Raw genomic sequence first — 56,361 nt, 5'->3', positions numbered from 1 at the left:
AAAAGATTGCAATTGCAGTCAGTCGAGGGTTAAATATCATCCAACAAGACTTGAACCTCGGTTTGGGACGCTTTGCAGACCAGTCATTTGACTATGTTGTCATGGCACAAGCTTTGCAAGCTGTAGATGCACCTGATGTGCTTTTGCGCGATATGGTGCGTGTTGGGAAACAAGCAATTATTACTTTTCCTAACTTTGCACACTGGAAAACACGCTCTTTCCTTGCTTTAAAAGGGAAAATGCCTGTTTCGGATGCCTTACCCTATATGTGGTATAACACTCCAAATATCCATCTGTGCACGTTTAAGGATTTCGAAGCACTTTGTGCTGAGAATCAAATTAAAATTATTGACCGTTTAGCCGTGAATGGGAATCAACAAGGGAGTTTGCTCAGCAAGCATATCCCGAACTTGTTTGGCGAGGTCGCGATTTATCGAGTGAGCGCTCTATGAAAAAGTTATTCTTAGGTACTTCATTATTTCTAGGGTTGTTGAGTTTCCAAGTTCATGCAGATTATGTACCTCAACAACCATCAACTTCTGCACTGGCTGCACAGTATTCACGTATGCCTGTATCGGAGCTGCAAAAAGCTGCTCGAGCAGGCCAACCGGCTGCCCAGTTTTATTTGGCAACACATTATCAACATGGTAAAGATGTTGCTAAAGACCTAAAGCAAGCTTTCGTTTGGTATAAGGCAGCAGCCGATCAAGGTATTTCATCTGCTCAGCTGAATGTGGGTCGTATGTATGCTGACGGTATTGGTGTTGCTAAAAATGAAACCTTAGCTCGCCAATACTTCGAAAAAGCAGCAAGCCATGGTGACAATCGTGCAAGCTTCAATTTAGCCGTTATGGAAGAGCAAAAGAAAAACTATATGGGTGCTTACCAATGGTATGAGCTTTCTACACGTGATGGCATGTTAGATAATAAAGTGATCAATATGTCTGAGACAAAAAAGACGGCTTTGGCTGCCAACCTGACACCAGAACAAATTCGTACTGCACGTGATCGTGCTGATCAATGGATTCAAAGCCGTTAGTAACGCTTATAAGTTTGAAGAAAGCACCTATCGGTGCTTTTTTTATTCGATCATCTTCTTCATTCTTATGAATTTCAGATCTTCGAATATGTCCACTTCACTCTGTGAAGTAAAACCTAATTTTTTATAAAAATGAACAGCCCCTATATGCGCATTGACTGTTATCTGCTGGATCTCCGTTTGATTTAATTGATCTAACACATAATTAAATAAAAGAGTTCCAACGCCTTGAAATTGCAGATTTGGATGAACAAAAAAATGAAAAATATGAGTGGGTTGTTTGTAAGCAATCATCCCAACAAGCGACTGCTTTAATTCTGCAACAAAGTATTTTATCTCTTGATGATTGATGTGCGATCCAAGAGCTTATTTTGAAAATAGGGACTTACTTTTTGGTATTTCATCAAAGTGGTTCAAAGCTAAAGCAATACAGGACGCAATATTTTCAACATCTGCGATCTCTGCTTGACGAATATGAATGCTATTTAAATTTCTCATGTTTAATGATTGGTTATTTTAAAGATGAGTTCATCTGTATCATCGCAAATATCCGTTAGAATAGCTTCAAATTTGAAACAGAAAGTGATTCAACATGGCGTCTAAAGATTGGTTAGATCAAGGTACTTTGGTTTTAGCGAGCAACAATAAAGGGAAAATAGCTGAGTTCGAAAAGTTATTTGAAGAATTAAAACTCCCTGTTAACGTTGTTCCCCAAGGACAACTGAACATTGAGGATGCGGTGGAAGATGGATTAAGTTTTGTAGAAAATGCCATTATCAAAGCACGACATGCTTCTAAGATTTCGGGTAAACCAGCTATAGCAGATGACTCAGGTATTTGCGTCCCTGCACTTGGTGGTGCTCCTGGTATTTACTCTGCACGTTATGCTGGTGAGCATGGCGATGATGCTGCCAATAATGCTAAATTACTGGCAGATTTAGCACCATTACGTAACAATGGTGACGTGATTGAAGGGATGTTTGTGTGTGTACTCGCCTTAGTTCAACACGCTGAAGATCCTTTACCTCAGATTTTCCAAGGAATCTGGAAAGGTGAAATTTTGGAAGTAGCACGTGGCAAAAATGGTTTTGGCTACGACCCACTGTTTTGGCTACCTGAACTCAATATTAGTAGCGCTGAAATGACCAAAGAAGAAAAAAATAAGATCAGTCATCGTGGTCAAGCCATGCAGTTATTCAAAGCAAGCCTCGAAACGAACTAAACGATCAGTCCATGATAAACCATGGCAAATAAACCAATTGTCATGCAACTTACGATGGTACCCGCTGCGATATATTGGGCTGAAACACCTGTTCCTGAATAATGTGTTTCTAAAGCAACAATATTCGCTGCGGGTGGTAATAAAAAAAACATAGACATCAGTGCAATAACAACCAGTTCGTGAGGAATCGGTAGAAGAAAATAGGCTACCGCACAGCACACTAAACCAAATAGAAATTTAATCAAAGCAAGTTTTAAACTTTCAATTAAATCGGACAAGTGAATTTTTACTTGAGATAACCACATCCCAAGGATACACATCCCTGTAAAGGTCATTAACCACTTATCCAATATATACAATGATTGAATCATTGCATTCTGCTGAAAATGACTAACATTCCATAACGAAAGAAAACCAGCAACTAATAAAGCTAAAATCGGTGGAGAGAAAGTCAATTTTCTCAAAATCTCCATCGCAGACTGCTTTTCAGCACTTAATACGGTCACTGCACAAATATTACCAAAAATAGAGCCCCCGACATAAAGTGCAACCATAGGACTAGATGCTTGCGCACCAAAAATAGCGAATGCAAATGGAAAGCCAAGCCAAGCCATGTTTAGGTAACTGGAACATAAGGAGACTAATTTGTCTTTTGTACGGTAATAAACAAATAAATACAGTAAAAATGAAGCGATAAAACTAAATAACATCAACCATATACTGCCCTCTTGGTAAAACACCATATTGTAAATAATGATGAGAGGAATCAGCACTTTCGCCAACAACATCGCCATAAAGGGACGAATTTTTTGTAAATATTCTACGCCAAAATAGCCGATAAGAAAGGAGACTAGTGGGAGTAGAAGAACCATATTAAATATGAAATAGATTTTTTCTCATCTTAGCACAACATCTATTTCACTTCAGAATAAGTCTCTTGCACACATAAAAAATCCATGACTTCAAACTGAAATAATTCCGTCAACTTGCTGTCATAAAGAACTGTTGAAATCATTCAAGATCATTTTCAATAAGGAATATATCATGGCTGGATTATCAATTTGGCACGTACTTATTTTCGCAATTGTCGTTTTACTTTTGTTCGGTACGTCTAAGCTAAAAAATTTGGGTAAAGATGTTGGTGGTGCGGTTAAAGATTTTAAAAAATCAATTAAGGATGACGAAGACCAGAGCACATCTGCTCAATTAAAAGAACCACGCACGATTGAACATCAAACATCTCATGATTTGAACTCAACTGCGAAACATTAAAGGTAGGTAACAGTAATGCTGAATATTGGTATGGCTGAACTATTAATGTTTGGCATCATTGCATTGCTTGTTCTTGGACCTGAAAAGCTTCCTGAGGGTGCGCGATTTGCTGGTAAATGGTATGGCAAAATTAAACGTATGGTCAGCAATGTACAAAATGATATTGATCGTGAACTAAGAATGTCTGAACTTAAAGAACAAATGCAGACTGAAATGAAGCGCATTCAAGAATTAGAAGAAAAAATGAAAGCGCAAATGCAGGAAATTGAAAAACACACAGTATTAAGCGATGAATATTTAAATCCACCTATCCATCAACAGGTTCGCTCTGAAACAAGCCCTGTTTATGTGTATTTAAACGTTCAGCAAAGTACAGCAGTTCCTTTTAGAGGACACGCTACACCTAAGCAAAGTTTTATTCATATTCAAAATTCAGCGCAATACAATAAACCGTATGTCGTCTTAGCGGAGGCAGTATGAGTCACAATACTCTCCCAAATATCATCTCTTCAAATGAGGAAAATCCTCAGCTTGAAGAAATGCCAATAACCAAGCATCTTATTATTTTAAGAAAATATTTATTTAGAATAGTTGGGGTCATTCTAGTTTTATTCTTTTGTTTATTACCATTTGCAAATCAAAGCTATCAAATGATGTCTGAGCCTCTTAGAGCTCAACTCCCAATAAATTCATCAATGATTGCAACGGATGTCACCGCGACATTTATGGCACCATTTAAGTTAAACTTCTTCGTTGCTCTAATGATCGCCATACCATTTATCATTTATCAAATATGGGCTTTTGTCAGACCGGCGCTATATAAAAATGAGAAAGCTTTAGCTCTACCATTACTCATCGGAAGTATTACATTATTTTATGCGGGTGTTGCTTTTGCTTACTTTATAGCCCTCCCTTCGATTTTACATTTTTTTATTAGCGTTGCACCTGAAACGGTTGCACCCATGACTGACATTAATAGCTATCTGAGTTTCTGTTTAAAATTATTCTTGGTTTTTGGTTTAACTTTTGAAATTCCAATTGTGACTTTATTACTCATTATGATTGGGGTCGTTACCACAGAACAATTGGTTGAAAAAAGACGTTTTATTATTGTAGGTTGTTTCTTCGTTTCTATGTTTGTGACGCCACCTGATGCACTATCGATGATTATGTTGGCGATACCAATGTGGATGTTATTTGAATTGGGGCTTTTCTTTGGAAAATTACTCGAAAATAGAAGAGCAAAGTCAGTACTTTGATATTTTGACCCTTTTAAACATAGGCGAGTCTTAAGACTCGCCTTTTTCATACTCTTTAAATAAAAGCTTAATTCAACTGACATAAATCTATCATTTGATTGTCATGATTGCGCATTAAGTTGTTGGTGACGCTAAAAACTACCAAGCAAGATGCTAGGAACGAACATGACTGATTTAATACCTTTTAACGATGATTACGATAGCAATGATTCGGGGAATCCAGAATTTCACCATTTACTTGAAAAGCAAATTACGCGTAGAGATCTCATCAAGAAGACTGCTGGTGGTGCAGTAGCATTGACAGTAGCGGCTTCAGTCGCAGGCTGTAACAGTGACGACAATGACAATAACAACTCAAATCCTTCACTACCTGAATTCGACAAATCAAAAACGCCAACTGAACTAACATTTAAAGCGGTTGATAAAAATATTAAAAATGAATTCACAGTGCCTGAAGGATATGAAGCACGTGTTATTTATGCACTAGGAGACCCGCTTTTTGAAGGTATGCCTGAATGGGATGCAGATAATATTCCGAGTGGTGCTTCATTTACCATGCGCTCAGGCGAATGTCATGACGGTATGACATATTTCGGCATGAAAAATAGTCGTTATGATCAAAATGAGTCAAATGTAGGTTTACTGGTACTCAACCACGAATATGTAGATAACAAAGCGATTTTGCATCCAGCGAATAATACCATTTCAGCGGATATTCGTTCTGAAGATGAAGCATTACGTGAAATCAACTGTCACGGCGTTTCAGTGATTGAAGTACAAAAAAATCCTACAACTCAACAAGTCACTCTAAACAAACGCTCTGTATTCAACCGTCGAATTACAGCTGCAACACCGATCGATTTCGCTGGTCCTGTAAAAGGGCATGAATTGGTACAAACCAAGATCAGTCCAGAAGGCACATTTACATTAGGTACGATCAATAACTGTGGTAACGGTTATACGCCTTGGGGCACATACTTAACCACTGAAGAAAACTTTAACCAATACTTTACTCGCGATGATAAAGATCGTTCTGAAAAGGATTTGGAGTCGTTAAAACGCTATAAAATTGCTTCAAATAGTTCTTATAAGTGGCACACAGTTCAAGCACAACTGTTCCCTCAAGATGTCTATGAGCGCTGGTTAACTAAAGTCTCTGCATCTTCTGCAACTCAAGATTTTAGAAACTCACCAAATACATTTGGTTGGATTGTTGAAATTGACCCGTTTGATGGTCGTCAACGCCCAGTAAAACGTACAGCTCTTGGACGTTTTGCACATGAAGATTGTCGTGTCAGTCGTGCCATTCCTGGGCAACCACTAGCCTTCTATATGGGGGATGACTCTCAAGGCGAATATATCTATAAATTTGTTTCAGATGCGGTTTGGGACCCTAAAGATATCAACGGCGGTTATGCTGCTGGTGATAAATATATGAATAACGGTAAATTCTATGTTGCTAAATTTAACTTTAATGAAGCAACTCAAAAGACGTCTGGTGAGTGGATTGAACTCAATATCTCCAATCCATTAATTGCTAGTTATTCAAAATACAAATTTACAGATCAAGCTGATGTATTGGTAAATGCCCGTTTAGCAGGTGATGCAGTTGGTGCAACCAAAATGGATCGTCCAGAATGGGTTGCAGTAAACCCAGAGAATGGTGAGGTTTATGTCACCTTAACAAATAACTCATTACGTGGAAGTGAGCATACGATTGATGCTGCCAACCCTCGTAATTATGCTGATAATGATAAAAGTGGTAGTCCTCGCGGGAATATCAACGGACATATTATTCGTTTCCGTGAAACTGGTGATACTGTTACAGCAAAAACATTTGTATGGGATATCTTCTTATTTGGCGCAGAAGAAGATTCACTTCCGGGTGTAAACCTATCTGGACTCACATCAGCAAATGATTTCTCAAGTCCAGATGGCCTATGGTTTGATCCACGTGGTGTCTTGTGGGTACAGACTGATGATGGCGCTTATACAGATGAAACGAATTGCATGATGCTCGCTGCACTTCCAGGTAAAGTAAGTGATGGTAAAGTGACTTCTGCAAATGCTGGTTCAAATAATGCCACTCAACTTACTCCTGCTGGCGCACAGCTTGATGATTCAAAGTTACGTCGTTTTTTAACAGGCCCTTCAGGCTGTGAAATTACAGGTGTAACGATGACACCAGACTATAAAGCTATTTTTGTGAATGTTCAGCATCCAGGTGGCACTTGGCCTGCAAATCACAGCAACACTATCAGCGGTGGTAAAGGTACACGTCCTCGCTCTGCGACGGTCGTGATTACACGTAAAGATGGTGGCGAGATTGTTGGTGAAAGTCTAGAAAAGAAAGAAAACACTCCTGCTGCTTAATTCAAACATTGAAATAGAAAATGCCGACTACGATGTCGGCATTTTTTTTGAGAGATTCAGATCAATTTTGACTATGTGATTCTGATGTTCACCTTGCTGCGTTTTTTCAAGCCAAGTCCATTGGTTTCTTTTCAACAACAGGTAGTTTGAGCATCGTGTTCCATATATCGGGCTTTGTATAAAAGTAGAAGATAACAGCTGCTCCATTTCCACTGATATGCCCGTTTGAGGTAATAAGTCTAAATCAATTTTTCTTTCATCTTGTAAGATATCCCAAACGGCGTACTCTAAATCATACGCTTTTTGAGCATTGGGATTTAATTGCAATAATGGTAAGAACTCTTGTGTGAAGCGTTTACGCAAATGTTTGGTTTTTTCCCATGGATCACTTAATACACCATTGGAAACCACATATACACCTTTGGCAAGCACTTGTGGAGATTCACCACGATTACTCATATAAACCGCTTGATCAGAGGTTCCGATAAAAAGGTTAAATCCAGCGTAATCACATTGCTTTTTTTCTAATTCTTGGGCGAATCGGATCGGTGCTAAATCGGATTCCAGATATTGCTGAATGATATGTCCTCTTGAAGTTGGATATTCCTTCTTATCATTTGCATCACGGTAATTTGTCACAAGTGCCCAACGCCCTGCAGCAGTAATCCCCATCCATGTCCCACCAGATTGTAAATCTTGACCTGCAATAATTGGGCTATTTTCCCACTTATGAATTTGTGAAGCAGGTCGGTGATAAAACTCATCCCGATTTGAAATTAAGCATAATGGTGTTTCATCCAACACTTGCCATGCGATTGCTACAATACACATCGTTGCATCCTTAGAACTTTACACATTGAATGTACAACATTTTTTCAGTCTTTCCGTTAGAATCGACACAAAACATAATATAAAGGAAAAGCAATGCTGACCTATCCTTCTATTGACCCAGTGGCAATATCTGTGGGTCCATTACAAGTTCACTGGTATGGACTCATGTATCTACTCGCATTTTTATTTGCTTGGGGCTTGGCAACATTCCGTGCTAAGCAACGAGGATGGACACCAGACATGGTCTCTGATCTCATCTTTTACGGTGCATTAGGTGTCGTGATTGGTGGTCGAGTAGGCTATGTGTTCTTTTATGGTTTTGATCAATTCCTTGCAAATCCGATATGGTTATTCCAAGTTTGGACAGGTGGCATGAGCTTCCATGGCGGCTTCTTAGGTGTCATGTTGGCCATGTTATTGTGGTGTAAAAAATACAAAATGACTTGGTTCCAAACACTGGATTTTATTGCCCCATGTGTTCCAACAGGTCTGATGTTTGGTCGTATTGGCAACTTTATTGGCGGCGAACTTTATGGCCGACAAGTCACAGATCCAAATTTCGCATTGGGTATGATTTTCCCTACAGATCCTTTACAACTCGTACGACATCCATCCCAACTTTACCAAGCACTCTGTGAGGGTTTGATTCTTTTTATTGTTCTGTGGTGGTTTAGTTCTAAACCTCGTCCACGCATGGCTGTTTCTGCTCTATTCTTAATTGGATATGGTATCGCTCGCTTCACAGTTGAATTCTTCCGTGAGCCAGATAATGGACAATTATTTATCGGATGGATGAGCAAAGGACAGTTCCTTACAGTTCCAATGATTCTTATCGGGCTATGGATGCTTTGGTATGCCTACCAAAAGAAAGTATATGACTGGGGTCCTCTACAAAATAATGGCAAATAAGTAAATTATGTCCTCAAAGGTGAACATCTTGTTCACCTTTTTTTGTGCTAGAGTTTTGAATTATTTACTGTGATTCAGATTACTATGCTCGAGTTTTGGTTTGATCCTAAAGTTTCAATACAATACAAAGCTTTATTTTTTATTTTGATTGCGAGTGCTACCGCTACGTTATATTGGATGCAACCGCTTAACTTCGATGCCATCTTAATGTTTGTGGGCACAGGTATCGTTTTTCTTATTTGCCGTTACTGTAAAATTCATTTCGCTTCACACCATCCAACAGGGTTGATGTACCGATTATTTACTTGGATTCCTATCGCTCTGCTACTTGCCTTAATTTTCATGCATGCAAAAGATGGAGAAATTCTTTTACCTGGCGCTCAAGGATTAGGATTTATGGCTTTATCTATTTGCTTATTTTCCCCACTGTCTCTACTTCATCAACATCAGCATTAAGACTTCATTATGTTAAATTTCTGGTATTCGGAACGATGCACACGCAGGCTTAAATTGATCATTTGTATATCAACGTGTGTAGTGATTCTGTTGACAGCTGAAATTAAAAAACTTGATTTTCTATCGACACTAATAAGCTTATGTTTAGGCTTAAGTCTACACATTATTCATCATGTTTTGATCCAATCTAAGCGTCTAAAGCATCAGCTGAAAGCATATTATGCTTTTAGTCCTTTCATCTTGATTGTATTTTTTATCTTCATGCTTTCAGCGCTGAACTTTCAAAATAGCAGAGAGTTTTTTGCACTTTTTGTACAACTCATGGGTTATAGCGCAGTGGGATTATTCGTAGTGAGTTTATATGCATCTCGTACACCCCGCTGAATTTCAAAACTACTAAGCAAATGAAAATAAATATAAATTAATCACACTCACTTAACGCTTTGCTACAGAACAGTATTATTTCTACTCCAAAACTGTGCCTATACTCAAAGGATGTATCTAATTTAGATTAAATGGAGTACATCCTAATGAGTCAAAATTTAACGACCGTATCTAACTTCCAACTTGAACGCTATTTAGGTACTTGGTATGAGATTGCACGCTTACCAATGAAGCATCAACCTGAAGACAGTACGGATATTTCGGCAGTCTATACCTTAAACAACGATGGAACTGTACGTGTTCAAAATCGTTGTCTTGATGGCAACAAAGAACTGGATGAGTCTATTGGCGAAGCCACAGTTGTAGATGCTGCACATGGCAAATTAGAAGTCAGCTTTTTGCCTGAAGGATTTCGTTGGATTCCATTCACTAAAGGTGACTATTGGGTACTTAAGATCGATGAAAATTATCAAACTGCTTTAGTCGGTGAACCTAATCAAAAATATCTTTGGATTCTGCACCGTGAACCTGTGTTAAATGAATCTATCAAACAAGCGTATCTTGCATATGCTCAATCCATTGGTTATGACCTAAGCGATTTAATTCATACTGTACATACAGGACACAAAACTGCTTAAGCCCTAAAATTTTGTGGTAAATGAGAGCACCCTAAAGGGTGCTTTCTTATTTCTTTAATTACTCGCTTTCAAAGATTCTATTCCGTAAGGAAGATATTAAAAAGCATGCTGCTTTAGTATAAACTGATGCCAATGAAATTTTTGGCATTGGTTTATTCTTCAAATGCCACATTCAAATCGATCAGGACATTTATGAAAGCGTATTTAGACCTACTACAACATATCCTCGACAATGGCGGTGATAAAGGTGACCGTACTGGTACAGGTACTCGTTCTGTATTTGGTCATCAAATGCGCTTTGATCTTTCTAAAGGTTTTCCTCTACTGACCACAAAGAAAGTTCACTTCCGTTCAATCGTGATTGAATTACTTTGGTTCCTTAAAGGTGATACCAATGTTAAATATCTTCAAGATCATAAAGTTACAATTTGGGATGAATGGTCGACAGCTGAGCAGACTGCTCGTTTTGGACGTCCTGAAGGAGAGCTAGGTCCAGTATATGGACACCAATGGCGTAACTTTGGTGCAACTAAGAAAGACGATGGTTTATACGAGCAAGATGGATTTGATCAAATCAAATGGTTAATTAATGAAATTAAAACCAATCCAAACTCCCGTCGTTTGATCGTATCAGGTTGGAACCCAAAAGAAGCTGGACAAGTGGCACTCCCTCCTTGTCACACGCTTTTCCAGTTTTTTGTTCAGGATGGAAAATTATCATGTCAGCTTTATCAACGTAGTGCTGATGTTTTTCTTGGCGTTCCATTTAATATTGCAAGTTATGCACTTCTCACCCATATGATTGCGCAAGTCTGTGATCTAGAAGTCGGTGATTTTGTGTGGACAGGTGGTGATACTCATCTTTACGCCAATCATTTCGAGCAAGCACAACTTCAATTAACACGTGAACCACTTCCATTGTGCCAACTCAAACTTAATCCTAAAATTAAAGATATTTTTGATTTCAAATTTGAAGATATTGAAATCGTAAATTACGAATCGCATCCTGCAATTAAAGCACCAGTTGCGGTTTAAATATTTGAAAAGTGCTATAAAATAAATCAAATTCAAGTAACTTTAAAATCTAATACCTTTAAAAGCAGTGAAGCTGTTTAAATTATTATTTTGAAGTTACAATACAAACCCTACTTTTATTAAAGTAGGGTTTTTTTATTTGTTAATTTACATGACTTGGATTAAACGTTATGGCTTTCCAACAACAATTTGAGGTTGTACACGTGGTTGCGATGGACAATCAAAGATGTATCGGTAAGGATAACGATTTACCTTGGCATATTTCTGCAGATCTGAAGCATTTCAAAGAAATTACACAAGGTGGCGTAATTATTCTTGGAAGAAAAAATTTCGACTCAATTGGTCGACCACTACCCAAAAGAGTTAATTGGGTTATCACACGAAATAAAGAGTGGTGTCATGACGGTGTTAAAGTTGCTTATTCAATTGAAGAAGCTTTAGAAAAATCTATAGATGATGTGAAGTTATCAGATAAACCGAACACGATTTTTATAATCGGAGGCGGTGAAATTTTTGAACAGACTATTAATATTGCAGACCGATTAGAACTCACTCACATAGACCTAGATGTTGATGGTGATGTTTTTTATCCCGAGATTCCACCTGAATTTAAAAAAGTGGCATCAGAGCAACACATTGATGACAAAACAAATATTGCATTTGAGTTCGCAACCTACCAAAAATAAAGCTTTCTTACATATAGCCAATAACAATGCATAACATCGGTAAAAGAGAGTTTATTCTTGCGCTTGCAAAGGGAGCTTTTCACTCCCTATTTAGTTTATTTGTCATCTTCTCTTCAATTTGGTTATGTATGGCCTTATGGGTTCAAGAGCCATTTGGCTGGTTAGTCAGTCGTATTATCATTGGCTTTTGGGTCGCTTTTGCCTTAAGTGTTTTAGGCATATATGCAACACAACATTTTTTCAGCCGTAGTAAAGATGTTGTCTTATACATTGTCTTTTTTGCGTTCAGTTTAGTTTGGTATTTTAGTATCCCTGCCAAACAAGACCGTGAGTGGAATCCTGAAGTCGCAAGAATTCTCAATTATGAACGTCAAGGTGATTGGGTCACTTTACACAATGTGCGTAATTTTGCATGGAATGAAGACGGAACCTATCAAGAACGCTGGGATACACGTCAGATTGATTTGAATCAAATCAGTGGCATTAACATCATTACTTCATATTGGATGGGACCACAAATCGCCCATACTTTAGTCAGCTTTGATTTCAAAAACTCTAAACCACTGACCTTTTCGATTGAAATTCGCAAAGAAAAAGATGAAGAGTTTTCTGCTATTGGTGGTTTTTTTAGAAAGTACGAAGTCAGTTTAGTTGCTGCTGACGAGAAAGACATTATTTATACACGTAGCAATGTACGTAATGAGCAGGTCTATTTTTTCCCAATCAACATGAAAGCTGCTGAAATGAAAGCTTTATTTGAGGAATATTTAGAGCAAGCAGATCAACTTAGTCAAGAACCAAAATGGTATAACACCTTGACCAGTAACTGCACCACTTTGGTTTTTGATATGGTTCAAGCGATTTCCAAACATGAACTGCCAGTGGACTACAGATTATTAGCCTCAGGTTATTTACCTAATTATCTTTATGACTTGGGGGCATTACAACATCATTGGGATATCAAAACTTGGTACAACAAGGCACATATCAATCCAAGAACAGACAAATTTAATCAATTTAAATACCAAAGTAGTGAAAATTATTCAAAATTGATTCGTCTGGGTCTCCCTCAGAGTCAGCCAGAGCTTGCACCTTAGCGTATCAGTTGATATACATAAAATTGACTTGAATTTAATTTACATTAGAAAGAAATAACACAGGGGCATTTCATATGTTAAAACAACTTTTAGCCGTATCCGTTATAGGCTCAGCATTACTTTTTACAGCATGTACCACAACACCATCTGCTGAAAAGCAACAACAAGCACTTAATCAATTGCAAAATAAAACTTGGATTTTGACACATATTGGCGCAACAGAATTTAAGACCGACCCTACTGCACACAATGTTCCAAGTATTCGATTTGATGCAGCATCTAGTCGTTTGAGTGGTGCAGATGGTTGTAACCGTTTTATGGGTGCATATAGCATTAAAGCTGACAAAATTAGCTTGAGTGAAGTTGCAACTACACAAATGATGTGTGTGAATACTCAAGAACTTGCAAATCGCTATAATGCTGCCTTGGCAAAAGTCGCGGCATTCCAAGTCTATGACAAAACGCTTCGCCTACTCGATGAGAATGGTAATCCAGTATTGCAGTATGAGTCTGCAATACAACCGCGTTAACAGTTAAGCAACCATTTCACTGGTTGCTTTTTTCATTCTACACCCCATTATTTCAGTCATTGCAACTCAATAAGGTGAATCCCATGCAACAAGCTTTGCTCGGTGGCGGATGCTTCTGGTGTGTTGAAGCAGTTTTCCTTCAACTCAAAGGTGTCACTAAAGTCGTGAGTGGTTATGCGGGTGGGTATACGGCCAATCCAAGCTATGAGGACATTTGCAAAGGAGACACCCATCACGCAGAAGTGGTTTTAGTGGATTTTGATGAAAGTCAAATTAGCTTTGCTCAATTGCTTGATGTATTTTTTGCAACACATGATCCAACCACACTCAATCGCCAAGGTAATGATATAGGTACGCAATATCGCTCTGTCATTTATTATTTTAATGAAGAACAGCGCCAGATTGCAGAGAAAGCGATTCAACAGTTAAAAGCAGAAGGTTTAGATATTGTTACAGAACTAAGCTCAGTACCGACCTTCTACCCTGCTGAAGAATATCATCAAAATTTCTTTGCTCGTAACCCGACTCAGGGCTACTGCAATTTTAGTATCCCACCAAAACTTTTAAAGCTTCGCTCTAAATTTGAAGGTTTACTCAAAGACTAATACAGGTATAAAAAAAGCGACCTTATGGTCGCTTTTCTCATGTTAATCAGTTAATTATCTGTGGCAAAGGCAATGTCAGCAAGCCCGGCTTCGCTTGCACGTGACATCACTTGAGCAACAGTATCGTAACGTGATTCTTTATCTGCTTTAAGAATAATTGTCGGTTGTTGTGCTGAACCACCGGCATCGTTAAATCTTTTTTGCAATTCATCTAAGCTGATAATTTCTGAATCCCATGCAATCTCACCCTGTGAGTTAATGCTTACTTGAATCGATTCAGGTGGCGGATCAATGATATCCGCTGTCGTTTTTGGTAAAGTTAATGGAATTGATGGGTTAGCAACGGTCGCTGTCACCAAGAAGATGATCATCAAAACCAACATAATGTCAATTAACGGGATGAGGTTCATCTCCGTCATGCCTGTATCGTTGTCTTCACCCAATTGAAAAGCCATTAAGCTTGACCTCCAACGTAACTTTCTTGAGTCGCTTTCACTTCAACTTTTTGCGCAGAAGAATCTTGTTGCAGCATCGTGTCGATTAAAAGACTGTGAGCATGATCTTGTAGTTCATTACTTAATGTACGATTAAAGCGAATACAAATGTTGTATGCGATCACTGCTGGAATAGCTACTGCTAGACCAATACCAGTCATAATCAGGGCTTCACCCACAGGGGTTGCAACTTGTGCAAGTCCTGCTTGACCGCTTTTACCTACTGCAACCAATGCATGGAAGATTCCCCATACTGTACCAAATAGCCCTACAAATGGTGCAAGTGAGGCAATTGTTCCGAGTACAGCAACACCTTTTTCAGCAGATGCTTTTTCCAAAGCAATCTGACGCAATAAAGCTTGCTCCGCAACAGCTTTACGTTGTTCAAATCCCAAAGGAGCGAGTTTTGCTTTCAATCCTGCTAGTGCTTTAGAGAGTTGAGCATAAGCAACTTCTTTCAGTTGACGTGTTCCCATCACACGTAAAACGACAATCGTCCATGTCGCAATAGACATTGCGAGTAAAACGAAATAAAGCGTCTTACTGACTGCATCAGCATGTTGCCAATAAACTGAAAAGTTCATACTCGAACTCCTAATAAAAGTTAGCCGTTAGAATTCAACTTAAGTTCAAATGGTTGTTCCGCTCTAAACGGATAAGCCACACCATTTTCCTTATAAGGTCTGAATTTTGCATTACGCACTGAGCGTAAAATCTTTTGATCAAGCGAATCAATTCCACTTGATTTTGTGATTCTGGCATTCACTACATTACCGTTAGTGTCCGCTTCAATCGATACTACAACAGTACGATCAGAACCTTGTAAATCTCGGTTGGTATATGATGGCTTCGGTGTACGAGACCATGATATTTGCCCAATACTTAAATTCTTTGGTGTATTACGAGCTTGCTGCTCACGACGTTCTTGTTCGCGTCTTTCATTTTCCAAGCGCTCACGTTCTTGTTGCTCACGTAGCTGTTGGTCACGCAATGCTTGCTCACGTCGCTGCTGTTCAAGTAACTCACGATTTTTACGTTCTTGCTCTAAACGCTGTTGTTCCTGCTTTTGCTTTTCTAATTTATCTTCTTGAACAATTGCTTTTTGTTCGACAGGTTTAGGCTTTTCAGCAATGACTTTGGGTTTAACCACAGGAGGTGGTTCAACGACTTTAGGTTCTGGTTTTGGTTGAACTTGAGGTTTCACAGGTTCAACAGGAGGTGGCGGCGGTGGCGCATCCTCTTTAATCTGAACAAAACGAACCTTAATTGGGTCTTTATCAATAGGTTTTAATTCAGGTGTTTTCATCTGACTCACGGCAAATAAAACACCAATATGCCCGATCACCACTGCAATGAGCGAAGTAAGCACTTTCTTTTTCATTGAGATTGGATTTTGCATCATAGGAATGGAAGATGGGCTCATTAAAGTTTATGACCTGATATACATTGACGCTGTCTTCAGAAGGAAGATTTCAATCAAACTTATCGGTTAGTACAATTAAAGTACGCCAATAATAAATGAGAAGTGTTTTCATTTGCAACTATTAATTCTGCAGTTTTGATGAGTTTTTTTGATCATCAATAAAAAAGGCATGCTCACGCATGCCTTAATAAATCAGTGATATTTAATTAAAAATCACTGGAATACCACAGTTTTATTACCATCAACAATGATACGGTCTTCTAAATGCCACTTAACAGCACGCGCCAAGACATTACGCTCAACGTCTTGACCTAATTCACGTAATTGATCAACTGTAAAATCATGGCTGACACGCTCAACATCTTGTTCAATAATCGGGCCTTGATCCAAATCAGCTGTCACATAATGCGCTGTTGCACCAATCAGTTTTACGCCTTTTTCATACGCTTGCTTATAAGGGTTAGCACCCACAAAAGCTGGAAGGAAAGAATGATGAATGTTGATCACTTTCATTTCCCACTTAGAGACGAACTCTTCATCAAGAATCTGCATATAACGTGCGAGTACAAGCAAATCATTACCTTGCATTAACTCATCAATTTTTGCATATGCTTCGCGCTTGTTCTCTTTATTGACAGGCACAACTTCAAAAGGAATACCGAAATTTTCCACAGACTCACGTAGATCTTCATGATTCGACACAACCTTAGTGATTTCACAAGGTAATCCACCACGTGCATGACGCCATAAAAGTTCAAGCAAGGCATGATCGACTTTCGATACCAAAATACCTACTTTCTTTACATCTGACACTAAAGCTAGACGCCAATGCATGTTGTAACGTTCAGCTACGTTTGTGGCGAAAGTTTGTAGAATATTTTCCTTACGGCTTTGCAAATTGTCGAGTTCAAACTCAACACGCATGAAATAACGCCCGCCCTGAGCTTCTGTTGCATATTGATCAAGCGCAGTGATGTTTGCCCCTTGATGATACAAAAAGCTCGATACAGCCTGCACGATTCCTGGTTTATCTTCGCAAGTAATCAGTAAACGTGCTGTGTTAGCAGTTGTCATATTCATGATGATTTATATCACTTAACAGTTAAATTGAAAAACAGCCGCGTATTCTAACTCTTTTTTTAATGCTTTCAAATTATCTTTGCTGAAATCAATCTTCTCGATCAGCAGAAAGACTAGCAAATAATTCAGATGTTCCCAACGTTTCAAGCAAGCGCTCATAAGTCTGACGACTTTCACCACGTAAATAAGGACCTTCAAGAAACACCATTTGACGCAGTGCCTGCCAAACCCACTTTTCATCTAGATGGTTGGAATCTTTTAAATGACCAGACATATATAGAAAGTTCGTCCAATTGGTTAGGACAATCCATAGGTTAATGATCAACGCTTCAATTTCAGACTCTGTCATTTGCATGAGACCTGCATTGACGAAGGCTCGGTAAATCTTTTGACCTTGTTGCATCACTTTACCTGCGAAACGCGGGTAAATTTTTCTAAAGTCATCATTATTTTCGGTTAAATGATATACATCACGATGCAGAAAACGATAGGCCCATAACTGACTACTGAGTACTTGAAAGTATCGGATTTTATCATTGGCATTTACATCACGGTCTTCTGGCAATGCTAGCAGCTCTAAAGTTGCATGCTGATATTGCTCCATCAACTCTTTAATGATCTCTTGCTTGTTACGAAAGTGATAATAGAGATTACCAGGGCTAATACCTAACTCTGCTGCGATATGGTTAGTTGTGACAGATCGCTCTCCACGTTCGTTAAAGAGTTGCAAACTAATTTGCAAGATTCGGTCTTTGGTTTTTAACGTTTTGGAATGCGACATCCTAATACCATCTATAACAAGAATAATGACGTTTAGCCCAAGCTAACATAAAAGTGACTTGACTTTTAGAGTATTTACTCTAAAAATAAAAATCACATCAACCCTTACATTAGTGGTACTGGTCATGAACAGTCAAACAAAAACAAATTTAATGACGACTGAAGCATCGGAAGTTCAGCATTTACATGATCTTCTAGCGCTTCAGAAAGCAGCCTATCGACGTTATCCGAACCCGACAGCAAAACAGCGTATTGAACGTTTGGCTCGTCTTAAAGCAGTTTTGATTAAATATCAGGACCAAATTGCAGAAGCAATTAGCCAAGATTATGGTAATCGTTCGGTTTCTGAAACTAAAATTGGTGAACTACTCACTTCACTCGAACAAATCAAATATTACAGCAAACATTTAACAGAGTGGATGAAGCCTTCTAAACGCCATATCGGTATTTTACATCAACCTGCAAAAGGTTGGGTTCAGTATCAACCTTTAGGTGTTGTCGGTATTATTTCCCCTTGGAACTACCCTTTATTATTGGCGATTAGCCCATTAGTATGTGCATTGGCAGCGGGCAACCATGCCATGATTAAAGTTTCAAGCACCTCTCGTAACTTTGGCTATGTATTACAAAATGCTTTATCTGAAGCGTTCCCACAAGAGTTAGTTGCCGTTGTTACAGGTGGTGGCGTAATCTCTGACACATTCAGTCATCTTGCATTTGATAAATTAGTCTTCACAGGCTCTACCAATGTTGGTAAGACTGTGATGAAAGCAGCATCTGAAAACTTAGTTCCAGTTATTCTAGAACTTGGTGGTAAGTCACCAGTTATTGTGCATCCTTCAATTGACTTAAAGGATGTCGCGGAGCGTGTTGCATTCGGTAAATTGTGGAATGCGGGTCAAACTTGTGTCGCACCAGATTATATTTTCCTACCACGTGGTAAAACTTCAGAGTTTATTCACCAGTTTGAAACCGTTGCGAAAACGATGTATCCAACATTACGTGACAACCAAGATTACACCTCTATAGTGACCGATAAGCAAAATAAACGCTTACAAGGTTACTTAGAAGATGCGATTCAAAATGGTGCTCAAGTCACTGAAATTAACCCATTAAAAGAAGAGCTTGCTTCTGTACGTAAAATAGCGCCAACCCTTCTGACCAATATCAGCCCTGATATGGAAATTATGAAGAACGAAATCTTTGGTCCAATTTTACCAATCTTAGAATATGATCAAATAGACGAAGTTATCGAGTTTATTAATGACCGACCACGTCCACTTGCATTATACTATTTCGACTTTAACGATGCTCGAGCAGAATACGTTTCGCAACGTACTCACTCTGGACACTTTGGTCAAAACGCTGTTGTTACTCATGTTGCACAAGATGATCTACCTTTCGGTGGCGTTGGTGCATCTGGTATGGGCAGATACCATGGTCCCGAAGGCTTCTTCAGTTTATCAAATGAACGCTCAGTCATGTCTATTCCAAAGCTATTCAGCTTGAAATACGTACTGCCTCCGTTTAATAGACCGATCCCTAGTCTTATCCGTAAAGCCTTTCTTCGTTAAATGATCAAGGCATGATCTATCACAACAGGTCATGCCCTGTTTTTATCAATTTCGCTTGTCTTTTAAGCGTATTTTTGATATAAAACGCCCCTTGAATGAATTCAATCCGTTTTATTTTGACTGGCCATACAGGTTTGCTGTTGGCTAAATCAATGGAGTTACACCATGTCTAAGGTTTGCCAAGTTACCGGCAAGCGTCCAGTCGTTGGTAACAACGTCTCACACGCCAACAACAAAACTAAGCGCCGGTTCGAGCCGAACCTGCACCACCACCGTTTTTGGTTAGAAAGCGAAAAACGTTTCGTACGTCTTCGTCTAACTACTAAAGGTATGCGTATTATCGACAAATTGGGCATCGAAAAGGTTGTTGCTGACCTACGTGCTCAAGGTCAAAAGATCTAAGGAGCAACGAAAATGCGTGATAAGATTCGCCTAGTTTCTTCTGCTGGTACAGGTTATTTCTATACCACTACTAAGAACAAACGTACTATGCCGGAAAAAATGGAAATCAAAAAATTTGATCCAAAAATCCGTCAACACGTAATCTTCAAAGAAGCTAAAATCAAATAATTTTAGTTCTTTAAAAAAATACGACCCATTGGGTCGTTTTTTTTGCCTTTTTTTTCTTCAGGTTGTTAAAATTTAATCTCAGTTTGGCATTTTTTATGCTTATACAGCTCAAAAGCCAATTCATAATTTATAAATATTTAAGGGGTGATTAGTGCCACATGATGTAGATTTAATTATATTGCTTGCGGTTGGTTTTGGCTTAGCCCTTATTTTTGGCTTTATCGCCGCACGTTTACGTCTACCCCCTCTTGTTGGCTATCTCATTGCCGGCATTATTATTAGCCCCAAAACCCCCGGTATCGTCGCCGATATCACACTAGCCAATCAACTCGCAGAACTGGGTGTCATGTTTTTGATGTTCGGTGTCGGGATGCACTTTTCACTGAAAGATTTAATGCAAGTTCGGCGTATTGCTGTCCCTGGTGCAATTTTACAAATCACAGTGGCTACCATCCTCGGGATTGGCGTCTCCATGCTATGGGGATGGAGTTTTGGGTCAGCATTGGTGTTTGGCTTAAGCTTATCTTGTGCGAGTACTGTGGTACTCCTAAAAGCTTTAGGTGACCGAGGCTTACTGGATTCAGTCAATGGAAAAATTGCTGTGGGATGGCTACTCGTCGAAGACCTAGTCATGGTGCTCGCTTTAGTTTTATTACCCGCTACAGCTGTACTCCTTGGCGGAACAGCACTGGAAGGCGCTGATCCAGATCAAAATGTCTTTGTGACTTTAGGAATAACCTTACTTAAAGTTGCGGGCTTTATTGCCTTTATGCTGATTATTGGTAAGCGCCTCATCCCTAAAATTATTCAGTTTGTCGTACGCTTGGGTTCTCGCGAGCTATTTACACTGACTGTGGTTGCAGCAGCCGTATCCATTGCCTATGGTTCATATGCGATTTTTGGCGTTTCAATGGCATTAGGTGCATTCTTTGCTGGGATGGTGGTTAAAGAGTCTGACTTCAGTCATCGTGCTGAAGAAGAAACGTTACCACTGCGTGAGATATTCTCCATCCTATTCTTCGTCTCTGTCGGAATGTTGTTTGACCCAACAATTATCGTTGAAGAACCACTTCATATTCTGGCTGTGATTAGCATTATCATGATCGGAAAAACATTAGCAGCAATGGCGCTGGTTTTGTTCTTCCGCTATCCATTAAATACCGCACTTACAGTAGGTGCCTCACTCGCTCAAATCGGTGAGTTCTCATTTATATTGGCAACACTCGGTCTATCTATAGGATTATTAACCCCTGAAGCTCAAAACTTGATTTTAGCCGGGGCATTATTTTCTATTTCGCTCAATTCTGTTTTATTTTCAGCCATTGAACCCGTACAGAAATGGATTCGTGAGCGCTCGCATTTGGCTCGTTTGCTTGAGCGTAGTGGTGATCCATTGGCGATGCTACCTGACGAGGTCTCACAGGACTACCTGCGCGATCAAGTGGTCATGGTCGGTCATGGAGAAGTTGGACGTCGCTTAACAAAAACACTGATGGAAAATAACATCAAAGTGGTGATTGCTGAAGAAAATCGAGAAATTGTTGAAAAACTACGTGCAAAAGATATTGCTGCAGTATCAGGTTCAGCAACAGAACCGGGCGTATTAATTCAAGCGCATATACAACATGCGAGGCTTTTAATTATCTCGCCGATGGATATTTTAGATATTCATAAGATTGTAGATACTGCCAAACTTCTGAATCCACAGATTCAAGTTTTGATCTGTGCAGAAAGTAAAGAAGAAGCTGAAGCAATACGTGCAGATGAAATTGGTGAAGTGTATTACGCGAAGGAAGAAATGGCGAAGAACATGAGCAATCATATTCTAAATCAAATTGAAATCGCACATCATCATGCACCATCTCACTAAGTAAAATAAAAACCGCGCTATTTGCGCGGTTTTTTCTTAGCTATAAAACTGTGGTTTTTCATCTACGACTTCCGCATGCCATTCATTCGATTGTTTTTCGAGAAGTGCAAATAACGCAGCCTGAATCATGTGTTGGGCAATCAAAGGCATATGATCACCTAATAAAGCTTTCACTTCATCATTAAATTGAATTTTCACAAGTGGCTCATCCTCGGATGCAGCGTGACGAAGCGCTAACTCGCCATTCTCAAGTTGCACCAATTCTAAAATTGCTTCTTGTGTTCCGAATAATTCTTTCAATTGCTCTATAGACATATACCCTCCATGATTCACATGGTGGCAAAATGCTGAATGCACTTTGCATAGCTTAGACTATTTTATATAAGTTCTAAAATTTATATTTCAAGTCTAATCGTTTAAAACTGTCATGATTACAATTAAAACTCAACCATTTCGTTACGAAAACCGTCAATAAGATGGGTTAAGTCACGATGCCACTCTCGAAGAATTTGAGTGTCTGGCAACCACGCTTGAGGTGTCTGCGTGACTTTAATAATAAGATTTGAAGAAGTCTCATCCTCAGGTTCTGGTGCACTTGGTTCAGGTGCATACTGGCACATACGATAAGCGCGCTTTAGTTCTGCAATAAAACCATCCTTTGCAAGATGCTGTAAAACGGTGATTTCTGGAGAAACTTGCCCTTTAGCGGCCATATGCTCTTCAATAGATTTTAATGTAGGTGAAAAATCATTTAAACGGTAATAACGAACCAACTCTTGCAAAAATGCCAAAACCGCTCCATGCAAATGAAAGACTGCCGCTTCACGATGGGCTTGAGCTTGTTGAATATGATCTGTCTGTTCTGCTTGCTGACATGATAGACGGGCAAAATAGAGTTTTTGATTAGTGCGATCTGCATGAAAACGAGCAACACGAGACATGAAAACTTCCTAGCAACATTTATGTCATACAACTTAAATGTTGGCGCCATATCACGCAATGCTTTTAAGAAAAAAATAAAGATTAATTTTAGATCAACAAGATTGATTGAAAGCTTGATGATTAATGCATACTGCTTAAAAAAAAAGCCAGCCAAATACATGGCTGACCCTTTCGAATGAATCTAAGGTTATATTAGCGAACAATACCCTTAAAAATTCCTAATGGATTATAAGTCCCATCGCCTTTTTCATTGTCATAATGAAATTTGACCTGATCTTGATCACCACCTAACAGTGTTCCAGCCTTGTAAAGACCTTCTGAAATCGCAAGGAAGCCAACATCAATTGCTTGATGAACTGCACCAACACCAGGAATTAGGCTCAGTGGCTTCCAAATTGGAGCTTGAACATTCAATGTGCTCGAAAATAAGTTTGATGCGTTTTGAAGCGTGTCACCGATTAACGTACCTGCACCTGATACGATTTCTGTTTCTAGATGATTTAATTCTTGAATAGACATTTTTATAACCTTTTGGGGTTTTATAATGGAGCTTTTATACTACACACTTCACTCAAACTTATTCAATCTATTATTAAGATATACTTCACAATAATTTGTATATAAATGTGATTTTAAGTGTATATTTTTAATAAAAATATTAATATATAACAGAAATACATTTCAAAAATATGTCAATTCTTCAAAGTACAAAAGTCGGTCAAAAAAGCTAAAAAAGATTCATATTTATTAGTGAAATTAAATAAAATATCAAATAAAAAGGAGCAATAACTGCTCCTACTTTATTTAGACATCAAGTTATGCTTCTGGCTTTTCGTCTGCAGCTTTTACTCGAATACCTGCACCTTTAACTTTACGGGTGTTCAGCCCCTTAATTGCTTTCACAGCTTCACGACCATGTGGCATTTCAACAAAGGCAAATCCTTTCGATTTGCCTGTTGCAGCATCTAATACCAATGTACATGAGTCTACTGTTCCAAACTGCTGAAATAACTCCAGAATCTCAGCTTCAGTAATGCTGCGCTCTAAGTTACGAACTAAAATTTTCATGAAAAAACCTTAAGAAGATAGGCAAAAAAACCAAAAAGTACGCGCCTACTCTACTTTTTGTATGAAACAATCTAGATAGTTTAATCGAGATCAATCCCAAAATCTAAATTAATCGACTGTCGCTCAATCAAAGCACTCTTAACCGTTTGCTGCCTGGTTTTATAATGTGTTTCACTTGTACACAAATGTCTTGAAAGATCATTAAGAAAATAGCTTTCAACTTTTCGTCCTTGCTCATCGACTTGTTCCCTTGCCCACGTCACCAAATTTTGCTTGGTTAAAATCAATTCATTTTGTGCACGGGTAAGTGCTACATAAAGCACACGGCGTTCTTCTTCAACTTCATCAAAATCCCCTTGAGCTCTTGCATGTGGATACTGACCAGGTGTCACATTCGCCACGTAACAAACTTTTTGTTCAGTTCCTTTAGCAGAATGTATCGTGATCAAGGTAACAACATCAGTATCTGACTGGCGTTCGATTTCACTGATTGAAACTGGATCAAGCACGTAGGCTTCTAAAAACTCACTTAACTGAGTATGTTTTGAAGCTAACTGTTTCACCAACTCAAAGTCTCCTTGACGACGCCCCCAATCCTTTTTGTAATTTTCACTCAACTGAATTTCTATTGCCTGAATTGCCAAGCTTACGCAAGCTTGAACTTCAGTCTTTAACACATTCAACTGCTTCATAATGAGTAGAGCCTCAGCAGGAATACGTCCAAATTTTTCTAGTTTTTCCGCAATGACGTCATCTTGAGGGTCCTGTAACAACTGTTGCGCTAAACGGCTTGCGCCAACATCACCGACCCCATCCCAAAGCGTCAAAAACCGCATCCATGCAATATCGTCTGAAGGATTGGCAATGACCCGTAGTAAACTCAGTAAATCCTTAACATGCGCAGTTTCAAGAAGTTTCATACCACCAATAAACCGATATGGGACATTGGCTGCAATGAAAGCTGCTTCAATATGACGAGCTGCAAAGCTTGAACGTACCAGAACCATATGATCGCGCCAAGGACTTCCCTCAAGCAAATGTCGCTCTTTAATATCTATGGCAATCCATTTTGCTTCATCAAACTCATTCGGGAAAATATGAATTTTAGGCTTTATGCCTGTACCTCGATACGCATTTAAGCGCTTGTCATATTTAATCTCACTTTGATCAAGCAACCAATTTGATAAATCTAAAATTTCTTGAGTAGATCGGTAGTTTTTTTCTAATTTAAAGATCTGTGCTGCTGGCACACGCTCTTTAAAATGATGAATGTTTTCGAAATCTGCTCCACGAAAACCATAAATCGATTGAGCATCATCCCCGACACAAAACAAACTTACTCGATCCTTTAAAGGCTCTAATAGCGCCCATTGCAATGGATTGGTGTCTTGCATTTCATCCACAAGCATATGTCTGCAAATCGAGGCCACATAATCGACTAGACCCTCAGACTGTGCTAAAGCTGATGCCACGATCGCAAGAATATCGTCATAATCAAGAAAGCTGCGTGCCTGCTTTCGACTTTCATATTCTTTCATGATTTCTGCAATCAGGTCTTTCATTGCTAAGAATTCAGGCATTTGCTTTTCTATGGCAACACTTAGCTTTTGACGCGTATTTCTAGCATATGAATACAGATCACATAATTCAGCAGGCTTCGGGAGCTGATTGGGATTCTTCTTATCATCTTTACCACGTATCAAACGAAACATCATGAGTTGATCATCACGATCAATAATTGAGAATTGCGCTAAGCCGAAAGCTTTTGGTATACGACGCAGCAAGTACATACAAAAAGTATGGAATGTTGATGCTCGTAATCCTTTTGCTTGTTCACCGAGTGCCAATTCGACACGCGCCACGATTTCACTGGCAGCACGACGCGTAAACGTCAAAATTTGAATTTGATTGGCGGGTACACCTTGATCAATGAGATAAGCAGCACGTGCCACAATCGTTTTGGTTTTACCACAGCCCGCACCCGCCAACACCAAACTATGTAAGGCTTCTGTGGTTGCAGCTTGTTTTTGTTGAGGATTTAATTCATCAATCAGGCTGTCTAAACTCATCGCTACTCATCAATTTTACAATAACAATAGTTTAACAGAGCTAGATTTAGAAAATACAAACACGCTTCAGTTTTAAACCTCAAAGCCCACTTACATAGAGAATTAGATATACTGCCTTACGATATTTTGTACCGTTAAATCTAAATTCTGAACTGCATTTTTCAAGGATTCTGACAAACTTTGATCCAGAGGATTAATACTACAGATGTGATGAAACCCTTGTTCGTACAATGGTTCTACCCCTTCACCAACTCTACCAGCGAATGCAAATACAGGCTTGTTGTGCCGATATGCGACTTGAGCAACGGCAAATGGGGTTTTACCAAATTGAGTCTGAGTATCAATTTTCCCTTCACCCGTAAATACATAATCAGCTTGCGCAATTTTTTCAGCCAATTGAGTTTCCTCAATGATTAATTCAGCACCCGATCGAATATCTGCGCCTGTAAATGCCATCAAACCAAATCCCAAACCACCTGCTGCACCAGCACCAGATCGATGACGTAAATCGACTAAAAGCTGCTGCTCTACCACCCCTGCAAAGTGCAATAAATTATGATCCAATACTTGCACCATTTCAGGTGTTGCCCCTTTTTGCGGACCAAAAATATAAGATGCGCCAAGTGGACCACATAATGGATTGTTTACATCTGAAGCAATAACAATATCTGTTTTAGTCAATCTTGGGTCGAGTTGTGACACATCAATGGAATCGATTTGGTTTAAGTTTCCACCTGTTGGCTCAAATGCTTCATGATATTGATTAATAAATTTCACGCCCAAAGCATGCGCCATACCAGCACCACCATCATTGGTCACACTCCCACCCAATCCGATGATGATCTTTTTCACACCGAATTCGAGAGCTGCAGCAATCAGTTGCCCTGTTCCTACAGTATTAGTGAACAAAGGATTTCTTAAATGAGGTGGTATGAGATGAATGCCATTGGCTTTCGCCATTTCAATGACTGCTGTTTGTCCCTGATCAATTAATCCAAAATGAGTCATGACACGCTGATTAGCGAATGGGCCTTGTGCTTCGCACGCGATTTTTAATCCTGATTTTGCCATGACCAATGCATCAATGGTTCCTTCACCACCATCTGCCATTGGATTCAAAATACATTGTGCATCGGGTAAGACTTTATGGATGGCATTTTTCATAATCATGCATACCTGCTCAGCAGGCATGCTTTCTTTGAAAGAGTCGGGAGCCAAAATAAAAGTTTCTATCCTTTGCTGCATACTTTATTGCTATTCTCATATTTAAATTAATTCAGATACTTATTTATTACATTGAGATTTTCAATTTTTCAAATAGAACCCTTATATATATTGTAATAAACTTACAATTCCCCAAAAAAAATAACGGTATAACAATGCAAAAATATCAAATATTTAAAAAAACTTTAGTGCTGTGTACATTCATTTTTGTATGTAATCAAGCTACCAGCTCGTCTGCAACCAATTCACACAGTAGTGAAAATATTCAATTATCAGCACTTTCAGCCAAATGGAAATGTACTGAAGAAATGGATTACATGGGTTATGCTGCGAAAAGCGAAATAGTGTCTGAGTTCAAACCAAATGGTCAATATTTTGAAAAAAATCAAATGACCTTTATTAAAGATAACGAGAAAGCAATTGCTTATACCCAATCTGAAGCTCAATGGAGTTTACAAGAACATATACTCACAATTGATCAAAATAAATTACTGAAATTTGAAATAGACAATGCTCAAGTTGAAGAGCAATTAAACCTTAAATCAGCTTTAGCTGATCCTGATGCTGTGAAATTACTAATTAAAAAACTCGATAACAAAGAAATGATTGCGAATTTCATTCTATTTGATACAGAAATAGAAAATCTCTCAAGAGTATGTGTAAGACAATAAATTTAATGTCATAAAAAAATGCTGACCTAGGTCAGCATTTTCTGTTATTTAAACGTTAAGCTTCAATCCATTTACCATCTTGGTAAATCAAAGACCATTTCGTTTGTTTACCTTCAGGCGTTTCAGAACCAATATATTGCGCTTGATTTTTACGACTAAACTTCACTAAAGTTGGGTTTCCATCAGGGTCAGTATCTGGCGCTTGCAGAATAAACTGATACTTTGGATCTAGCTGTTCAGCAACCGTACGCAATTCCGCAACCTTAGGAGCACGAGTTTCACGCACTTTAGGGAATTTACTTGCTGCTAAGAATAAGCCTGCTGCTCCATCACGTAATACGAAAAAGTCGTCATGTTTCGTTGAGCGCAAATGTTCCATTTTAATCGGGTCGACACGAGGAGGTGCTGGTTGACCATTCTTCAATACTTTACGTGTATTTTCACAGCTTGTGCAGGCAAAATAAGGACCAAAACGCCCTGTCTTTAACTGCATCTCACCATCACATTTGTCACATGGAATTGTTGGACCATCGTACCCTTTAATTTTGAACTCACCTTCTTCAAGCTCAAAACCTTCACAGTCTGGATTGTTCCCACAAATATGAAGTTTACGACCACCATCAATAACGTAGCTATCCATTGCTGTTTCGCAAATTGGGCAACGTTTTTTCGACATTAAATCTGCGGTTTCTGCAGACTCATCATCAGATAATGCAGCCAAAGACTCTACTGGCGTTAAGTTAAGTGTACCTTTACAACGTTCTTTCGGTGGTAAGTTATAGCCAGAACAACCTAAGAATACACCTGTGGTACCGGTACGAATCTGCATCGGACGATCACATTCTTTACAATGCACAGCATCAACTTCAACAGGCTGATTACGGCGCATGCCATTTTCACCCTGTGCAGTAGTCAGACGTTTCTTAAAATCACCATAGAAACTATCTAATAACTCTTTCCAATTACGCTCACCATCTGCAACTTTATCCAGTTGACCTTCTAGATCTGCAGTAAATGCATAATTCATTAAGTTGTTAAAACTTTCGTCCAAACGATCTGTAACGATTTCACCCATCTTCTCTGCATAGAGACGACGGTTATCCAATTTCACATAGCCACGATCTTGGATCGTTGAAATAATCGCTGCGTAAGTTGAAGGACGACCAATGCCTTTTTTCTCAAGCTCTTTCACCAATGATGCTTCTGTAAAACGTGCAGGCGGTTTAGTGAAATGTTGCGAAGGATCTAACTTTTGAAGTTGTAGAACTTCACCCACTTTCACAGCAGGCAGTAAAACATCATCATCCGACTTGTTCTGGCCACGTACTTTCGTAAAGCCATCAAATACCAAAGTACGACCTTTAGCTTTAAGCTCTACACCATTCGCGTCAACCAAGATCGTCGAAGACAAATATTCAGCAGGTGTCATTTGACATGCAACAAACTGACGCCAAATCAGATCATATAGACGCTGAGCATCGCGATCTACACCCGCAAGTTGATCACCCTTCAGTGCGACGTTTGATGGACGAATCGCTTCATGGGCTTCTTGCGCACCTGCTTTATTTCCAAAACGGTTTGGCTTTGCAGGGAGATATTTTTCACCATACTCAGTTTCGATATGTCCACGTACCATATTGACCGCATCATCACTCAAGAATGTAGAGTCGGTACGCATATAGGTGATATAACCTGCCTCATACAAGCGCTGTGCCATCGTCATCGTTTTCTTTACAGAGAAACCGAGTCGAGTACTTGCTGCTTGTTGTAAGGTCGAGGTGATATAAGGTGCGCTCGGATTAACTTTGGTCGGTTTATCTTCACGGGCAGCAACTTTGAATTCAGCGTCTTTTAAAACATCTAATAAAGCATCTGTTTGTGCTTTGTTTTGAAGTTTTAATGTCTTACCTGACTGTTTGACTGCTTCTAAACGAATATCATCTTTTTTAGATTTGGTATCTGCAAAAACTTGCCAATATTCTTCAGGAATAAAAGCACGAATTTCTCGCTCACGCTCAACCACAAGTTTCGCAGCAACTGACTGTACACGACCCGCAGATAAACCACGTGCGATCTTCTCCCACAATAGTGGTGAAATCATAAAGCCAACAATACGATCAAGGAAACGGCGTGCTTGTTGTGCATTGACTTTATCAATATCTAAACGAGCAGGCTGTTTAAATGCTTCTTGAATGGCATTTTTAGTAATTTCGTTGAAAACCACACGTCTATAACGAGAGTCATCACCACCAATAACTTCTTTTAAATGCCAAGCAATCGCTTCTCCTTCACGGTCCAAATCAGTTGCGAGATAGACCTCGTCAACCTGCGAAGCAAGCTTTTTCAGTTCTGAAACAACATTTTCTTTACCAGGAAGCACTTCATAGTGTGCTTTCCAACCGTGCTCAGGGTCTACCCCCATACGATTGATCAGTGCCTGTTGAGCTTTTTCAGCTTTCTCTTCAGCAGTCTGTTTGGTACGTGTTACTGGTTTCTTTTCCGTACTTTTTGAAGCACCTGTTGGTAAGTCACGGACATGACCCACAGATGATTTCACAATGTAGTTTGAACCTAAGTATTTATTAATGGTCTTCGCTTTAGCAGGCGACTCGACGATCACTAAAGCACGTTTTTTTCCAGCTTCTGACGATTGAGCTGTAGCGCTTTTGGATGTGGACTTAGGAGCATTCGCCATAGTGAACCGTTATTCCTATAAGATTAAAAAATTAAATTTCAGCCAATTTGTGTAAAAGTGCTTTCATTTCATCAAGTTGTGTAGCATGAAGATCTTCTTCTTCCTTCCAGTACAAACCGACGCAATTAGACTGCATATCAATAGCATAAATCCCTTTTAATGCAATGGGGAAATCATTAAATTTCTCATTCCCGTGAACAACCTTAAGTTTTTCATTTTCAACCAATGCGCGCATTAAAGGTAGGCGACCATCAGGAATGATAACGCTGTAATACGCTACCATACTGGCACGATTTTCTGATGCCATTGGAATATTGGTCCATGAAGGTGCAGCAATCAAACGCGGGTGTAATCCCATTTTTCGCGCTTTCTCACGCATGATCCCCAAAGCTTTTTCTCTTGGATTTACACGTAATCCGAAGATCGAGCCCAGCACAAAAACAACGATAAGAATCGTTATCCAAAGTCCAGCATTTTCCATAGTTCACCTTTTGCTTCTTATATTAGAGTTGCATAAGCCGAATATAAAAGGCAAGTTGAAAATTAAAAATACGATTTATAGCGGCATGAAACAAGTATTGAGACCTGAACCAAATAAGGCATGATGTGGTATACCCCACCTAAGCACAGTGCAACTGAAATAAAAAAAAGCGATAAAATCATCGCTTTTTTCCTAGGCATATTTTAGTTCAAAAACATCTCATGGCTGTAAAGCACTTCATGACCATTCCAATAAATATATCCTTTATCAATCATTTCCTTAAGCAATAACCGCACATCTGATTTTGGAAATAGTTGTTCTAATAGATCACGGAGTTCATAAATATCTTTAGGCTTTCCGGATTTTAAAGCATTCAATTTCTGAATGACTTCCAGCTGGACAGGATCTATTTTTTCAAAATTTTTAAACAAATCACTCTGAATATGTTGAATGTCTTGTGACTCTTCAATTTCAGCTAAAATGTCTTTTGCTTCGATATGTAGCTTCGCCAATAACGCATCTACCTGACCAAGCTTGTGGTCTGCTACTACATCTTCATCAACATTCATATCCAATTGAGCCCACTGCTTTAATACCTTTTTACGAAAGGAAATTTGCTCACCTTCTTTTTTAATCACCTTTAAATTAATTAGCATGCCAATCAATTTAGCGCTGTGCTCGTCATTTATTCTCAACGTATTCTCGATCGAGTTTTTAAGCTTAGCAAAGGTGTTGGGTTTCCCTTCCATACGAACCACAACATCACAATATTGCTTTACTCTAAATAAATCATGATTTTGACGAATAGTTTCAACTGAAGGCACGTTGTATTTGAGTTTTGACACAGGTTGCTCTGGTTGTACCTGTATCAAATTACATTGAATGCCAGAAGCTCGCATCATGTCAGCCAACATCGTGCTACAGTTTCGTGCAGAAATCACATCAATCTCTGCGCCATGCTCAACCAATGCCAAGATTTGCCCCACAATCACAGCGTACTCAAATTCTTTTTCTTTTGCCTCAAGCATTTCTAAAATGACAATTTGACCACTACTAATCCAACTCGCAAATTCAGTCAAATCAGTGAGACTGTAATGAAAACTCCCTTTCGAATGAAATAGATAGGTCGTGGTGTAATGTTGCACAATCTCCCGAAATAACGTCGAAGTCGGCATGTTATTTTCAAGATCTATTAGGACAACTTTAGCGCTCATAGGATAAGATTCAGAATTCGGCAAGTGAAAAGACTATTACAACGACCTTCATATCAAAGGTCAAACTATTTACGCATACTTCTTAATAAATAATCAGTATTTATGTCACGTCTTAATAATGTGGCGGTTTATCCAAAATTGGATCAAATGGAGCAACACCATCGTCAGCATGAGTAGCTTCAACACGTTGATACAAAATTTGCATTTGTTTCTTTAAATCGCTGATTTCACGGCTTTGTAATGCAATTTGAATATTTAACTGATCAACTAATTCATCTAAAAATGCAATTCGGACTTGCAAATCTTCTATGGGTGCGGAAAATGACGCCTGCTCATTTAGATTTTTTTGATTCGACATTATAAGTCCTCATCAGGGGATTTCAGGAAACATTATGGCCTATATTACCTTAAGGGACGTCCAACTCGCATTTGGTGGACCGTACTTACTCGACGGCGCGAATTTTAGTTTAGAGCGCGGCGAACGAGTGTGTTTGATTGGCCGTAATGGTGAGGGTAAGTCTACTTTACTTAAACTCATTGATGGAAGTTTATTGCCTGACGCTGGTGAAGTTTCCCTGCAAAATGGTATTACCATTTCTATGCTGGCTCAAGACGTGCCAATGGACTCGGGACGTGTTGCAGATATTGTGGCAGATGGCGCAGGTGAAGCAGCTTCTGTTCTTAGAGCTTATCACGAAGCAAGCGAAGCTTGCGTACTTGGTGATATGGAAGCTTGCGATCGCATGGGTAACTTGCAACATAAAATGGATCAATTAGATGGTTGGGCACTTGAAACTAAAGTGAATTCAATCCTCAGTAAAATGGGACTTGATCCTGATGCTGATTTAGCTGATCTTTCAGGTGGTCGTAAACGTCGTGTGCTTCTTGCACGCGCACTACTCACCCAACCTGATGTTTTGTTACTCGACGAACCAACGAACCATTTAGATGTTGAAAGTATCGAGTGGTTAGAAAAATTCTTACTCGATCAAAATAATCTAACATTACTCTTCATTTCGCATGACCGTTCATTTGTAGACAGTATTGCTACACGTATTGTGGAACTGGATCGTGGCATCTTACGCAGTTATGAAGGGAACTATTCACGTTACCTCGAACTCAAAGCTGCACAGATGGAAGCAGAAGAAAAACAAAATGCGCTGTTCGATAAAAAGTTAGCAGAAGAAGAAGTTTGGATTCGTCAAGGTATTAAAGCACGTCGTACCCGTAACGAAGGTCGTGTGCGTGCCTTAAAAGCATTACGAGAAGAATCTAAAGCCCGCCGTTCGCAGCAAGGCAAAGTGAGCATGGCCACCCAAGATGCTCAACGTTCAGGCAAAGTGGTCTTCGAAATTGAAAACCTCAGTGTGCAATTTGGCGACAATCCTCCAATTATCAAAAACTTTAACGCATTGGTGCTACGCGGTGACCGTATTGGTCTAGTCGGTGACAACGGTGTCGGTAAAACCACGCTGATCAAAGCAATTTTGGGTCAACAAGAACACTCAGGTACGGTCAAAACAGGGACACAACTCGAAGTGGCTTATTTTGACCAGCTTCGTAACGTGCTCGATCTTGAAAAAACGGTAAAAGACAACGTGGCCGAAGGGTCAGACTTTGTCGATATCAATGGCGGACGTCGTCATATCTATAGCTATTTACAAGATTTCTTGTTCTCCCCTGAGCGTGCTCGTACACCTGTAAAAGCCCTTTCTGGTGGTGAACGTAACCGCATTTTATTAGCGAAATTACTGCTTAAACCATCGAACCTCATCGTGATGGATGAGCCAACCAATGACTTGGATATGGTGACGCTTGAGCTGCTTGAAGAGATGCTCAGTGATTACAAAGGAACTTTATTGTTGATCTCGCATGACCGTGCCTTTATGGACAATGTCGTGACCTCAACTTGGGTATTCGATGGCAAAGGCAATATCGATGAATATGTCGGTGGTTATCAAGACTACCTCATGCAACGTCCTGATCAAACTGTAGTCGATCAGAAATCTGCGGTGAAGAAAGCAGCTGCAAAAGCTGAAGCGGCGGCAACCCCTGCACCAGCGGTTAAAAAAGTAAAACTAAGCTATAAAGATCAACGTGCTTTAGAACAACTTCCTGCTGAAATGGAAGCTTTGGAAAAGGAACAAGCCGAGATTAATGCACTTTTAGCAGATGGTTCTTTATTTGTGTCAGATAGTAACAAAGCAACTCAACTTTCAATTCGACTTACTGAAATTGATGAGCTACTTTTAGAGAAATTAGAACGCTGGGAAGCGCTTGAAAGTCTTGCGAATGGTAGCTGATTACCCTAGTAAATAAAAAACTCCGCGCTTGCGGAGTTTTTTTTGTCAAGATTGATCACGCTAAACCAATTACTGCAACCAATGCTGCTAGCGCACCTACAATCTTTTTACCTTGTGGAACAAATTTCACCATCGATGCCCCTAAACCCAGTCCAAGAGCATAAATCATTGCCATGGCAGTAATCATGCCTAAAATCTGAATACCAACATTTCCATTCATCGCTAATTCAGCTCCGTGTGCTGAACCATGAAAAACTGATAGAAACACTGCTGCAATTGGGAAAATTCTGTTCGATTTGGTCCATAAACTTACAGCTAAGATGAACAATGAACCTACAATTCCAATTTCTGTAACGCCATTAGGAATAATTCCATGCGCACCTAAACTGAATCCAGCAACAAGCGCTGTAAGCAAGCCCCATGCCCCAATCATCTTCCAAATTTTAGACATGCTCCACATCAAAACGCCGAAACTGAGTGCCATCATCAAATGATCCAATCCTGTAAACGGATGAATGAAGCCCGTCCAAAAATTAGCGTCATGGTGATGATGGCCTGGATGTGCCATTACAAGGCTCGGAACACTTGCCAGAATGAATAGACCGAATTTATTGCATTGTTTCATCCTTTAAGCCCTCTTGTTTAAGCTTTGAATAAACCTTGTTTTTCAATAAAACTGATAATCTCGTTTAAACCATCTTCAGTTTTCATGTTTGAAAACAAGAACGGTTTATCTCCTCGCATACGCTTGGCATCTTGGTCCATCACCTGCAAATTCGCTCCAACCATTGGCGCCAAATCTGTTTTATTGATAATCAGTAAGTCCGACTTGGTAATGCCTGGACCGCCTTTACGTGGAATTTTTTCACCACCAGCAACATCAATCACATATAGCGTCAGATCAGACAGTTCAGGGCTAAACGTTGCTGCCAAATTATCACCACCACTTTCAATGATAATTAACTCTAGACCATCAAACTTTTCACATAAGTCATCAATCGCTGCCAAATTGATTGAGGCATCTTCACGAATAGCCGTATGAGGGCAACCGCCAGTTTCCACCCCCACAATACGATCGGGTGACATGGCTTCATGACGAGTTAAGAAGTTGGAATCTTCTTTGGTGTAAATATCATTGGTCACCACCGCCATATTGTATTTATTACGCAATGCACGGCATAAATTTAAAGTCAGTGCTGTTTTACCAGAGCCGACTGGTCCACCAATTCCGACACGTAAAGGAGAACGTTCTGACATCATTTATTCCTTATGTTTTTCTTAAGATCTAAATAAGCGTGAATATTGTGTTTCATGCGACATGCTGAGCATGGCATATTGAGGTAAGGCACTGCTGAGTTGATGGTCTTCTATACACATTGCATGCGTTATGGCGTCTGGGACTAAGCCATGTAAATGCCACAAAATTCGTTGACCACTCATCTGACCGAGCGGCACAGTTTTGACTGCGCCAAGTACTTGGTTTTCTAAAACAGTAAACGTATACGCCGTTAAAACATCTTCGATATTCAGATCCAATCGCCCACATAACTGAGCATATACGGGTACAAATCCAAGTTGTTTTTTGACCGTAACGGGCATTTTCAATACATCTTTAATCCATGCGTTCAAGGAAAATGCCAACTGCTGCGATTCAGCCAATAACTCACGACTTTCACGACTGGCTCGATACAACTGTGCCCAATGATTAAACTGCTGTTCATTATCATGGGCCTGCATCAAACGCTTCAATACAGGTAGCTCAAAACGAACCAAAAGCATTTCCAGAACTTCTTCGAAGTACGCAATACTGGATTGCTCATCATGGATCAAACCTTGATCGATCGCACTTTCAACACCTTGCGAATAGCAATAAGCGCCTACAGGCAAAGCTGTAGAGGACAAAGTTAACAGTTTGAGTAAGTGAGCTGCATTAGTGATGCGCATGAGCATGAATCGCTTTGATTGGGCTTAGACGATGATCATGTGCATGCTGAGCATAAGCACCACTTTCTGGCTCAAATGGATGATCCACTTCCGTGACCATTAAACCCAATCCTTCGACCATTTCGGCTAAGACATGATCAGGTTCAAAATATAGTGCACTAGGCGTGAGCATAAGAGGGACATGACGATTCCCTAAATGATAGGCTGCTTTCAAAAGCTCAAATTCAGAAGAAGCTTGAACACACATCAGGCGTTCGGGCAATGCGTCCACCCGCAGTAAGTCACCTGATTCAGTTGCAATAAATGATCCGCCGCGAAGAATACCTGTGCGCGGTAAATCTGCACCAATATCGCACCCTGAAACTAAAGTTGCACGAAAACGGCTCTTTTGTCGTGTATCAAAGTTGAGTTGCACAGTTTCGAAAGCTTGATCTTCTGTCACTGCTTCTATTCTTTGAGTATAGATTTTCATGCCTTTCCTATTGTCGCTTGAATACTTTGCTTTAATTTCAACTCGCGAAATGTCTTGTTCAACATCAATCCATTTACGCATCAAAATTAAGCATTATTCATGCCAACATGAAATCTATTGGTGCATCCCCTTCTTCTTATTAAAGAATATTCAATGATCTATAAAAATGTTTAAGCCCAGATCACCAAGATTGCCGCTATCACAACTAAGGCTAATCCCCAATGTTCGGCTTTCGCTAGCTTTTCTTTAAAGAAATAAGCGGAGATCAACAAACTAAATAAGATTTCAATTTGACCAAGTGTTTTCACCACTGGGACACTCATCATACTCATGGCAGTAAACCATCCGAGAGATGCCATAAAACTACATACACTGACTTTAAAGGTCAGTCCTAGACGTTGCCACATCGCCAGCAACGTTTGATGACTGAATAAACTGAGATACAAAAGCATACTCAAACATTGTAAGCCAATCACCGACAGTAATACCCATGCAGCGCGATGAATTGTTGGCAACATTGTTAGTTCAAGACTGGCCTCTCTGACCAATAGTGAAGTGATAGCAAAACACAAACCACTTCCGATGCCAATCATCAGTGTTTTGGGTGAAAATCCAGTAAAACCATGTCCCCGACTCAACAGAAACACAGCAAAACCACCCAGTAACACCCCAAACCATGCCAACCATGACAAATGATCAGAGAGAAAAGCAACGCCAATGATTGCAGCTAAGATCGCTTCACTTTTAGCCAGTCCCACGCCAATGGCATAGTTTTTTTGCTTAAACAACTGCACCATTAACGCAGTCGCTAAAATTTGGCTAATGCCTGCGATAAAAATATAAACCCAATATTTTGTCGTAAATTGAACAGTCGCTGTTACCGGTGAAAAGTGATAAAGGCTACTCAAATAAATCAATGCAAAAGGCAAGGCGAAGATAAAGCGTGCAAGGGTCACGCCCCATACATCGACAGTGGTACTCAGTTGTTTTTGAAAAGCATTGCGCCATGCCTGCATAAAAGCAGCCATGAGGGTAAAGAGAATCCAACTGAACGCCATAAAAATATCACTTTAATGAGTAGGACTGACGGGTTTTATTCTATGCCTCATCCAGTGTAATGACTAATCAAAAAAGGATTGTATGTAGATAGCATAAAGTTTGATTTTATTCGTTAGATAAAAAGATGATATTTTTTGAGCTAACATTCCTCGTGTAACTGTCACCTAAATCAGTTGAAGTAACATGGTATCTAAATTGCATAAGATTGAGATCACTGATAAATTTTTCACATGAATATTTTTATATGTTAAAAGTATGTAATTAGACCCTAAGTCTAATTGCAAGATGCTGCCCCTTAATGCAGTATTTACTTATAAAAAAAATGATTTATCAGTGACGATATTTCACCCTATACCCGATAGCCGGAAGCCATCTCAGGTAAGGACCTACAATGACCAGCTTACACTATTATCAAACTATTTTTGATAAAGCGGGCGATGCAATTTTTGTACATGATATTGGCAGTGTCCAATTTATGGATGCCAATGAAGCCGCTGTAGAACTTACTGGATATAGTAAATCTGAATTGACACAAATGAACGTTGAAAAGATCAGTGCTTTTCAACATGGTTTTGATTTGCATCATGCACTCCGAAAAGTTCAACAGGCCGCCACTACAAAAGACGAAGCAATCACATTTGAATGGTTAATAGAGTCTCAAGACCAACGTCATATCCCAGTTGAAGTATGTCTTAAAAAAGTTGAGATTGAAAATAAACCAAAGCTTCTCGCTCTAGTACGTAACATCAGCGAAATCAAAAAGTATCAATATGCTCTACAGTCTAAAGATCAATATTTCAAAATGCTGCTTGAGCATTCTGGAGATGGAATTGCTATTCTCGACTTACAAGGCAAACTACTTTATGCCAGCCCATCATTACAAGGTATTCTTGGTTATCGGGATCGCTTTGTACTCAATAAGAATGTTTTAACTGCAATTCATCCTGATGATCGTATTAAAGTCAGACAGCTTCTATTTAAGAAAACAGAACAACGTGCAGTTGGTGTGATTCATTACAAAATCTTGCACCACAATGGAAAATGGCGACACCACGAGGCAACCTATCGTAACTTATTAGATCACCCTGATATTCAGGGAGTATTGGTGAATTATCGTGATATCACTGAGCGTATTGAGGCTGAAGAAAAAGCACGTGCTCGTGAAAAGCAACTTGGTCATATGTCACGTTGCAAAACGATGGGCGAACTGGCTACAGCGCTCGCCCACGAATTAAATCAACCACTGGCTGCACTCAACAATTACGTTGGAGGTAGTATTATTCGCATTCAAAACGGTTTAGCCAACACACAAGAGACTCTTGATGCCCTCAATGCTGCTTTAAATCAAACACATCGCGTCAATGGCATTATTCACAGCATGAGAAGCTTTTTACGTAAAGGCGAAGCGAATTTCCAGATTCATTCTGTGAGTCATCTTATTCAAGAGTTACATCCTTTGATTAAGCTTAAAGCAGATCAAGGTGGATGTACCATCCATTATGAATTAAGTGTTTCGCCTATTTTTATATCAGCAGATGAAACGCTCTTTAGCCAAGTCATTATCAATCTCGTCTTCAATGCGGTCGATGCTCTACAAACTAACCCTGAGGGTGAAAGGGACATTTATATCCGCACTTGGCAACATAACCAACATGCTCGAATTGCAATTGCAGATAATGGGCCTGGACTCGAAGGGCAAAATCCAGAACAAATTTTTGAATCTTTCTATTCAAGTAAAAACAACAGCATGGGTATTGGCTTAACTCTGTCTCGAAGCATCATTGAAAACCATCATGGTTATTTATGGGTCTGTGAAGGTGAGTCCGGCGCTATTTTTAATATCTCTCTGGCAGCACAGGAGCGTACAAAATGTATTTAACCAATTCTCATGTTCCCGAGCCCATTGTGTATGTGATAGATGATGATCAAGACATTTGTAATTCACTCACATGGTTGCTCGATTCCGTGCAACTCGAAACCAAAACATTCAATAGTGCTACTGAATTCCTGAATTATCAGCGCCCGCAAACGCCTGCATGTTTGATTCTTGACATTCGTATGCGAGGAATGAGTGGCTTGCAATTACAACAACAATTGAACCAACAAAAAACCCGTATGCCGATCATTTTCATGACTGGCCACGGCGACATTCCAATGTCGGTCAACGCGATGAAAGCTGGAGCATTTGATTTTTTAGAAAAACCTTTTAATCCACAACATATGCTTAATCAAATCCAAGCCTGTCTACAACTTGCTGAACAAGATTTTATCGAAGAAGAAAAACGTCAAGAACAGATGATTAAATTGAAATCTTTATCACCAAGAGAAAGTGAGATTATCAATTTATTGGTCGATGGACTTTCGAGTAAACATATTGCACAAATGTTGAATATCAGCCATAAAACAGTAGAAATTCACCGCACTCATATTCGTCAGAAGTTAGGAACTGAATCTATCGCACAGATCGTCAATATGGTCTTGATGTGTCGTGATCGCTCAGTACCGGCGATGGGTTAACCATCGCCTGAGCGGGAGAAAGATGATATGTTCGATTAAAAAAAACGATCAAAATGAATTTGTTGTTGTGGAATACCAGCTTGGTGAGCCATTTGTTCAATTGATTTCACCATCGGTGGTGGACCTGCACAATAGATTTCATGCTCAATCAATTGTTCACCTAATACATCTTGAATGACATCATGAATAAAGCCTGAACGGATACCTTCAATGAATTCAGAGGAGGTTGCAGGTACATAATTGAGGCGTTCCCCTAATTCTGTCCAGTCACGTAATTGATTTTCAGTGAACAAATCACGCTGTTCACGTCCACCATGGAAAAACCAGACTTTGTGATTTTTCAAATGTGGATTGACTGCAACACCACGTGCAATCGCTAACATGGGGGCAAGACCTGAACCGCCTGCCACACAGACAATCGGACGAGGTTGTTCTTGTAAATGTGCTAAACCGTATGGACCATCAATTTGTATTTCTGCTTGTTCACGCAACTGTTCATCAAACAGTACATTGGTCATCTTACCATCAGGAACACGGCGGATTTGGAAGACCCATAAACCGTTGTCATTCGGCAGATTGGACATCGAATAGGCACGAAGTAACTCTTGATTCACCCAAACTAAGGCATATTGTCCTGGGATAAATTGTGCAGGTTCATCGGATTGCAAATGCACTTCCAAAATATCATGAGTCACCAATTGCACATGTTTAAGCTTCACTTTTTGTAATTTTGGAATCACTTTGGGTACGCATTTTTCATCTAAACGAAGCTTAATCACGCAATCCGATTTAGGACGACATTGACACGCCAGTAACCGACCTTTACGTTTATCACGATCGCTTAATCCAGGTGCATCTGCCCATAAATTTTCCACTTCGCCTGACAGGACATCGATTTTACACGTTCCGCAACCACCCGCATTACATTCGTAAGGAATGCCTAGCCCTTCACGTAAGCCACCACGGAGCAATACATCATCCGCTGCGCAGTTGAATGTGCCCTGACCTTCGATTTGAATTTTATACATCGGCATCACTCCACCAAATAGACTTTGTCTTCACGCACGATGGATTGATAGGTTTTCAGTGGAATTGTACATGGCGCCCCACAAGGTTCACCTGTTTTGATATCGAATGCACCTGCATGAAATGGGCACTCCACTTCACAGCCATCAATTTCACCATCTGCCAATGATGCATCACCATGTGTACAGGTATCATCGGTGACATAGAACTCGCCATCTTCTAAATGAAATACTGCCAATGGCGGATAACCGTCAATGATGACTTGTAGTCCCTCACCCTGTTCCACATCAGAGGTTGAACACAAAAATTTCTCAGCAACATTGGTCATTTTAATGTTCATTGGCTTAACTCCTCTATGGGTGAATCTGTGGCTTCAGGACCTAGAATGTGATAACCACCATCGGCATGAATCACACTGCCTGTCAGTAATTTTGATTTCGGGCTACACAACAAACTTAATGCTTGTGCGACTTCCTCTGCATCCGCAATACGCCCTAACACATGGAAACGTCCTGCCACGCGGTCCGTCTTGGTACGGTCTCCGCCAGAGATCATTTGCATTGGTACTGACCAAGTCCAACCTAATGAGAGTGCATGTACACGAATACCATCTTGCGCTAGATCCAGTGCCATGCTTTGTGTGAGTTGCTCTAAAGTTGCTTTAGACGCTGGATAGACCCAGCGTTCTTTTTGTGCAATGCGTGCACTGACACTGCTAATATTGATCACTGCACCATCAACGCTGGCCTGCAGCAAAGGTCGACATGCCTGGACCAGTGCTGCATGACCAAACACGGTCACATTAAAAGTATTTTGCCAATCTTGACGTGTTGAGGCAGATCCATGATCTTCATACAAACACGCCAAATTCACCAAAATATCTAACTGTGTTAATTTGGCACTTAATGTGCGAATACTGTCATCATTAGCGAGATCTAAAAATTCATATTGCGCTTGGGTTGCGTCTGCCACTTGCTGACCTTGCGTTTGATTAATGTCGGCAACAATGACTTGTGCACCTAAGCTTTTTAATTCTTGCACCACGGCTTGACCAATGTGCGTTGCACCACCTGTCACCAGGACCACTTTGCCATTTAAGTCTGTCATGAAACCTCCTTGTACTCAGGCCATTCATTAAATTGACCTTTGCAGAACAACAGTGGACGTTGGTTACTGTGACGACATTGCTCAATTTTTCCTAAGAAAATTTGATGATCGCCTGCTTCAATTTGTTGTTCACGTTTGCAAACAAACTGCACCACACAACCTTCTAAAATAGGTGCTTTGCAATCTTGAATAGTCCACGTGCCATGTTGGAACTTATCCGCAATCGGCTTAGCAAAGTTCAAACCTACTTCCTGCTGATGTGCACCTAAAATATTAATGGCGAAGTATTCAGCACTTTCAAAAATAGATCGACTCGGAGAGTGATTGACTAAGCTCCATAACACCAATGCAGGATCTAAAGACACTGAACTAAAGGAATTAATCGTCAACCCTACAGGTTGTTGATCTTGATCTAGGCAAGTGACGATTGCGACGCCAGTGGCAAAGCCGCCAAAAGCCTGACGGAGCGATTTCGCTTCCGCTAGATCAACATCCTGCCAAAGTAATTCAGGCAGCTGCATGTTGAAACTCCTTTCGTGACAAGTATTCTTTTGCCCCAGCTTCACCATCTACCGCTGGCCAGAAACCACATGGATTGTTGAAATGCCCCATAAAGTCATCCGCAATCGCTTGGTTTTGTGATGCTGCACCTAACACTTGCAATAAGCTCTCGCTTGGTGGATTTAATAGCAAGTTAGTGAATTCTGTAGTATATCGACCTGATTTCTCCCAGAATTGTTCAAAGACTTCCGACATCCAATCTGCGCTAAACGCGTGATCACCACGCGCTAAAATTGCCTCAAGATAGTGTTCTACCATTCGAGTTGCATTGTTCGCACCTTGACCAGCGATTGGATCATTGACAATCACAGTATCCCCAATGCCCCAGATTTTCGCGCCGTTGTCTAAGGTTGCAACAGGGTCACGGACTTCTGGACGGAATGCACCTTTCAACCATGCATTTGGATCGCTTAATTCCATATTGTCGACCATACGAAAACTTTGGTCAGGCGTAACTTTGGCAACTGCTTCTTTCATGCGTTGGACCATTTCTTCGCCATTGGTGACATCATCGAAGATATCCATGGGTCCATTCGGCATACACTCAAAAAGGAAGCTACGACATGGGCCATGTGTGTGGCTGTAGAATGGCATACTGAAGTATTCACCTGCACCTGCCACGAAGTTGAAATGTAAGGTCTGTGAGGGTTGACCTTGCCAACTATTTGGACCACACAAATCATCACCTACGACGAGTGCAGCAGCCAATTTACGTGGCGGTGTTTGATGCACTGAACGTGTTTCATTGCGTTTGAATAGGCTTGTGATATTGCCCTTACCTGCCGCCAAAATCGTCAAATCATTTTCAGCAGTGATTACTTCCAAATCTTCTGGACTGACATTTTGAATGATGAGCTTGCCACCACGGCGTGGATATTCTTCTAACCAACGGTGATATTTGGTTCGTTGGTCCATGGCAATACCGTCATTATCATGTAAAAAACCTGTCACAGGTAACATGATATCGCCGTTTGGTGCACGAAAATCGACATGCAATGCTTGACCACGATGCGCTTTCCCATCCCAAAAATTTAAGCCCAATCTGCGCTCTAACTCTAAAGTTCCTTCAAAAAACATTGTGGTACTGACCATACGACCATGTAACAACTCATCCGCAGGGCGATCTACATATAAAGTGACATCATATTTGTTTTCGAGTAGCGAGAACGCCAGTAATAAACCTGCTTGTCCACCACCGATAATTGCGATTTTTCTCATCTTGAATTCCCCTTAGGCCGTATTGATTCAGTGCCTATATTGCTGTGTTCGGATAAGGTTGATTGAAGGTCAGATTCAGTTCGACGCGTTCAAATTTCCATTCACCCCATTGATTCCGACGTACTTCCGTTTTATAAAAACCACCTAAACAACAGGTTGTTGGTTGGTTTTGTTGTGTTGATGAATCTGCCAGATTACAGACTTCCCAAAGCATCCATGACGCGTTTGCATGATTTTGATCAATGACTTCAATATCTGGCATCGCCATGATATGTAAGCTCCAAAGCACTTGTGCTTCTGCAATCTCTGACAATGCATTCAAGATATTTTGGCGTCCTTGATATTCTCCAAAACCATTTGCACACCATATGGCATCCTCATGAAATACATGCTGTAAAATGGCTGAATTGTTGCGCTGATCAGCCGCTGTTGCATAACGACCGATCAGGCTACGAATCGCCTCGCAGGTCTCCAGATAGTGCAAACGCTGTTCTAGATTGTGCTGGCTCATCTTCGAGATCCTTTTAAACGTTAACTACATCACCAGTTTCATAAACGAAACGGTTCTCCGCAAATGCATACGGTACGCCAACTGAACCCTTATAAAGCTCGATGTGTGGTGCAACTTCAGCAAAGCTGAGACTTAACCAATACAACTTATGAAGCTCTTCAGGTAAGGTCCCTAGGACATATTGATCGAGTGCGGCAAGTAGCTTGCGCATTTCGGGCAAAATAGCATCGTAAAATGCTTGCAATTCTTCTTTGGTTGAGTTCAAACGCGCTTCATGGCGTTGCTTACCCGTTCCTAAAGCCCATTTCGCGACAAAAGGTTCTAAGCTTGCAAAGTCAGCAGGCAATTGTGAAATGATGTTTGACATGTGCATTCTCCTTATGCGCGATTTAGGTATTGTTCAAGAACGTGGTAACCGTGACGAATCAAGATTTCTTCGTCTTGTAGATGCATCACTTTTTTCGCTCGAGACTCAAGTGCTTCTTGGGTATCTTCCATGGTGGCGGTATCTTCTAACCACGCATTACGTTGTAATACTTGTGCAAACTCTTGCGCCCAACGCTCTGAATAGGTTTTCGCTTTAGGCAGGTAATAGCGACCCTCCCAACGGGTTTGGTTATGACCGACCGGCCAGAACTGATGGGTGAACCATACACCTTCAGTCACATGCACCAAGATATTTGGGAAAATGACAGATAATTCAAACGAGAAGTCATCACGATCATTTGGATTGACTGATTTAGGTAGCTGAACACGTTCATAGTGATTCACCAATGATGCGCCAGTGATCTCACCTGACAATGCAGCCGCTGGTTTTGGATTGGCGTTTTTGGTTAAGCACACAGCGCAAGTACGATGATCACCAAACAATTGCACTTCTTGTAAACCTGATGCGAATACATTCGGGAAAGAGCCTGCATGAATGGTCGCCACGTGATACGCTTCAGCAAATGCGTCATGTGCGACTTTCCAGTTACAGTTCAGAACTGTGTTATAGGCAAAGCATTCTTCCATTTCATGGAATGGATAACCGCCTAAATGCTGTCCCATACCGCCTAAGAATTCTTCTACCGATTGAGTGCCATCATTATCCAAATTGATGAAAATAAAACCTTCCCACACTTCGGTGCGTATTGGTGCTAAACCGTTATGACCTTTGTCAAAGCAAGATGTGAATTTTTCTTCTTCAGGTACGCTGACCAAATCACCTTTAGCATCGTAAACCCAACCGTGGAAACGACACGTTACGACTGCTGCTTTATTAGAACCAAAGGTTTCATTGCCTGTTTCCACCACAACTTTGTTACCACGGTGTGAACAAATATTGTGGAATCCACGGATTTCACCATCTTTACCATGCATTAAAATGACTGAGGTTTTAGCAAAATCTAAGCGTTTAACTTTGTAGTCACCTTGCTTTGGTATCTCTTCTACACGACCCACTTTCAGCCAAACTTTTGAGAAAACTTTTTCAATTTCTTCCTGATAGATTTCTGGCGAAATACATGGTTCGGTTGGTATAGGCTCAATACCAAGTTCTGGATAGATATCGCCCCAACGAAGTTTTGCATTACTGTTCATATGACATTCCTGTTCAAGTTTTCGTTTCTAAGTTTTAAGTTCAGTAAATTTCATGCTTATTTACGAACAGCGTTTGAAACACGCCAATCAAACGCCGATCACGTGATGAATTAAAGTTGGTAATGTTCGCGAACTAAGTTTGCGATCCCCAGTTTTTCTAAAATTGGCATTGGGCATAAGAAGGTTGCACGTACCATTCCTGGTAAACGGCTAATCTCGATTGAGCCTGTGATGGTGCAACGGTTCATGACCTCATCCACACTTAAACCTGTGACTTTTGCCGCTCGATTTAAAGCATTGTCCGTTGCATCATTGAGGTTCTTACCTGTTCCCATAAATGTGATTGGACCACTTTCCTCAATTTCAGTTTGTCCCCAACGTGCACCTAAAGCTTTCACTTTTTCACGCTCTTCCTTGGTAAATGGACGTGCCATTGGTGGTAAGTCATCTGGTGCTTGAAGCAAAATTGGACCATCAATGGTTAAGCCTTTAATCACTTCCACTTGTAATTCTGTTTCGCCTGAAACGTCCGTGGCATGTCCTGCAATTTCACCATTACCTTGTTGCGCATGCATATCCCCCATGTAAACACCTGCACCTGGTACTTTCACAGGACAAATCAAAATACAGCCTGGACGAATCGAATTGGTATCCATGTGACCGTCTGTTTTGGCTGCGATAAGTTCTTCTTCAGTCATCCCGAATTTATGCGGTGCATCAATCAAATACTGACCAAAGTCGTGGCAGTTGTGAGAGTCTGGTAAGTCACGTGAAGGTGTCGTACCAATATTTCCGAGGAATGGACGCATATGCGCAGCAACCCCTGGCATATCAGCACGTGCAAGCGACAAGATTGAATGTTGCGCTGCATGTTCAGGCAGTGCAGAAAGCTCATTGGCATTGCCTGCTAACTTGTTGGCAATCTCTTGATTGACCGTCAAGCTCACTTTGTTTTCTTCATCCAACACAATCACATAACCATGTGAAAAGCGAAAAGCACTTACTTCTGCCCCACAGTTTTTACAGTGAATCGCATCTTCACCAATTCCTTCTACATAACTTGCTGGTTGCTCTGTACCACATGCTTCACAGTATTTCGCAACAAACGGATCGCCTTTATAACGCCCTTCAACAAATTGCATCACACCCGATGAGGTTGCTGTAGAAGTGACATGCATATCCTTAATCTTTAAAGCGACAGCATCACCTACCTCTGCACCTTCAATAAAGACAGGGAGTGTCACTTCATGACCACCTTGGAATGCAGGTGTAATCATTGGACCCCAACAGCCAGGCGGTGTGCCTGTTTTTAACGTTCCACCATTTTTTAAAGGGCCAAGCATACGTTGGCTCGGTCCGACGATACCGCCTGAAAACTCATTCACCACTAAATAATCGACAGCTCCAGCATTGCCTGCTGCATATTCTTGATTCTCAATTTTCATGGCCTTACCTCTATATGCTTGCTCTAATGTTTGGGTAACAATGTTTTAAAATGGAATGGTGATATCAATTGCGAACTTCTGCCCTTCTGGTCGGTTTTCAACATCAAATTCTTTTTGATATTTCGCTGCGATTGCATATCCTTTAGGGAATTGATAGCGAACCTGTGGTCCTACGCTGGCTGCTTTAGCTTTAAAATCACCTAAAACGGCACCTTCACCTGAGTCACCTTCAAGCTGACGATGTACGTAACCACCAACACCAACCGCCAAAGGTCCCATGTGTTTCGCGACTAAGTAATCGACATGCAAAGCATTACCCGACTCGTATTTGGTATCTTTATTCTCGAAATTGATGTCATACATCCACTTGGTACTGACTTCGATACCTTGTTTATTTAAGTATGTGGTCGAGATAATCGGTTGAATGGTGTAATAATTACGCCCAATATTTGCGAGTCTATTTTTGTTGTAAGAGCCAATTGGAATATAAAAGTCGACACCTGTCGCCACATGCCAATCCCCTTTATGCCAACCCAATAAGAATGGATCGATAATGAGATCACCCATTGACATGTGATCATCTTGACGACCACCTAATGTAAGATCTGCATGGGCATATACAAGGAATGCATGCATGCCCCATGTCGCGCCTAAAAATGTTTTGTCACTGACATAGACACCACGAGCAACTGTGGCAAAAGTATCAATTTTAAAATCATCAAATACTGGATGATCATTTTTAAATTTATCTGCGTTGTAGTATTGGTTATAACTGACGAGATACATCCCAGGTGGCGGCATTGCGCCACCAAAAAAACTCTCCGTCCCATCAGGATAAGCACTTCCGCCATTTTCAGCGGCAAGCGCTAAACTTGCGCTACTGAAAAGACATGTGGTCAATGCCACAGAAGTTAGATATTTCCTTACCATTTACCTCATCCCCCTCGTTGCTAAATTCCTTGCTGGCGATGTTCTAAATCGTCTAGCGCATGTCTTAATCTAGTCTTGAAAGGAGGCAGGGAAATATAAGGATGAATCTAGGGTGTTTTAGGGATTAATCTGCTTAAGCTAACGGATTTTTCTAGGTGGAATAGTGATTTTGGCAATTTGTGATAAGTAATAAACTGAAAGCCAATAAGGGAAAACCCCTACTTATTGATCTAAAATAAGATCGAAATGACATATTTTGAAACATCTAAACTCATTATTTTTCTTTAACTCTGAGAGTAAGAGCATCAATTATTTGCTCAAAGTCACATTTTTAAACATGTCTATTTATGCGGATACAGTTGTGTTGGTATTCGGTTTGATATAGATGATGAGATCATATTTTCTGTAGGATTTATTTTAGAAAATATGCTTTCTCAATCGCCCGACGATTGACCAACCCTTGTACCGTCTGACCGCCTGCTTTAATCCAGACATCAAACTGCTGACTTGCTCCCACGTAATCACCCTGATTGAGTAATTTGAGTAAGGTTGAATTTTTAAAAGCACCTGTACCAATGTTGTAGGTCAATGATACCAATGCATCAAACTGGTTTTGTGTCAGGGGTACGTTGACGGATGAACTTACGGCTTTTTCAAAGCGTGCTAGGTCATGATGCATATAGCGTTTGGCTTGTTCAATGGTGCATTGATCACTAATCTGCACAGGCTGTCCATGTGGGTAAACCGTGGTGCCATAACCAATGGTACAGACCCCTGCTTGATCATAATAGGCTTCTAGCTTTAAGCCTTCAAAGTGACGAATGAGATCAATCCCTGCGGGGCTGAGTCGAGTGATTTTATCTGAGGCAAAACCATAGTTTTGATGTGATGAATCTTGATCGACTGCAACACCAATGTTGGAGTTTGAATTTTTCTGTTTGGCCTTTTTAAACTCTTTGAAGAAGGAACTTAACAAATTAGTCCAAAATGAGCTCATTTAGACTTCCTGTAAGACTTTAAATAACTTATTTCTGATCATCTGTGTACTTTGAGCTAAAATTGTATAGTTTTAGCCAATCGTTAATTTTTTAATTAACGTATATTCAAAATATGTATCAACATATCTGTCATTTCATGCTTCAAAAGTAAGTATTTTTATACCAATTATGAGTTTTCTTGGTACAGTTAATTATCAATATTTCTCAACCAAGCTCTTAAGAGTCTAACGCCTTGTCTAGTCAACATTTCTTGATCAGTTAAAAGATTATAAGACTTTAAATCCTCAATATAATCTGGATGAAAGTTACGCATTTTTAGTAATTCTTTAAATCTGGTTTGTAACTCCATTACAGATAATTCCTTCCACAAACCAACCTCTTGCTTAGGAAATTTATCTTTAAAATATAGTTCAAACTTTCTAGGTACCTCCATTACAGAATTTTTATACCGATTTAATCTTGAGCTTAATTGCGCTATTTCATGTTGGGCCTCATTGATTTCTTTCTCTTTTTTAATAAGAAGCTCTTTAAATTTATTACTTTCTTGTTCACCTAAATTTGCTTTCTCAATAAGTTCATCTATTAATTTCTTTTGCTCATCTCTTGCAGACTTAACATTTTCTTCTTTTTCATCTATACGGTCTTGTTGTTCTAATCCTTTACTAACATTACCTAATGCATAACTTTTATACTCTTCCTTCATACTTCTATAATTTGAATCAATGCTATTTAGTTTTTCACCAAACCCACTATCAATCTTAGCTAATGACTCTGCAATATCTTTAGTGAAAGCAAAACTATCGGAGTAAAACTTTTGATTTGATAAGTTAGCCATATGGTAAAACGCTACTGCTAAACCGATAGAGAACAATGCTAAGACAACTGAAATTAGGGTTGCGAAGTCAACTACAATCTTAGTTGTATCAAATGTAAGTATTTTCCAACCAATAATTGAACATAGAATAAGAATTACAATCGCTTTAACTAGTAGCTTTATATCTTTACCACAAATTAATTGAGAATCTTGTAATTCATTATTTGCAACATCACTTTTACTTTTATCAACCATATTTTTAGTATATTAATGTTTCCTATAACAATTATATATTACTTCATTTTCTAGAGATACTGACTTCAATCTTAAAAATGCTGAGAAAGTTCACAAAATCATTTTATGGAAATTACCCTCTCCTTTTAGGAGAGGTAAAATCCCTCCCCACCTCCCTTTAAAAAGGGAGGAGAAACCACATCCTTTAATCATCAAAACAAGAAATACCTCTGCGCCATGGGCAATACTTCCGCAGGCTCACAAGTCAGCAACTTCCCATCTGCTCGCACTTCATAAATTTCAGGATCAACCTCCATCACAGGACAGTAGGTATTCAGTTTCATATCTTTCTTCTGAATATCGCGTGTACCTTTACATGGACTGATCAACTTTTTCAGTCCGAGCTTTTCATGCACGCCTGCTTCAATCGCGACTTGCGACAAAAAGGTAATACAGGTGTTATGCACACCACGGGCATTTGCCCCAAACATCGGACGATAATGCACAGGCTGTGGCGTTGGAATAGACGCATTAATGTCTCCCATCGGCGCAGCCGCAATCATCCCGCCTTTAATAATCATCGACGGTTTTACCCCAAAAAATGCAGGCTTCCACAGTACCAAGTCAGCAAGTTTACCTACTTCCACCGAACCAATTTCATGGCTTAAACCATGCGTAATTGCAGGGTTAATTGTATATTTAGCGATATAACGTTTTACACGATTATTATCATGTGTCGCATTGTCACCCTCTAAAGGTCCACGCTGCACTTTCATTTTATGCGCGGTTTGCCACGTACGAATCACCACTTCACCGACACGCCCCATCGCTTGCGAGTCTGATGACATCATGGCAATCGCCCCCAAGTCCTGCAAAATATCTTCTGCAGCAATGGTTTCACGGCGAATACGACTTTCCGCAAATGCCACATCTTCAGAAATCGCAGGGTCTAAATGGTGACAAACCATCAGCATATCCAAATGCTCATCAATGGTATTGATGGTATAAGGACGAGTTGGATTGGTAGAAGATGGCAACACATTCGGCTGACCAATGGCTTTTAAAATATCAGGGGCATGTCCACCGCCTGCGCCTTCGGTATGGTAGGTGTGAATGGTACGATTTTTAAATGCAGCGAGGGTTTCTTCCAAGAAACCACTTTCATTTAAGGTATCGGTATGAATCGCCACTTGGACATCAAACTCATCGGCAACGGTCAGACACGTATCAATCGCTGCAGGGGTTGAACCCCAATCTTCATGTAGCTTTAAACCTACTACCCCTGCACGAATTTGCTCACGAATTGGGTCGGGCTGACTTAGGTTTCCCTTACCGAGTAGACCAATATTCATCGGTAAATCATCTATGGCTTGAAGCATTGTCCCAATATGCCAAGGCCCCGGTGTCACTGTTGTTGCAGAAGTCCCTGCCGCAGGGCCTGTACCACCACCAATCATGGTGGTCACACCGGACATCAGTGCGGTTTCAACTTGCTGCGGGCAAATCCAATGAATATGCGTATCGACACCGCCTGCGGTGAGAATCTGTCCTTCACCAGCGATCACTTCCGTCGCTGCACCAAGTGGAATGGTGATATCGGGCTGAATATCTGGATTTCCCGCTTTCCCAATTTTCCAAATGCGACCGCTCTTTAAACCGACATCAGCTTTGACAATACCCCACCAATCCACAATCAGCGCATTGGTAATGACCGTATCCGCAACATCTTCAGCCAACAGTTGTGATTGTCCCATGCCATCACGAATCACTTTACCACCGCCAAACTTCACTTCCTCACCATAGGTAGTGAGGTCTTGCTCAACTTCAATAAACAGCTCAGTATCCGCGAGACGAACTCGATCACCTACCGTTGGACCAAACATTTCCGCATAAGCACGGCGTGACATTTTCATTATTATTTTCCCTTAATCCAACTTACCCATAACACGACCCGCAAAGCCATACACCTCACGCTTACCTGCGAGTGCAACAAGTTCAATATCTCGACTCTGTCCTGGCTCAAAACGCACCGCTGTACCTGCCGCAATATTCAGTCGATATCCTCGTGCTAACTCACGATCAAACTGCAACGCATCATTCGCTTCAGCAAAGTGATAATGTGACCCAACCTGAATCGGTCGATCCCCTGCATTTGCTACCGTCATTTTGAGCGTTGCCCGTCCGACATTCATTTCAATGTCTGTATCGGACGTAATGATTTCACCTGGAATCATATTTAATTTTCCCTCTCAGACATCAAACAATCGGTTGATGTACAGTGACCAGTTTTGAACCATCAGGAAATGTCGCTTCCACTTGGACCTCTGCGATCATTTCAGCTACCCCTTCCATTACTTCATCCCGTTTTAGCAATGTTGTTCCAAAATGCATGAGGTCACTCACACTCATTCCATCACGTGCACCTTCTAATAATGCGGCAGAAATGTAAGCCACTGCTTCTGGATAATTCAGCTTTAAACCACGGGCCTTGCGTCTTTCCGCTACAAGCCCCGCAGTAAAAATCAGCATTTTGTCTTTTTCTGTAGGTGTTAGTTCCATAATGCTTTCCTCACTATCTTTAAATATTGATGCAAGATGTGTGCTCAAATGTTTGTGTTAAAACAACTTAACTAGGTTGCTATGACAAGAATAAATTTATGTGCGCCAAATTCTTGGGAACTCTTCATCAAGATCAAACCAATAACGACGAAGCTTTGCACGAATTGCAGCAAATGCATCATGACACTCACGTACATCATGTCCGAGATAACGTGCGGTCACGACGTAACCGAGTAACGTCAATGTGACGTTAATATTCATACGCATGATTAATTCGCGAATTTGATCAATATGTTGATCAAGATAGAAATTTGACCGGTATTGTTCTGGAGGCACTGCCCAAAAACTGGCCATCACTGCATGACCGTTCATCCCTAAACAAGACTTTAACCAACGATCATTGCCTTTAAAATTTAAACAGTCTGCAACCAATATTTTCTGATTTTGATAAAGCTGAAATTTATTTTGGTAAGCACCCTGTGAGAAATTTTCATGTCGTGCTTGCCGTCCAATCACCAACATATCCCAACCGATAAAACTGGCAGCAGCGTCCAAATGTACGATTGTTTCTGAATTTGCATTCGCACCATTAAAGAGCATCGTCTCTTGAGGAAGCCACTCGAAAATAGCCTCATCTTGGACATGAATATGAATATGTTGAAATGCTTGTTTAAGATTGGTTTTGTACCACTTCCCTGCGCCAGGTGTGGTAACCAAAGCATGCGAATCCTGATCTGTTTTCATTTCAAAGGTGAGATGATCTCCACCAGCAATTCCAGCAGGTGGATGAACAATAATGGCGTGACATACTCCTGTTTTTTCAGGCCACAGCATCTTTTGCACGCGAACAGGTCCAAAGTGCTTACGATGCGCCAAAATTGTGCGATTTGAATCTTTGGTAAAACCTAACTCTAATTTAGCAAACCAATACTGTGCATTTTTGACTGGCTCATTGAACAATACTTGATTCATTCACGGTCATCTTCGTATTCATATCATTTTCAGTAAATGTTCTGCAAAAATTGCACCAAGTTTGCTCAAGCTAATTTTGGTTAAAAGTTTTTAGGCACTTAATGTTGATATTGATGAGCATTTCATGTGAAAAATCTAAGAATGTTTTTCTAAAGAATCCGATTGTTGCCTTCGCCGAAAAAAAACAGTTCGTGCTAATATAGTGAATTACCTTAAATTGTCATCAAGTTTGAATATGAGTAAACAGAAAAACTACCAACCGGGAGAGTTCCAGTGGTCTTTCTTAATGCCAAAATATTGGGGCATTTGGATTGGTATTATATTTCTGATGCTCCTTGCGATATTACCTTGGGCAATTCAGCATCGTTTAGCATATCTGATGGGAAATCTAGCTTTCAAATACTTGCGTTCACGTCGTGAAACAACTTTAAGAAATTTAGAAGTCTGCTTTCCTGAATGGATGCCCGAACTTCGTTATGAAAATGCTCGCCAAGTCTTTATTGATCAAATGGTCGGTGTTTTTGAAACACTGAATGCTTGGTATTGTCCCAAATGGTTTAAAGATCGTGTAACGATTGAAGGTTTAGAACATATTCAACAAGCACAAGCAGAAGGGCGTGGGGCTTTACTACTTGGTACACACTCTACTCTACTCGATGCAGGTGGATATGTATGTGCCCAGTATTTTGATCCAGATGTCGTGTATCGTCCGCAAAATAATCCATTGCTAGATATGCTGATCTACCGTTGTCGTGCCACGATTTATACCAATCAAATCGACCATGATGATATGCGTGGATTAATCCGTCATTTAAAAGAAGGACGACCTATTTGGTATAGTCCCGACCAAGATTTTGGTCTTAAACAAGGCGTTATGGCACCCTTTTTTGGTGTACCCGCAGCCACTGTAACTGCACATCGCCGTATATTAAAAATGACCAAAGCTGCCGCGATTCCACTTTACTTCTACCGTAAAGGTGATATTACAAATCCGAAATATCATATTTTGATTGAACCTGCGTTAGACAATATGCCAAGTGAAGATGAAATTGTAGACGCGACACGAACAAATTTGATTATTGAAAATCAACTTCGTTTAGCACCAACCCAATATATGTGGTTCCACCGTAGATTTAAAACACGTCCGGAAGGTTTTGAAAAAATTTATTAAAAAAAGCGGCTGAGCCGCTTTTTTATTGTGTTTCTAATACATCTGAATTTTTAACAGTATCAGGCTTTTTCGCCTCTACCATCTTATAGCGGTTGATACGACCTAACTCATCTTTTAAAGTCATATGCTGCATGTCCAAGACATTTAATATCAGCTTTTCTGAAGTTTTATTTTGATTCTGATCTGTCCAATTTACATTGAACTCCGTACCTAAACGAGTCCATTGATTTGCTTGAATTTCACCGACAGCAACAGGGGTTATAAATTTTGGTACTTTTCCGTTGAGATCAATTTGAATCTCTTTTAAATCCACCCTTGGACATTGCTCAGCAAAACATTGATAGGCTGTTGGTTCAGGCGTTACTTTTTGAGCAAAAGACTGTGCTTTAGCTTCTTTAGCTTCTTTAGCTTCTTTAGCTTCTTTAGCTTCTTTAGCTTCTTTAGCTTC

At 40.1% G+C, this 56,361-nt stretch carries 63 protein-coding genes and 1 pseudogene (1 of these 64 only partly in view); 24 read left to right on the top strand and 40 right to left on the bottom strand.

The annotated features are described in order from the left end of the window. Window positions 1–452, top strand: partial view of a methionine biosynthesis protein MetW gene (gene metW / locus AC1M9N_RS12255; RefSeq protein ID WP_092766759.1) — the 3' portion only. The gene continues 142 nt to the left of window position 1, outside the view; 452 of the gene's 594 nt are visible here — the last part of the coding sequence; its start codon lies off the left edge, out of view; its stop codon occupies window positions 450–452. Further along, complete coding sequence (locus tag AC1M9N_RS12250) at window positions 449–1,039, top strand: tetratricopeptide repeat protein (RefSeq protein WP_092766758.1); 591 nt, start codon at window positions 449–451, stop codon at window positions 1,037–1,039. Before metW ends, AC1M9N_RS12250 begins: the two co-directional genes overlap by 4 nt. Before the next feature lie 42 nt (window positions 1,040–1,081). Here AC1M9N_RS12250 and AC1M9N_RS12245 read toward each other — a convergent pair whose 3' ends face one another. After that, window positions 1,082–1,390 (bottom strand): GNAT family N-acetyltransferase, encoded by a 309-nt coding sequence (locus AC1M9N_RS12245; protein ID WP_092766757.1) that lies wholly within the window; start codon window positions 1,388–1,390, stop codon window positions 1,082–1,084. 241 nt (window positions 1,391–1,631) lie between these two features. Here AC1M9N_RS12245 and rdgB point away from each other — a divergent pair, with 241 nt between their 5' ends. Further along, window positions 1,632–2,261 carry an RdgB/HAM1 family non-canonical purine NTP pyrophosphatase gene (rdgB, locus tag AC1M9N_RS12240; protein WP_481587585.1) on the top strand — a complete coding sequence of 210 codons (630 nt, stop codon included), beginning with the start codon at window positions 1,632–1,634 and terminating at the stop codon, window positions 2,259–2,261. Here the strand turns inward: rdgB and AC1M9N_RS12235 are convergent. After that, complete coding sequence (locus AC1M9N_RS12235) at window positions 2,258–3,133, bottom strand: AEC family transporter (protein ID WP_092766755.1); 876 nt, start codon at window positions 3,131–3,133, stop codon at window positions 2,258–2,260. The genes rdgB and AC1M9N_RS12235 overlap by 4 nt on opposite strands. A gap of 172 nt (window positions 3,134–3,305) precedes the next feature. Here AC1M9N_RS12235 and tatA point away from each other — a divergent pair, with 172 nt between their 5' ends. The 4 genes and pseudogenes from tatA (at window position 3,306) to AC1M9N_RS12215 (ending at window position 7,165) form a co-directional block, all read left to right on the top strand. Continuing rightward, entirely contained in the window at window positions 3,306–3,533 is a 228-nt protein-coding gene (tatA, locus tag AC1M9N_RS12230; protein ID WP_035266725.1) for a Sec-independent protein translocase subunit TatA, read from the top strand. 15 nt (window positions 3,534–3,548) lie between these two features. Beyond that, window positions 3,549–3,798 (top strand): annotated as a pseudogene (gene tatB / locus AC1M9N_RS12225) (Sec-independent protein translocase protein TatB); the annotation flags it as partial. A 211-nt stretch (window positions 3,799–4,009) separates the two neighbouring features. Next, window positions 4,010–4,792: a twin-arginine translocase subunit TatC gene (gene tatC / locus AC1M9N_RS12220; RefSeq protein WP_481597589.1), complete on the top strand. Its 783-nt coding sequence runs from the start codon at window positions 4,010–4,012 to the stop codon at window positions 4,790–4,792. A 165-nt stretch (window positions 4,793–4,957) separates the two neighbouring features. After that, window positions 4,958–7,165, top strand: coding sequence for a PhoX family protein (locus tag AC1M9N_RS12215; protein WP_481954831.1), 2,208 nt, complete (start codon window positions 4,958–4,960; stop codon window positions 7,163–7,165). Between the two features lie 27 nt (window positions 7,166–7,192). Here the strand turns inward: AC1M9N_RS12215 and AC1M9N_RS12210 are convergent, their stop codons facing one another. Next, window positions 7,193–7,996, bottom strand: coding sequence for an NRDE family protein (locus AC1M9N_RS12210; RefSeq protein ID WP_481591566.1), 804 nt, complete (start codon window positions 7,994–7,996; stop codon window positions 7,193–7,195). Window positions 7,997–8,089: 93 nt separating this feature from the next. On the opposite strand from AC1M9N_RS12210, the gene lgt reads away from it, so the two are divergent. From lgt to msrA, 8 genes are all read left to right on the top strand, one after another. Beyond that, window positions 8,090–8,905, top strand: coding sequence for a prolipoprotein diacylglyceryl transferase (lgt, locus tag AC1M9N_RS12205; RefSeq protein WP_035266733.1), 816 nt, complete (start codon window positions 8,090–8,092; stop codon window positions 8,903–8,905). An 84-nt stretch (window positions 8,906–8,989) separates the two neighbouring features. Further along, a complete protein-coding gene (locus AC1M9N_RS12200) occupies window positions 8,990–9,361 on the top strand; it encodes a hypothetical protein (protein WP_035266735.1) in 372 nt (123 codons plus the stop codon). Between the two features lie 530 nt (window positions 9,362–9,891). Continuing rightward, a complete protein-coding gene (locus AC1M9N_RS12195) occupies window positions 9,892–10,383 on the top strand; it encodes a lipocalin family protein (RefSeq protein WP_481954830.1) in 492 nt (163 codons plus the stop codon). A 192-nt stretch (window positions 10,384–10,575) separates the two neighbouring features. Further along, window positions 10,576–11,418, top strand: coding sequence for a thymidylate synthase (gene thyA, locus AC1M9N_RS12190; RefSeq protein ID WP_481952139.1), 843 nt, complete (start codon window positions 10,576–10,578; stop codon window positions 11,416–11,418). A gap of 170 nt (window positions 11,419–11,588) precedes the next feature. After that, a complete protein-coding gene (locus AC1M9N_RS12185; protein ID WP_481952138.1) occupies window positions 11,589–12,104 on the top strand; it encodes a dihydrofolate reductase in 516 nt (171 codons plus the stop codon). Window positions 12,105–12,130: 26 nt separating this feature from the next. After that, window positions 12,131–13,201, top strand: a complete 1,071-nt coding sequence (locus AC1M9N_RS12180) for an Lnb N-terminal periplasmic domain-containing protein (protein ID WP_481954829.1) — start codon at window positions 12,131–12,133, stop codon at window positions 13,199–13,201. Window positions 13,202–13,275: 74 nt separating this feature from the next. Then, complete coding sequence (locus AC1M9N_RS12175; protein ID WP_481954828.1) at window positions 13,276–13,731, top strand: META domain-containing protein; 456 nt, start codon at window positions 13,276–13,278, stop codon at window positions 13,729–13,731. 83 nt (window positions 13,732–13,814) lie between these two features. Beyond that, window positions 13,815–14,336 carry a peptide-methionine (S)-S-oxide reductase MsrA gene (gene msrA, locus AC1M9N_RS12170; protein WP_035266744.1) on the top strand — a complete coding sequence of 174 codons (522 nt, stop codon included), beginning with the start codon at window positions 13,815–13,817 and terminating at the stop codon, window positions 14,334–14,336. Between the two features lie 50 nt (window positions 14,337–14,386). Here the strand turns inward: msrA and AC1M9N_RS12165 are convergent, their stop codons facing one another. From AC1M9N_RS12165 to AC1M9N_RS12145, 5 genes are all read right to left on the bottom strand, one after another. Then, on the bottom strand, window positions 14,387–14,791 hold the full coding sequence (locus AC1M9N_RS12165) for an ExbD/TolR family protein (protein WP_035266746.1): 405 nt from the start codon (window positions 14,789–14,791) through the stop codon (window positions 14,387–14,389). Next, complete coding sequence (locus tag AC1M9N_RS12160; RefSeq protein WP_180028347.1) at window positions 14,791–15,414, bottom strand: MotA/TolQ/ExbB proton channel family protein; 624 nt, start codon at window positions 15,412–15,414, stop codon at window positions 14,791–14,793. The genes AC1M9N_RS12165 and AC1M9N_RS12160 overlap by 1 nt, the downstream gene beginning before the upstream one ends. A 20-nt stretch (window positions 15,415–15,434) precedes the next feature. After that, window positions 15,435–16,253, bottom strand: a complete 819-nt coding sequence (locus AC1M9N_RS12155; RefSeq protein ID WP_035266750.1) for an energy transducer TonB — start codon at window positions 16,251–16,253, stop codon at window positions 15,435–15,437. A 213-nt stretch (window positions 16,254–16,466) separates the two neighbouring features. Then, a complete protein-coding gene (purU, locus tag AC1M9N_RS12150; protein ID WP_092766746.1) occupies window positions 16,467–17,333 on the bottom strand; it encodes a formyltetrahydrofolate deformylase in 867 nt (288 codons plus the stop codon). A gap of 88 nt (window positions 17,334–17,421) precedes the next feature. Next, entirely contained in the window at window positions 17,422–18,114 is a 693-nt protein-coding gene (locus tag AC1M9N_RS12145) for a TetR/AcrR family transcriptional regulator (protein WP_035266753.1), read from the bottom strand. A 124-nt stretch (window positions 18,115–18,238) separates the two neighbouring features. Here AC1M9N_RS12145 and AC1M9N_RS12140 point away from each other — a divergent pair, with 124 nt between their 5' ends. The 4 genes from AC1M9N_RS12140 to AC1M9N_RS12125 all read left to right on the top strand — a co-directional run bounded on the left by AC1M9N_RS12140 (window position 18,239) and on the right by AC1M9N_RS12125 (window position 22,127). Further along, on the top strand, window positions 18,239–19,687 hold the full coding sequence (locus AC1M9N_RS12140; protein ID WP_481954827.1) for a coniferyl aldehyde dehydrogenase: 1,449 nt from the start codon (window positions 18,239–18,241) through the stop codon (window positions 19,685–19,687). A 165-nt stretch (window positions 19,688–19,852) separates the two neighbouring features. Continuing rightward, on the top strand, window positions 19,853–20,089 hold the full coding sequence (rpmB, locus tag AC1M9N_RS12135; RefSeq protein ID WP_000048256.1) for a 50S ribosomal protein L28: 237 nt from the start codon (window positions 19,853–19,855) through the stop codon (window positions 20,087–20,089). A 12-nt stretch (window positions 20,090–20,101) separates the two neighbouring features. Beyond that, window positions 20,102–20,257, top strand: coding sequence for a 50S ribosomal protein L33 (gene rpmG / locus AC1M9N_RS12130; protein ID WP_001205031.1), 156 nt, complete (start codon window positions 20,102–20,104; stop codon window positions 20,255–20,257). A 151-nt stretch (window positions 20,258–20,408) separates the two neighbouring features. Beyond that, entirely contained in the window at window positions 20,409–22,127 is a 1,719-nt protein-coding gene (locus tag AC1M9N_RS12125) for a cation:proton antiporter (RefSeq protein ID WP_035266756.1), read from the top strand. Window positions 22,128–22,163: 36 nt separating this feature from the next. Here AC1M9N_RS12125 and AC1M9N_RS12120 read toward each other — a convergent pair whose 3' ends face one another. The 6 genes from AC1M9N_RS12120 to AC1M9N_RS12095 form a co-directional block, all read right to left on the bottom strand. Continuing rightward, complete coding sequence (locus AC1M9N_RS12120; RefSeq protein WP_035266758.1) at window positions 22,164–22,442, bottom strand: hypothetical protein; 279 nt, start codon at window positions 22,440–22,442, stop codon at window positions 22,164–22,166. 122 nt (window positions 22,443–22,564) lie between these two features. Then, window positions 22,565–23,068: a DUF6586 family protein gene (locus AC1M9N_RS12115; RefSeq protein ID WP_035266761.1), complete on the bottom strand. Its 504-nt coding sequence runs from the start codon at window positions 23,066–23,068 to the stop codon at window positions 22,565–22,567. Window positions 23,069–23,261: 193 nt separating this feature from the next. Beyond that, the gene (locus tag AC1M9N_RS12110) at window positions 23,262–23,588 is read right to left on the bottom strand and encodes a hypothetical protein (RefSeq protein WP_481954826.1); all 327 of its coding nucleotides are present in this window, start codon (window positions 23,586–23,588) and stop codon (window positions 23,262–23,264) included. Between the two features lie 297 nt (window positions 23,589–23,885). Further along, entirely contained in the window at window positions 23,886–24,137 is a 252-nt protein-coding gene (locus AC1M9N_RS12105; protein ID WP_035266766.1) for an RNA recognition motif domain-containing protein, read from the bottom strand. 80 nt (window positions 24,138–24,217) lie between these two features. Continuing rightward, a complete protein-coding gene (locus AC1M9N_RS12100) occupies window positions 24,218–26,206 on the bottom strand; it encodes an ATP-dependent helicase (protein WP_481954825.1) in 1,989 nt (662 codons plus the stop codon). A gap of 102 nt (window positions 26,207–26,308) precedes the next feature. Beyond that, window positions 26,309–27,451 carry a glycerate kinase family protein gene (locus tag AC1M9N_RS12095; protein ID WP_481607790.1) on the bottom strand — a complete coding sequence of 381 codons (1,143 nt, stop codon included), beginning with the start codon at window positions 27,449–27,451 and terminating at the stop codon, window positions 26,309–26,311. A 134-nt stretch (window positions 27,452–27,585) separates the two neighbouring features. Between AC1M9N_RS12095 and AC1M9N_RS12090 the strand changes: the two genes are divergently transcribed. Further along, window positions 27,586–28,101 (top strand): hypothetical protein, encoded by a 516-nt coding sequence (locus AC1M9N_RS12090; RefSeq protein ID WP_481588666.1) that lies wholly within the window; start codon window positions 27,586–27,588, stop codon window positions 28,099–28,101. A 55-nt stretch (window positions 28,102–28,156) separates the two neighbouring features. On the opposite strand, the gene topA is transcribed toward AC1M9N_RS12090, so the two are convergent. The 4 genes from topA to AC1M9N_RS12070 form a co-directional block, all read right to left on the bottom strand. After that, window positions 28,157–30,796, bottom strand: a complete 2,640-nt coding sequence (gene topA / locus AC1M9N_RS12085; protein ID WP_035266776.1) for a type I DNA topoisomerase — start codon at window positions 30,794–30,796, stop codon at window positions 28,157–28,159. Window positions 30,797–30,827: 31 nt separating this feature from the next. Then, window positions 30,828–31,277 (bottom strand): hypothetical protein, encoded by a 450-nt coding sequence (locus AC1M9N_RS12080; RefSeq protein WP_035266779.1) that lies wholly within the window; start codon window positions 31,275–31,277, stop codon window positions 30,828–30,830. Between the two features lie 203 nt (window positions 31,278–31,480). Continuing rightward, window positions 31,481–32,491, bottom strand: a complete 1,011-nt coding sequence (locus AC1M9N_RS12075) for a hypothetical protein (protein ID WP_481954824.1) — start codon at window positions 32,489–32,491, stop codon at window positions 31,481–31,483. Between the two features lie 112 nt (window positions 32,492–32,603). Next, window positions 32,604–32,849: a SlyX family protein gene (locus tag AC1M9N_RS12070; RefSeq protein ID WP_035266784.1), complete on the bottom strand. Its 246-nt coding sequence runs from the start codon at window positions 32,847–32,849 to the stop codon at window positions 32,604–32,606. Between the two features lie 34 nt (window positions 32,850–32,883). Here AC1M9N_RS12070 and AC1M9N_RS12065 point away from each other — a divergent pair, with 34 nt between their 5' ends. Beyond that, window positions 32,884–34,794 (top strand): ATP-binding cassette domain-containing protein, encoded by a 1,911-nt coding sequence (locus AC1M9N_RS12065; protein ID WP_481954823.1) that lies wholly within the window; start codon window positions 32,884–32,886, stop codon window positions 34,792–34,794. A 55-nt stretch (window positions 34,795–34,849) separates the two neighbouring features. Here the strand turns inward: AC1M9N_RS12065 and AC1M9N_RS12060 are convergent, their stop codons facing one another. From AC1M9N_RS12060 to AC1M9N_RS12040, 5 genes are all read right to left on the bottom strand, one after another. After that, entirely contained in the window at window positions 34,850–35,419 is a 570-nt protein-coding gene (locus AC1M9N_RS12060) for a HupE/UreJ family protein (protein WP_481954822.1), read from the bottom strand. 17 nt (window positions 35,420–35,436) lie between these two features. Then, the gene (gene ureG / locus AC1M9N_RS12055) at window positions 35,437–36,051 is read right to left on the bottom strand and encodes an urease accessory protein UreG (protein WP_035266791.1); all 615 of its coding nucleotides are present in this window, start codon (window positions 36,049–36,051) and stop codon (window positions 35,437–35,439) included. A gap of 21 nt (window positions 36,052–36,072) precedes the next feature. Continuing rightward, window positions 36,073–36,738: an urease accessory protein UreF gene (locus AC1M9N_RS12050; RefSeq protein ID WP_481587607.1), complete on the bottom strand. Its 666-nt coding sequence runs from the start codon at window positions 36,736–36,738 to the stop codon at window positions 36,073–36,075. Beyond that, on the bottom strand, window positions 36,725–37,210 hold the full coding sequence (gene ureE, locus AC1M9N_RS12045; protein ID WP_180028353.1) for an urease accessory protein UreE: 486 nt from the start codon (window positions 37,208–37,210) through the stop codon (window positions 36,725–36,727). Before ureE ends, AC1M9N_RS12050 begins: the two co-directional genes overlap by 14 nt. Window positions 37,211–37,380: 170 nt before the next feature. Then, on the bottom strand, window positions 37,381–38,268 hold the full coding sequence (locus AC1M9N_RS12040) for a DMT family transporter (RefSeq protein WP_092766734.1): 888 nt from the start codon (window positions 38,266–38,268) through the stop codon (window positions 37,381–37,383). Window positions 38,269–38,660: 392 nt separating this feature from the next. Here AC1M9N_RS12040 and AC1M9N_RS12035 point away from each other — a divergent pair, with 392 nt between their 5' ends. Further along, entirely contained in the window at window positions 38,661–40,148 is a 1,488-nt protein-coding gene (locus AC1M9N_RS12035) for a PAS domain S-box protein (protein WP_481596227.1), read from the top strand. Continuing rightward, window positions 40,139–40,786 (top strand): response regulator transcription factor, encoded by a 648-nt coding sequence (locus tag AC1M9N_RS12030; protein ID WP_481587611.1) that lies wholly within the window; start codon window positions 40,139–40,141, stop codon window positions 40,784–40,786. The genes AC1M9N_RS12035 and AC1M9N_RS12030 overlap by 10 nt, the downstream gene beginning before the upstream one ends. 35 nt (window positions 40,787–40,821) lie before the next feature. Here AC1M9N_RS12030 and AC1M9N_RS12025 read toward each other — a convergent pair whose 3' ends face one another. From AC1M9N_RS12025 to AC1M9N_RS11950, 16 genes are all read right to left on the bottom strand, one after another. Further along, window positions 40,822–41,814: a 2Fe-2S iron-sulfur cluster-binding protein gene (locus AC1M9N_RS12025; RefSeq protein ID WP_481954821.1), complete on the bottom strand. Its 993-nt coding sequence runs from the start codon at window positions 41,812–41,814 to the stop codon at window positions 40,822–40,824. A 5-nt stretch (window positions 41,815–41,819) separates the two neighbouring features. Next, window positions 41,820–42,152 carry a non-heme iron oxygenase ferredoxin subunit gene (locus AC1M9N_RS12020; RefSeq protein ID WP_168379990.1) on the bottom strand — a complete coding sequence of 111 codons (333 nt, stop codon included), beginning with the start codon at window positions 42,150–42,152 and terminating at the stop codon, window positions 41,820–41,822. After that, window positions 42,149–42,919 carry an SDR family oxidoreductase gene (locus AC1M9N_RS12015; protein ID WP_481613210.1) on the bottom strand — a complete coding sequence of 257 codons (771 nt, stop codon included), beginning with the start codon at window positions 42,917–42,919 and terminating at the stop codon, window positions 42,149–42,151. The genes AC1M9N_RS12020 and AC1M9N_RS12015 overlap by 4 nt, the downstream gene beginning before the upstream one ends. After that, window positions 42,916–43,440, bottom strand: coding sequence for a flavin reductase family protein (locus tag AC1M9N_RS12010; protein ID WP_481593280.1), 525 nt, complete (start codon window positions 43,438–43,440; stop codon window positions 42,916–42,918). Before AC1M9N_RS12010 ends, AC1M9N_RS12015 begins: the two co-directional genes overlap by 4 nt. Continuing rightward, a complete protein-coding gene (locus tag AC1M9N_RS12005; RefSeq protein WP_481954820.1) occupies window positions 43,427–44,698 on the bottom strand; it encodes a styrene monooxygenase/indole monooxygenase family protein in 1,272 nt (423 codons plus the stop codon). Before AC1M9N_RS12005 ends, AC1M9N_RS12010 begins: the two co-directional genes overlap by 14 nt. Window positions 44,699–44,732: 34 nt before the next feature. Continuing rightward, window positions 44,733–45,209: a nuclear transport factor 2 family protein gene (locus tag AC1M9N_RS12000; protein WP_481954819.1), complete on the bottom strand. Its 477-nt coding sequence runs from the start codon at window positions 45,207–45,209 to the stop codon at window positions 44,733–44,735. A 13-nt stretch (window positions 45,210–45,222) separates the two neighbouring features. Then, complete coding sequence (locus AC1M9N_RS11995; protein WP_481954818.1) at window positions 45,223–45,576, bottom strand: hypothetical protein; 354 nt, start codon at window positions 45,574–45,576, stop codon at window positions 45,223–45,225. Window positions 45,577–45,587: 11 nt separating this feature from the next. Continuing rightward, the gene (locus AC1M9N_RS11990) at window positions 45,588–46,790 is read right to left on the bottom strand and encodes an aromatic ring-hydroxylating oxygenase subunit alpha (protein WP_481596223.1); all 1,203 of its coding nucleotides are present in this window, start codon (window positions 46,788–46,790) and stop codon (window positions 45,588–45,590) included. Window positions 46,791–46,900: 110 nt separating this feature from the next. Beyond that, on the bottom strand, window positions 46,901–48,235 hold the full coding sequence (locus AC1M9N_RS11985; RefSeq protein ID WP_481954817.1) for an acetamidase/formamidase family protein: 1,335 nt from the start codon (window positions 48,233–48,235) through the stop codon (window positions 46,901–46,903). Window positions 48,236–48,280: 45 nt separating this feature from the next. Next, window positions 48,281–49,165, bottom strand: a complete 885-nt coding sequence (locus tag AC1M9N_RS11980; RefSeq protein ID WP_481954816.1) for a SphA family protein — start codon at window positions 49,163–49,165, stop codon at window positions 48,281–48,283. A 412-nt stretch (window positions 49,166–49,577) separates the two neighbouring features. Then, window positions 49,578–50,162, bottom strand: coding sequence for a lysozyme (locus tag AC1M9N_RS11975; protein WP_481954815.1), 585 nt, complete (start codon window positions 50,160–50,162; stop codon window positions 49,578–49,580). Window positions 50,163–50,350: 188 nt separating this feature from the next. Further along, a complete protein-coding gene (locus tag AC1M9N_RS11970; RefSeq protein WP_481954814.1) occupies window positions 50,351–51,232 on the bottom strand; it encodes a hypothetical protein in 882 nt (293 codons plus the stop codon). Window positions 51,233–51,423: 191 nt separating this feature from the next. Further along, window positions 51,424–53,124 carry an urease subunit alpha gene (gene ureC / locus AC1M9N_RS11965; protein ID WP_481591582.1) on the bottom strand — a complete coding sequence of 567 codons (1,701 nt, stop codon included), beginning with the start codon at window positions 53,122–53,124 and terminating at the stop codon, window positions 51,424–51,426. Window positions 53,125–53,136: 12 nt separating this feature from the next. Beyond that, window positions 53,137–53,445: an urease subunit beta gene (locus tag AC1M9N_RS11960; RefSeq protein ID WP_035270651.1), complete on the bottom strand. Its 309-nt coding sequence runs from the start codon at window positions 53,443–53,445 to the stop codon at window positions 53,137–53,139. A 22-nt stretch (window positions 53,446–53,467) separates the two neighbouring features. After that, window positions 53,468–53,770 (bottom strand): urease subunit gamma, encoded by a 303-nt coding sequence (ureA, locus tag AC1M9N_RS11955; protein ID WP_035270654.1) that lies wholly within the window; start codon window positions 53,768–53,770, stop codon window positions 53,468–53,470. 96 nt (window positions 53,771–53,866) lie between these two features. Further along, a complete protein-coding gene (locus tag AC1M9N_RS11950; RefSeq protein WP_481954813.1) occupies window positions 53,867–54,742 on the bottom strand; it encodes an urease accessory protein UreD in 876 nt (291 codons plus the stop codon). A 235-nt stretch (window positions 54,743–54,977) separates the two neighbouring features. Between AC1M9N_RS11950 and AC1M9N_RS11945 the strand changes: the two genes are divergently transcribed. Then, window positions 54,978–55,913, top strand: a complete 936-nt coding sequence (locus tag AC1M9N_RS11945; RefSeq protein ID WP_481954812.1) for an LpxL/LpxP family acyltransferase — start codon at window positions 54,978–54,980, stop codon at window positions 55,911–55,913. A 22-nt stretch (window positions 55,914–55,935) separates the two neighbouring features. On the opposite strand, the gene AC1M9N_RS11940 is transcribed toward AC1M9N_RS11945, so the two are convergent. Continuing rightward, window positions 55,936–56,361: hypothetical protein (locus AC1M9N_RS11940; RefSeq protein WP_481954811.1), on the bottom strand; the 426-nt coding region annotated here is incomplete at its 5' end.

Source organism: Acinetobacter sp. ANC_7655, assembly GCF_056784015.1.
Note: the sequence above shows the minus strand (reverse complement) of the source record. Positions and strands in the feature narration are given on the sequence as shown.

Bases quoted from the DNA above. Each gene is read 5' to 3' on its own strand.
- AC1M9N_RS12010 (WP_481593280.1), bottom strand. From the start codon at position 43,440: ATGCAGCTGCCTGAATTACTTTGGCAGGATGTTGATCTAGCGGAAGCG.
- topA (WP_035266776.1), bottom strand. From the start codon at position 30,796: ATGGCGAATGCTCCTAAGTCCACATCCAAAAGCGCTACAGCTCAATCG.
- AC1M9N_RS12175 (WP_481954828.1), top strand. From the start codon at position 13,276: ATGTTAAAACAACTTTTAGCCGTATCCGTTATAGGCTCAGCATTACTT.
- AC1M9N_RS12000 (WP_481954819.1), bottom strand. From the start codon at position 45,209: ATGAGCCAGCACAATCTAGAACAGCGTTTGCACTATCTGGAGACCTGC.
- AC1M9N_RS11960 (WP_035270651.1), bottom strand. From the start codon at position 53,445: ATGATTCCAGGTGAAATCATTACGTCCGATACAGACATTGAAATGAAT.
- AC1M9N_RS12215 (WP_481954831.1), top strand. From the start codon at position 4,958: ATGACTGATTTAATACCTTTTAACGATGATTACGATAGCAATGATTCG.
- AC1M9N_RS12090 (WP_481588666.1), top strand. From the start codon at position 27,586: ATGCAAAAATATCAAATATTTAAAAAAACTTTAGTGCTGTGTACATTC.
- AC1M9N_RS12195 (WP_481954830.1), top strand. From the start codon at position 9,892: ATGAGTCAAAATTTAACGACCGTATCTAACTTCCAACTTGAACGCTAT.
- AC1M9N_RS12165 (WP_035266746.1), bottom strand. From the start codon at position 14,791: ATGGCTTTTCAATTGGGTGAAGACAACGATACAGGCATGACGGAGATG.
- tatA (WP_035266725.1), top strand. From the start codon at position 3,306: ATGGCTGGATTATCAATTTGGCACGTACTTATTTTCGCAATTGTCGTT.
- ureG (WP_035266791.1), bottom strand. From the start codon at position 36,051: ATGTCAGAACGTTCTCCTTTACGTGTCGGAATTGGTGGACCAGTCGGC.
- AC1M9N_RS12040 (WP_092766734.1), bottom strand. From the start codon at position 38,268: ATGGCGTTCAGTTGGATTCTCTTTACCCTCATGGCTGCTTTTATGCAG.
- AC1M9N_RS12180 (WP_481954829.1), top strand. From the start codon at position 12,131: ATGCATAACATCGGTAAAAGAGAGTTTATTCTTGCGCTTGCAAAGGGA.
- AC1M9N_RS12250 (WP_092766758.1), top strand. From the start codon at position 449: ATGAAAAAGTTATTCTTAGGTACTTCATTATTTCTAGGGTTGTTGAGT.
- AC1M9N_RS12050 (WP_481587607.1), bottom strand. From the start codon at position 36,738: ATGCGCATCACTAATGCAGCTCACTTACTCAAACTGTTAACTTTGTCC.
- AC1M9N_RS11990 (WP_481596223.1), bottom strand. From the start codon at position 46,790: ATGAACAGTAATGCAAAACTTCGTTGGGGCGATATCTATCCAGAACTT.
- AC1M9N_RS11980 (WP_481954816.1), bottom strand. From the start codon at position 49,165: ATGGTAAGGAAATATCTAACTTCTGTGGCATTGACCACATGTCTTTTC.
- lgt (WP_035266733.1), top strand. From the start codon at position 8,090: ATGCTGACCTATCCTTCTATTGACCCAGTGGCAATATCTGTGGGTCCA.
- tatC (WP_481597589.1), top strand. From the start codon at position 4,010: ATGAGTCACAATACTCTCCCAAATATCATCTCTTCAAATGAGGAAAAT.
- AC1M9N_RS12075 (WP_481954824.1), bottom strand. From the start codon at position 32,491: ATGAGCGCTAAAGTTGTCCTAATAGATCTTGAAAATAACATGCCGACT.
- AC1M9N_RS12105 (WP_035266766.1), bottom strand. From the start codon at position 24,137: ATGAAAATTTTAGTTCGTAACTTAGAGCGCAGCATTACTGAAGCTGAG.
- AC1M9N_RS12160 (WP_180028347.1), bottom strand. From the start codon at position 15,414: ATGAACTTTTCAGTTTATTGGCAACATGCTGATGCAGTCAGTAAGACG.
- AC1M9N_RS12200 (WP_035266735.1), top strand. From the start codon at position 8,990: ATGCTCGAGTTTTGGTTTGATCCTAAAGTTTCAATACAATACAAAGCT.
- thyA (WP_481952139.1), top strand. From the start codon at position 10,576: ATGAAAGCGTATTTAGACCTACTACAACATATCCTCGACAATGGCGGT.
- AC1M9N_RS12155 (WP_035266750.1), bottom strand. From the start codon at position 16,253: ATGAGCCCATCTTCCATTCCTATGATGCAAAATCCAATCTCAATGAAA.
- AC1M9N_RS12235 (WP_092766755.1), bottom strand. From the start codon at position 3,133: ATGGTTCTTCTACTCCCACTAGTCTCCTTTCTTATCGGCTATTTTGGC.
- purU (WP_092766746.1), bottom strand. From the start codon at position 17,333: ATGAATATGACAACTGCTAACACAGCACGTTTACTGATTACTTGCGAA.
- AC1M9N_RS11985 (WP_481954817.1), bottom strand. From the start codon at position 48,235: ATGAAAATTGAGAATCAAGAATATGCAGCAGGCAATGCTGGAGCTGTC.
- AC1M9N_RS12095 (WP_481607790.1), bottom strand. From the start codon at position 27,451: ATGCAGCAAAGGATAGAAACTTTTATTTTGGCTCCCGACTCTTTCAAA.
- AC1M9N_RS12100 (WP_481954825.1), bottom strand. From the start codon at position 26,206: ATGAGTTTAGACAGCCTGATTGATGAATTAAATCCTCAACAAAAACAA.
- AC1M9N_RS12145 (WP_035266753.1), bottom strand. From the start codon at position 18,114: ATGTCGCATTCCAAAACGTTAAAAACCAAAGACCGAATCTTGCAAATT.
- ureA (WP_035270654.1), bottom strand. From the start codon at position 53,770: ATGGAACTAACACCTACAGAAAAAGACAAAATGCTGATTTTTACTGCG.
- AC1M9N_RS12005 (WP_481954820.1), bottom strand. From the start codon at position 44,698: ATGAGAAAAATCGCAATTATCGGTGGTGGACAAGCAGGTTTATTACTG.
- AC1M9N_RS12120 (WP_035266758.1), bottom strand. From the start codon at position 22,442: ATGTCTATAGAGCAATTGAAAGAATTATTCGGAACACAAGAAGCAATT.
- AC1M9N_RS11995 (WP_481954818.1), bottom strand. From the start codon at position 45,576: ATGTCAAACATCATTTCACAATTGCCTGCTGACTTTGCAAGCTTAGAA.
- AC1M9N_RS12020 (WP_168379990.1), bottom strand. From the start codon at position 42,152: ATGAACATTAAAATGACCAATGTTGCTGAGAAATTTTTGTGTTCAACC.
- rdgB (WP_481587585.1), top strand. From the start codon at position 1,632: ATGGCGTCTAAAGATTGGTTAGATCAAGGTACTTTGGTTTTAGCGAGC.
- ureC (WP_481591582.1), bottom strand. From the start codon at position 53,124: ATGAAAATGTCACGCCGTGCTTATGCGGAAATGTTTGGTCCAACGGTA.
- AC1M9N_RS12025 (WP_481954821.1), bottom strand. From the start codon at position 41,814: ATGTATAAAATTCAAATCGAAGGTCAGGGCACATTCAACTGCGCAGCG.
- AC1M9N_RS12110 (WP_481954826.1), bottom strand. From the start codon at position 23,588: ATGTCTATTCAAGAATTAAATCATCTAGAAACAGAAATCGTATCAGGT.
- AC1M9N_RS12115 (WP_035266761.1), bottom strand. From the start codon at position 23,068: ATGTCTCGTGTTGCTCGTTTTCATGCAGATCGCACTAATCAAAAACTC.
- msrA (WP_035266744.1), top strand. From the start codon at position 13,815: ATGCAACAAGCTTTGCTCGGTGGCGGATGCTTCTGGTGTGTTGAAGCA.
- AC1M9N_RS12035 (WP_481596227.1), top strand. From the start codon at position 38,661: ATGACCAGCTTACACTATTATCAAACTATTTTTGATAAAGCGGGCGAT.
- rpmB (WP_000048256.1), top strand. From the start codon at position 19,853: ATGTCTAAGGTTTGCCAAGTTACCGGCAAGCGTCCAGTCGTTGGTAAC.
- AC1M9N_RS12065 (WP_481954823.1), top strand. From the start codon at position 32,884: ATGGCCTATATTACCTTAAGGGACGTCCAACTCGCATTTGGTGGACCG.
- AC1M9N_RS11970 (WP_481954814.1), bottom strand. From the start codon at position 51,232: ATGGTTGATAAAAGTAAAAGTGATGTTGCAAATAATGAATTACAAGAT.
- AC1M9N_RS12030 (WP_481587611.1), top strand. From the start codon at position 40,139: ATGTATTTAACCAATTCTCATGTTCCCGAGCCCATTGTGTATGTGATA.
- rpmG (WP_001205031.1), top strand. From the start codon at position 20,102: ATGCGTGATAAGATTCGCCTAGTTTCTTCTGCTGGTACAGGTTATTTC.
- AC1M9N_RS12185 (WP_481952138.1), top strand. From the start codon at position 11,589: ATGGCTTTCCAACAACAATTTGAGGTTGTACACGTGGTTGCGATGGAC.
- AC1M9N_RS11950 (WP_481954813.1), bottom strand. From the start codon at position 54,742: ATGAATCAAGTATTGTTCAATGAGCCAGTCAAAAATGCACAGTATTGG.
- AC1M9N_RS12070 (WP_035266784.1), bottom strand. From the start codon at position 32,849: ATGTCGAATCAAAAAAATCTAAATGAGCAGGCGTCATTTTCCGCACCC.
- AC1M9N_RS12015 (WP_481613210.1), bottom strand. From the start codon at position 42,919: ATGACAGACTTAAATGGCAAAGTGGTCCTGGTGACAGGTGGTGCAACG.
- ureE (WP_180028353.1), bottom strand. From the start codon at position 37,210: ATGAAAATCTATACTCAAAGAATAGAAGCAGTGACAGAAGATCAAGCT.
- AC1M9N_RS11975 (WP_481954815.1), bottom strand. From the start codon at position 50,162: ATGAGCTCATTTTGGACTAATTTGTTAAGTTCCTTCTTCAAAGAGTTT.
- AC1M9N_RS12060 (WP_481954822.1), bottom strand. From the start codon at position 35,419: ATGAAACAATGCAATAAATTCGGTCTATTCATTCTGGCAAGTGTTCCG.
- AC1M9N_RS12140 (WP_481954827.1), top strand. From the start codon at position 18,239: ATGAACAGTCAAACAAAAACAAATTTAATGACGACTGAAGCATCGGAA.
- AC1M9N_RS11945 (WP_481954812.1), top strand. From the start codon at position 54,978: ATGAGTAAACAGAAAAACTACCAACCGGGAGAGTTCCAGTGGTCTTTC.
- AC1M9N_RS12080 (WP_035266779.1), bottom strand. From the start codon at position 31,277: ATGGAAAATGCTGGACTTTGGATAACGATTCTTATCGTTGTTTTTGTG.
- AC1M9N_RS12210 (WP_481591566.1), bottom strand. From the start codon at position 7,996: ATGTGTATTGTAGCAATCGCATGGCAAGTGTTGGATGAAACACCATTA.